The sequence below is a fragment of the Micromonospora qiuiae genome (assembly GCF_016863555.1).
Classification (GTDB): Bacteria; Actinomycetota; Actinomycetes; order Mycobacteriales; family Micromonosporaceae; genus Micromonospora; species Micromonospora qiuiae.
In genome coordinates this window covers 1-57,671 of record NZ_BOPC01000018.1, presented here as the reverse complement: position 1 = coordinate 57,671, position 57,671 = coordinate 1, and the positions used below count along the sequence as shown (strand labels likewise).

The following is a 57,671-nucleotide window of genomic DNA, read 5'->3' as shown; positions in this document are numbered from 1 at the left end:
ACATGAATACGGTCGTGACCTGACGTGGTATCGGGCCAAACAGTTGCCGGGCCGCGAGATCGTCACCAGGTAGCCCGCTACTCAGGCCCAGATTCTGCGTCCAGCCGGCCCGGACGTTACGTCGCATCCTGGCACGATCGGCCGGTACGGCTGGGCGGAGTGGTCGGCGACGTGGTGGTGTCAGTCGCGCGGTCTGCCCGAACGCGTTTCGCGACCCGTCGACAATCCAGGGCAGCAGTTGCCGTCGACCGGCGGCAACGGCACGCCACCTGGTTGGAACCGGCCACAGCGGCGGGACGCCGGTGGGATTGTGCTGGTTGAGGGTTTCGGCGGGGCTGGTGGTGTCGTTGTCCTGGCTGCGCCTGCCGTCCTGCGAGGGGTGCTGAGGTCCGGATGTCGCCTCGGGGTAGGTGGCGAGTTGTTTCTCAAGCTGTTCGGCAAGGCTGTCGTCGCCCTGCGCCCGGGCGTCCTGGAGAGCGGCGCGAAGACCGTTGATCATGGCGTCGTCGGTCCGCACCATGCCTGTGAACGGGTTCGAGCCGGCGCCGGCCGTTCGCTGCCCGCCAGGGAAGCTCGGGGCTAGCCGACCCGCAGGGCTCGCAGAGCCAGTCTGCTCTGAGGCATCGATCTGGGACGGGTGCCACGTAGGCTGCGCGGCCGATGACGACGATGACGACGACGATGACGACGCCTGTCCCCAGGAAGGACGACGCGGGAAGTCCAGGGCAAGGGGAGAGACTGGCGGCAACGGGGAGAGCTGCGGCGCGAACGAGGTGTCCGAGGGTGATGCCACGGCGACATGTGGGCCTGCCGGCGGGACGATCACCGAGGTGGAGGAGAGAGGAGTGGGCAGATCGAAGGCGTCAAAGCTGTCGGTCTCTGTGGGGAGGTCGATCTCATCGATGCGGATGGTGGGGCCAGGCATGTTCCGGTTGGCCCTCAAGCGTTGATATTCGGTCGAGCGTCGACGAAGGCCGTTGTCGAGACTCGCCGCGCGCCTTTCGAATTCCTCCTCGGACACGTCATTCGGCAGAAACAATCGACCGGATTGGTCAACGAAGTAAAATGCTGGTTCCGGCTCTCCTTCCCGCATCCGGAGCCCTATCCCATACCGCTCGCCCAACCTGCCAACCATGAAGACGCCGTTGGTGGCCCAGACGGAGCGTCCGAGCGCCTCGGCAAATTCCGCGGCATTGGGGAGTGCGATACATGTAGCCAACACCACTCGCAGTTCGTCGCCGTGCGTGTTGACGGCCGCCTGGTAGTGCGGGCTCTCTAGAACCAGTTGAGCGAGTTGTCCACCGGTAACGGCCCGATATCCTCTTAAGACGAGACCCTGCGAGGGGCGGTTCGTCGTCGCAACGAAGAAATCGTACTGGTTCGAGTGGCCATCGATGAAGAAGGTTCGCTCATCAATCGGGAACGGCAGCCGTCGAGTCACATATTGGATCGCTCTTTCCGCACGTCCCGATGAATCTCCGCCAGGAACGATCTCGAGGGAGTATCGCCCATCGAAAATGGTGGTTGACCAGAGGGAAGCGACATCCTCTTGGCGGGGAGGCTTAAAGGACAGCCCAATTCTTCGCACCAATGGATGGCCTTGCGCATCTATCCTAGGGAATCCGTCGCTGTCCGTTACTCGCCATGAGAGAGGTGAGGGCTGGAGCGGGGGATTTTGAGTGAAGTTCAGGAAGCGCATCAGCCGGCTCACCAACCACCGCTGGACGTCTCCAGGGATGGGAGGCATGTTCACCGGGCGCAGATTTTCCGGATTCCGCTCGGCGGCGGCACGGATTGTTCCTCGCACCGGCGTCGAGGCGGGGGCCGGTCCGCGGTACATGAATACGGTCGTGACCTGACGTGGTATCGGGCCGAACAGTTGCCGGGTCGCGAGATCGTCACCAGGTAGCCCGCTACTCAGGCCCAGATTCTGCGTCCAGCCGGCCCGGACGTTACGTCGCGTCCGGGCACGGTCGGCCGGTACCGGTGGGCGCAGCGGTCGGCGATGCCCTGGTGTCAGTCGACCAGCCTGCCCAAACGCGCTTCGCGACCCGTCGCCAACCCAGGGCACCAGTTGCCGTCGACGGCCGGCAACCCCACGCCACCTGGCCGGAACCGGCCACAACGGCGGGACCTCGGCAGGACGGTCGGAGGGCGCTACCACCGCGGACAGCTCGTCATGCGACATCCCGGCGATCGTCTCCGGTGACTGCTCCACCGGCGACTCGGTGGCGTCCCGATCCTGACCGGCCGGCCGGTCAGGGGTTTCGGCGGGATTGGTGGTGCGGTTGTCCTGGATGCGTGGGCTGTCCTGCGGCGGGTGCTGGTCGAGTACCCGGGTGATGTGCTGGCCGTGAGCCAGGGCCTGGGTCACCGTGTCGAGTTCGTCGGGGTTGAGAGTGTGCAGCGCCGCCAGTGGTGGGAGTTGGGCCCGTACCTGGCGCAGGAACTGCGAGCCGGGTGGTGCGGCGATCACATCCGGTCGTGACCCGGCAGTGTGCGGGATCGGCTGTGCCAAATCGCTGGTCACCGGCCCGAGGTAGGGCACGCCTGCCGGGCCGGTGACCAGCAGCGGCGCCTCGGGCAACCGTACTCCGTCCGGGGGGACGCGGGTCGGGTCGACCGCCATCCCACCGACACGGTCCAACACCGCCAACCGGGCGATCTCCGACACCACCGCAGCGGCCCGGGGGGTGAACGGTCCCGCGACCAGGTCGTCCAACCGGCCGACGGTGACTGCGTGCCCGCTGAGGCTGCCCGCGACAAGATCCGGGTTCGCCTCGACCGCCTCCGGACCCAGCCACACCGTCGTGTCCCAGCCAGCCGCCCGCGCGTGCTCGACCCAGGCCGTGACCCGGGCCCGATCCTCCGCACCGAGCCGGCCAGTCTCGGCCACCACCAGGTGCACCACCCGAGGCACCGGCCTCGACCCCACCGCAGCATCAACCACCACCGGAGAAGCCGTCGAACCACCCGAACCACCAGCAGCACTCGAACCAACGGCAGTGGTCGAGATGGCAGGAGAATCCGGGCTGGACAGGCCGGTGGACGTCACGGACGTGGTGACCGCAGCCGGCATCGGTGCCGACCCACCGGCCACGGACGCCGGGTCACCAGCCGGGATCGGACCGCCGACGGGGATGGGGCCTTCAGCCGTGGGGGCCGAGTTGCCGGCCGTGGGGGTCCAGCCGGCGGTCGGTGCCGGGTTGGCGGTGGTGGAATTGTCCGGGTGGGACGGTCCCACCCGGTCCCTGACCTTCCTCACCGCGTCGAACGACACACTGTTCAACGCACCCGCGACCCCGCCGTGCAACGCCGACATATCCACCCGGCCGGTCATCGCCAACATCACCAACGCCTCGATCGACCCCTCCGCCAACCCCCGATCCACCGCCCGACCAGCCGTACCCACCACCGTGTCCGCCGCATCCGAACCCGCCGGCACCCGCCGCATCCGATCCACCGCCGGCCCGGCGAACCGCCGCACACCACCACGGCCCCTGGCATACACCTGCTCGAACAACACCTCCCACGCCGCCGACTTCGCCGCGTCCGCCGTCGCCGCCCGGTCCCACCCCCGCTGATACTTCCGCCCCCGCGACGCCAACTGCGCCACCACATCCACCAACAACTCGTAAACCATGTTGAAAATCGCGTCCATCCCCGACCGCGACGCCGTCCGCGACAACAACTGGAAAATCGCCTGCCGCACCACCGGACCCTTCGCCACCCACTGCGCCAACAACGAAGGATTGATCCAAAACAGTTTTAACGCCACCAGCAACTCGAACAACAACAACGCCGTGATCGCCAAAATCGTGACCTGCACATACAACAACGTCGCCGCAAACTTCAACATCAATTCCGACGCCGTACGCAAAAACTCCGGCCCGACCCGCAACGACCGCTCCACACCCGCCACCGCATCCGCGAACGCCCGACCAGCCGAACCCTCCACCCCACCACGAATCCGCCGCGCTCCCGCCCTCAACTCCCCACCCGCACGCTCCAGCCCACCCGACACCGCACCCAACGTGAACCCAAACGCCGCGATTTTCTCCGGCAACAGCCCCGGAAACTCCTCACCATAAAACCACTTGAAAAACCCAGCCGCGGAATCCGGCACCTCAAGCGGCACGACACCCACACCCCTTCAGGAACAGCCACCACGTCACAAACGCCGCAACCATTCCCGTCAACTTTGGCAAAATCGTGAAATGCCCAGGCGGCCAACAGGGAGCGGCCCGGAGGACAACACTCGCCTCCAGGCCGATCCCCACCGACCATCCACCACGGATCCCGGTCAGGTCCGGTGCGACGTACCGTCCGGGGTGAACTGACCGGCCAGGTGGGTACTCACCTCGTCCGTGTTAGTCAGCACCCGCCCCAACCGGTCGACGCTGTCGCCATCGGTGAGAGAGATGGCCCGGAACGCCCCGATCAGCGTGTCGAGTGCGGTGGCCACCACGTCGATCTGCGGCATGACCTGCTCGTCGAGACTCATCCGCACCGTCCCTGGCGGCAGATTCTCCGCCTTGCTGCGGGCAAGAGTCTTTTCCACTGCGCGGATCGCATCCTGGTACGACTTCAGGTGTCCACCATTCACCCTGTCCGTGTCTGCGGCGATCCTCGGACTCATTGGACTGTTCACAACACACTCCTCAATCGGCCAATCAGGCCCTTCAGGGCCGGCCCGCGCCGGCGTCCGTCAAGGAACTGGCCAAGTCCACACTGGCCTCCGCCGTGGTCTCCAGCACCCGGCTCAGCATGTCGACACTCTCCCCATCCGTGGTCGAGAGCGCGCCGAACGCGGCGACCAGACCGACGAGCGCCCCGAGCAACGGTGCCGTCTGATCCTGGATATCCCGATCGGTGGGGGACCGGATGGGCCCGAACGGGGTGTTGGCGGCTATGGCGTCGTCCAGCATCCCCGCTGCTCGGTCCACCCGCTTCTGGTAGGCAGCCAGCAGTCCGCTCTTCACGAGGTCGGTGTCAGCGCCGATCGTGCTCATCGTGGTCCGTCCGTTCGTTCCGTGGCCTGCGGAGCATCGGGGAACATCCGGCCGGCCGCACGCACCGCCTCGGTCAGGATCTCGTCGAAGTCGACCGGATTGTCAAGCATGTCGAAGGCCAGCCCACCGGCCGGCAGGTGCGCCTGTAGGAGTTCGGTCGCGCTTTCCCGCGCCTGCTCCCGGGCCGACTTGATCGTCTCGACCAGCAGGCTGCTCAACTCGGCCGGAGCCATGGTCCGGTAGGCATTGGTGGGGAACTTGAGCTCTGTGAGATCACCCTGGCCGTCCACGGTGACGATGACCGCCCGGTTCTTCGCGGTCACCGTCGTCGAGGCTTCCGCGAGCTTTCGCTCAAACTCCGAGACACCGCTCTGCTGTTTGGCGAATTCGGCATACGCCTGCTCAAATTTGCTGTGCAACGGACTGGTCATCCGTACTCCTCACTTTTCCTCAGTACCCACGACGGCTGTGCTGGCCCGTGCCGCGCGCCGGCCCGTACGGCGCGTCAGGGGTCCTCGGTACCGACGCCCCGGTATGCTCCGTCCCGGTCCCGTCCGGCACCTCGTCCCGGCCGATGACCGACGGCGCCACGTCCGGGTCGGTGCCCCACACCTCCTCCTCCTCGGCCAGCCACGTCTTGCGCTCCCGCTCCTTCTCCTGCTGGCCTCCGGCACCGGCACCGCCCATGGGAGCCATCGGTGGCATGAAGGGGTAGCCGGCGCTTCCCGCGCCCGCAGTCGACGCCCCAACGCCGGCTGGGCCGCCGCCCAGCCCGGCCAAGCCCGTACCGGGGGCACCGTCCAAGCCGGCCAGGCCATTACCGGGGGCACCGAGCAGCCCGGCCAAGCCACCGTCCGGATCAGCGAGCCCGTCAGCCTGCAAGGCAGCCGGGCTCAGCGGACCGAGCCGCATCTGGCCCGCCGGAACCCGGGCTTCCGAGCCGGGCTCGGCGCCTCCGCCGAGCCAACCATCGCCGCCGTTTCCAGGGACGGCACCGAGCGGATCGCGGCCAGGGGTGCCACCCGGAACACCGGGCAAGCCGGGCAGATCCCCCACTTCGAGGGAACCACCAGGAAGGACCGGCAGCGAACCGCCCACACCAGGTAGGTCTCGGGGGTCGATCGCGTTCGGCCGTTCCTGGAAGTCCCCGTCTCCGGTGCCGATCCCGTTCGGGCCGCTACCGGTCTGCTCCCGTCCAGGCACCGGTCGTCCGCCGATCGGCGACAGCAGGCCACCGAGACCGGGAGGCCCGACGAATCCGCCAGCAGGGAGCGGCCCCGCATCGCCGATCGTTGGATCAAGTCCATCGAGGCCGCCGGCATCGAACCCGGTGCCGGGCGAGGCGGGGAGGTCGAACCCACCACCGAGCGAACCCGGAAGCGGATCACCCACACCACCGCCAACGCCGAACGAGCCCGGAGGCGGATCACCCACACCACCGCCACCGCCGAACGAACCCGGAAGCGGATCACCCACACCACCGCCACCATCGAACGAACCCGGAAGCGGATCACCCACACCACCGCCACCATCGAACAGACCCGGAGGCGGATCGCTCAGGAGATCGGGAACGTTCAGGTTCGGCTCCCCCGGGCCCGGGCCGTCGGACTGCGGCAGGGCTCCGCGAGGATCCAGCAGATTCGTGGTCGTGTCGTTGAAGCTGTTTCGCAGGTTGACGTACTGGACGCGCATGGCCTCGTCCAGGACAGTCGCTCTCTCCTGGAAATAGGCGTGCATGTCCCGGTCCAGGCTGGCGAGCGAAGCCTGAGCCCCGGCCGGACTGGTGAAGTCGTAGTCCCGTCGACCATTACCGATGTCGATCGAAATCACACCACCAGTGCGTCGTTGCGCGATGTGGTCACTGATGCCGAGCAGTGCCCTCCTCACCATGACTCCGGGGTGGTACACCGGGAAGGTTCCCCTGACGCGTGCGCTGACGATGCTCCATTCGTCCCAGGTCCTGCGGACCTCCCGCCAGAAGGTCTCGGCCGCATCCCCAGCTTGGCGCAGCAGTTCCGCCCAGTTGCGGTTGATTTCCAGATCATCACGCAGCACCAGCATGTCCCTGCGGAGATTCTCCAGTGCTGCGTGATATGCCTGCGCGGCGTCGCCCGTGAATCCGGAACCGTCGCCCAAGCTGTCGATCTCCCGCTGCAGCTCGGCGGATCCTTGCTCCAGCCAGCCGGCCAGATTGGACACCGTACGCTCGGCCGCATAGAACGACTGGATGTCAAGTGGTGGCGGACTCGGCGTCCGGAGCAGGGCGTCGTCGGTAAGATCCCAAAAATCGCTGTTGAAGCGGGCCCGGGGGGTTTCACCCTCGTCGCCGACGAACCAGTCGAGCCGCCCCCTGACCCTCAGGTACAGATGATTTCGCCGGCCAGCGGAGGAGGCATAGCTATTCGCGAGACCGGTTCCCGAGCCGCCGCCGATGTGGTGAAAGAACTCGAACTCGTGTTCCTCCAACCTGCCGTAGTCACCCAACCCGGCACTGCCATATTGGATCACCTCTGATTCGACGTGCGTGATCCAGGGGCGGCCCATGAACTGGTGTCGATTCGTCGCCGGCGCCTGCAGCACCTGCGTCAACCCGTCTTCCCATGTCAGGGTGTCGACATTGGTCGCTGGTGGTGGCTGCGCAGTTTGCGTCGGCGGTGCCTCGGTCGGGGTTGTCGGCGGGATCGGCGATGTCATCGGGCGCTCCCGGCGGTGTCGATGTTCTCCTTCTCCGTCTCGTCGCTGATCCTCCGCGTGGCGACCAACGCGCGGGACATCGCGGCCAGTTTGGTTTCGTGGTCGGCCAGCACCTTGTCGACCGCTCTGCCGATTTCTTCGATCCGGCGCTTCACCAGCATGCCGCTGGCGAACCATTCACCGCCGGCGATGACGGTCAGACCTGCCCATGCGGTTCCGCCACCGTCGCCAGCGGCAGCCGGGTTCAATCCGGCGCGGGCGGCAGCGTTCTTCTGACGGAAGCCGTTGATCGTTCTGATGGCTGTTTCGAGCTTTTCGTCGTCGTACCTGATCCGAGGGGGCATGTCACTTTCCTGTGTGAACGGCGGCTGATGGTGGAGAAAGGCGGAGCCGGGCGGACGACGCTACGGCAATGTCGTTCGCCCGCCCTGCCTATCGCGTCCCGGTCGTCGAGGCGACCGACCCACCTCCGTCAGAACAGGCTCGCCCCCTGTCGGTCACCCGCCCGGAAGGCGTCCGCGATCCGCTCCAGTGCTGTGCCAGCCTGGTTGCTTCCGGCCTCGATTTCCTGCCGCTGCTGGTCCCACACGGTCTGGACCTCCTGGTATGCCTGCACGGCCGCACCGCTGTTCCCGCCCGTGTAGTTCATCGCCGCAGTCCGCAGCCCGTCGACGGCAGCCTGGAGCCGGCTCGGGATCGCCCTGAGTTCGGCCGCCGACTCCTCCATGAGTTCGGGGGTCCCGCTGTAGGTTGCCATCAATTTCTCCTTCGCTGTGCGACAAACGTCATCCATTGCCGGCGACGCCGGCGGCGTACGGATCAGGTCCAGCTGGCCCCGCCGGAAATCCCGACCGTGCCGGCCAGGCTGATGTTCGCGTCCTCGGTCTGGCTGGTGACCCGGCCGAAGGAGGTCATGGCCTCCTGGATGGCAGCGCGCTTGATCTCCAGCTGCCCGACCGCGGCCTCGATGCGGTCCATTCCATTGTCGAAGACCTTGGCGGACTGGCCGGTGTAGTCCCCGTGGAGACGGGATCGGGCCTCCCGCATGGTGCTCCTGGCCGCCGTCAGAGCGTTCCCCATCTCCTCGAACGCGGCCCGCAGTGCATCGCGACTCGCATCATCTGACCTGATCTGTCCAGGCACGATCTTGTTTCCTCTCGTTCTGCTCGCACGGCGGCTGCGTCGCGCCGCCCATGTGGGTGATCACCGACGGGTTTCGGTTGGCGGAAGCCTGAAAGAGGCTTCCTGCGTCGATCACCTCCCCGCCGTGGCCGATTCGAGAAGCGGTCCGGTCGGCAGCAGCTCCAACAGCCGCCGCGGCACCGGCCGCGCCCCGGACGGCGGATAGCCGAGTTGCTCGGCCGCGGCGGCCGAGGCCAGCGGGTACTTCACCCCCGCGTCGGTGACCAGGTAGAAGCCGGCCCCCGCGGCCTGGTCCGACCGGCCGGCCCGCACCAGGCCACCGACCTGCGGCCCCACGGCGATCCGAGCCGCCGTACGCGAGGTGCGGGTCGACCCCACCGCGTCGCGTACCGTCGCGGAGGCGGGTGGCGGCACGTCGGCGGTCACCTCGACCCGGCCGTCGGCCATGGTGTGCCGGACACACCAGGTGCGGCCACTCGGGACCGGCACGAACTGGGGTGGAGACTCCGGCACCCCGGCGGGCAGCAACGATCGACGCGAGACCGGCAGCCGGGCCAGCGCCGCCGGGCTCAGCTCCAGCGGCGTCACCGCACGCTCCCCATAGAGGCTCGTGGTCTCCGGGTCCGCCGCGACGAGCGTGTACCCGAACGGGTTCAGCTCCGCCAGCCCATCGGTGAGCAGCACGTATCGGCGTTCCTGCGCTCCGGCGGTGCGGGACACGAACAGTTCACCGACGCGGGCCCGCCGCCCGTCGACGGTGGGCCCGGGGGCGCCCCGTCCGGGCACCGGCAGCGGCGCGACATCGGGTCCGGCCGGCACCGACTCCAGCCAGCCCGCCTCGACCGGCACCGCGCCGCGGTCGTAGCCGAACACCCGGGCCAGCCACGGCTCGGCCAATCGCAGCCGCCGGCCGCGCCAGAGCAGGAAACTGTCGCCGCCGACGGCGGCCACGACCGCTTCGGTCGGGTCGAGCGGACGGTCGCGGCGTACTTGCGTGCCGGCTTCCTCGATGGTCAGCGTGGTCGAGGTGGACTGGGTGTCGGCCTGGTCGCGGGTGGTCAACGCGCAGACGGTCCACACCTGGCTGGCCACCGTGCCCGAAGGCGGCAGCGCGTCCGGCGCACCGACGATGCCGACCGGCTGGCCGCGCGACACGCCCTGCAGTGAACGACGGGAGACCGAGACGACCTCGGGCTCCTGCTCGAAGAGCAGCCGGGCAGAGGCGTAGTTGAGCACCGGACGCAGCGTCCCGGCGACATAGACGTAGCGGGTGCCGGTCTCCTTCTCCACCACCAGCACACCGTCGGCCTGCCATCTGCTCGACGCTCCGGGGACCACGAAACCGTAGACGGCGAAGATCGCCACGACCAGAGCCGCCACCAGCAGGCCGCAGATCGTCCCGACCACCATCCGTCGGTGCGGGTTCTCCAGCCCGTCCGGATCCGCAGAGACCAGGGCACCGGTCAGCCGGCCGAGGACGTACGACTGAGCCTGGACCTGATCACGGCGCGACTGCACGCCCTCACCCGCCCAACGACCGGACGGCGTCGTACGCGCCCAGCACCGCGAGCAGGATCGGCAACATGGCGATGGTGGCGACCAGTTGCGTGACGTCCCCGATCCGCCCCCAGTACGGCATGAGTCGCCGGCCCGGCAGCTTGCGCCCCAGCATGAACAGCAGCCCGCCGGCGATCGGAAGAATGCTGGTGGTCAGCACCAGCCGCAGCGGCGCCGACGCGGCGGCGAGCGCGAGCAGCACCATCAGCCCCAGCCCCAGCAGAGCCGGGACCGCCATGGCCAGCCGGTGCCAGGCACTGGTCATCGGCCGCAGGGCCAGCAACCGGACGATGGCGACCAGTGCGCCCAGCGTCCAGGCCGCCCACCCGCCGGACCGCACCAGCACGACCAGCGCGACCGCGACGGCGATCGCACCTCCGACGTACAGGCCGGTCATGTAACGGTCCGCCCGTGCGGTCTGGGCCAACAGCACATCGCTCGGCTCCGGATCGATCTCCTCCTGAAGGTGTTCGGGCTGGGTGGGCAGGGGACGCAGCTGGATCCCGGCGAGCCGGAACGCGGTCAGCGGAACCAGCACGGTCAACACGGTCGCCGACACCGCGACCACCGCCGCCGCCGCGTCGGGCGGCAGCGCCAGCAGCACGGCGAGCCCAGTGCCGAGGGCTGTGTACAGCGCCGCAGCGGCGACGGCGGCGACGAGCGGACCGGCGAAGCCGAGCACCACGGCGGCGAGCAGCGCGGTCACCGCCACCGCCACCATGCCGGCGAACATCTGCGGTGCGCCGACGCGAAGCACCGCGTGCGCCTCGGTGACGTCCGGTGCGATCATGCCGGCCAGACCGGCGTACCCGATCCCGGCCACGGCACTGACCAGACCGAAGGCGCGGTCGGCGGCGGCCCGGGTGAAACCGAACGCCCCGGCCAGGCAGATCAGCGCGAGGATCCCGGCCGCGATCACGCGGGGCAACGGTGGGCCGGGCATCACCACGGCGCCGACCCCGACGGCAAGCAGCACGATCAGCACGCCCAGCGCGGACCAGCGGATCATCTCCGGTCGCCACAACCCCGACCGGTTACCCACACCGGTGGCGATGCCGTCGGCCAGGTCGTCGAAGTGCACCGGCGGAATCTGGTCGGACCGGGGACGCAGGTGGACGTGGTCTCCGTCGCGCAGTCCCAGTGCCGCGACGCTGCTCTCCTCGTCCAGCGGTGGCGCGCCCAGCCGTTGCAGCACCCAGCCGCCGTGGGCCAACCCCGCGTCGGCCAGGTTGTCTCCGAGATGATGCAGCAACGCCGGCAGGAGGTCGACGACCGGCACATCGGCCGGTACGGCAACATCCAACTGCCGCCCGGGCCCGTGGACCACGAGTCGACATGTCTCGGCAACGGCGACACTCACGCCTCGCACGACGGGGCGGCTGACTCACGGGTTCAAAATCCTGCGGTGGCGCGGCCCACTTTGTGTCCACCCCCGACATGACGGGTGTGACCCGATCGCGGCCGGTGTCCGTAGTAGGGGTCGGGCCCGGCGAGATCGCCCCGGGCCTGGCCCAGGAGACGGGCACTGTTCCGCAGCGGAAGGCTGGCCCTGTTGAGTACGGTTCTGTTCAAACGTCCCGCTCGGCGTAGCGCGCCCCCGATGCCGGGCGGCGAGATCGATCTCCAGGAGCCACCGGATCTGCCCGAGCCGCAGGGCAACGGGATGCGCCAGGCGATGCTGGTGCTGCCGATGGCGCTGATGTCGGGCGTGATGGTGCTCATGTTCATGAGCACCTCCCGGGGGCCACTCACCTTCGTGATGATGGGCCTGATGGTCGTCGCCATGGGCGCCATGGCCGTCGGTCAGATCGCCTTCGGTGCCATGGACCGCAAGAAACGCCTCGGTGGCGACCGCCGCGACTACCTGCGCTACCTGGGCCAGACCCGCAAGCGCGTCCGCAAGGATGTGGCCCGCCAACGTGAGGCCAGCGACTGGCAGCACCCGGACCCGCGATCGCTCTGGTCGCTGGTCATGACCTCGCGGCGCTGGGAGCGCCGGCCCACCCATCCGGACTTTCTCGAACTGCGGATCGGTACCGGCGAGCAGCGGCTGGCGGTGCGCATCACTCCGCTCCAGACAAAGCCGATCGAGAACCTGGAGCCGCTGTCGGCGAAATCGCTACGCCGGTTCATCCGGGCCTACACCACCCTCGCCGACCAGCCCATCGCGCTGTTCCTACGCGGTTTCGCCCAGGTGCGGGTGGCCGGCGACAAGGAGGACGCCCGGGCGGTGGTGCGCGCCCTGCTCGGCCAGTTGGTCGCGTTCCACGCACCCGAGGAGGTGCGTGTGGCGCTCTGGGCGGACGGTGACGGGCTGGCTGCCTGGGAGTGGACCAAGTGGCTGCCGCATGTGCAGCACCCCACCGAGCAGGATGCCGCAGGTGCGGCCCGGATGCTCGGCCCGAGCGTCGAGGTGGTGGAGCGGATGCTCGGCGAGGCATTCAGCGCGCGTCCCCGGTGGGAGGCGGGCGCGACCCCCAGCCATGACGAACCGTACGTGGTGGTGCTGCGGGACGGTGGGCGGGGCGGCAACGGCAGCCGACTGACCAGCTCCGGCTACCGCAACGCGGTGCTCATCGACCTCGATGATCCGACCCCGGCCACCGGCAAGGGAAGCATCTGCATCGAGGTGGACGGTGACGATCTGCTGATGGTGCGGCAGGACCGGCTCGGTAACGCCGCGCGCACCCGACTGGCCCGGCCGGACCGGCTGGGCGCGGCACGGGCTGCGACGATCGCCCGGATCCTGTCGCCGTACCGGCTGGGTGCCGTCACCGACTCCGCCGCGGACGCCCTGACGTCCGACTTCGACCTGGGCACGATGTTGAACATCGCGGACGTGAAACAGCTGGACCTGGCGAAGCTGTGGGCACCCCGACCGGTCGGGGAACGGCTGCGGGTGCCGATCGGCATCGACGCCCGCGGCAACCCGGTCGAGTTGGACATCAAGGAGTCGGCGCTGGGCGGATCGGGACCACACGGGATGCTGATCGGTGCGACCGGCTCGGGCAAGAGTGAGCTGCTGCGTACCCTGGTGCTGGCACTGGCCACCACCCACTCCTCGGAAACGCTGAACTTCGTCCTGGTCGACTTCAAGGGTGGGGCCACCTTCCTCGGCCTGGACCAGCTCCCGCACACCTCCGCCGTGATCACCAACCTGGCCGACGAGGCGGCGCTGGTGGGCCGCATGCAGGACGCGTTGCACGGAGAGCTGGTCCGGCGGCAGGAGCTGCTCCGCGCCGCGGGCGGGTTCAGCTCCGTGCTCGACTACGAACGCGCCCGCGCCCAGGGTGCCCCGCTGGATCCGCTGCCCACACTCTTCGTCGTGGTGGACGAGTTCAGCGAGCTGCTGGCCACGCACCGGGAGTTCATGGATCTGTTCGTGATGATCGGCCGGCTCGGCCGGTCACTCGCCGTGCACCTGCTGCTGGCCAGCCAGCGGGTCGACGACGGCCGGATCGGGCAGCTTGAGTCCCACCTGTCGTACCGGATCGGTCTGCGTACCTTCTCGGCCATGGAATCCCGGTCGGTGATCGGTGTGCCGGACGCCTACGAGCTGCCCCCGTCACCGGGCAACGGTTACCTGCGCACCGACGTGTCGACGCTGATCCGGTTCAAGGCCGGGTACGTCTCCGGGGTGCACCGGGACGCCACCAAACGGGTCCGGCAGGAGATCGTGCAGCAGCAGGTGGTGCCGTACCGGCTGGAGCCGGTGGCGGCCCCGGAACCGGGACCGGGCGGCGCGGATCTGGCGACCACCGCGGACTCGGCCGCCGCTGCGGCAGGTGACGCGAACGGCTCGACGGCGGCGACCGACGGCACCACCGCGACGACGGACGCGACCGGCACGGCCGCCCCGGAAGCGCCCCGGGAACGCAGCGTGCTCGCCGTCGTCGTGTCCCAGCTGATCGACCAGGGGGCGCCGGCACACCAGGTCTGGCTGCCTCCGCTGGATGCGTCGCCGACGCTGGATCAGCTCCTACCGACGCTGGCACCGGACCCGGATTTCGGGCTCACCGCCCTGGACTGGCCCGGCAACGGCCGGCTGGTCGCCCCGGTGGGTTTCATCGACAAGCCGTTCGAGCAGCTGCGCGATCTGCTGATCGTGGACCTGTCCGGCACCGGCGGCCATGTCGGCATCGCCGGCGGGCCGCGCAGCGGCAAGAGCACCCTGCTGCGTACGCTGATCAGCAGCCTGGCACTCACCCACAGTCCCCGCGAGGTGCAGTTCTACTGCCTCGACTTCGGTGGTGGCACGCTCGGCGCCATGGCCGATCTGCCCCACGTCGGCAGCGTCGCCGGTCGGCTCGACACCGACCGGGTGAGCCGCACCATCGCCGAGGTGACCAACCTGGTCAGCCAGCGGGAGAGACGCTTCACCGAGCTGGGCGTCGACAGCATGGTGACCTACCGGCAGATGCGGTCCGACGGCCGGATCGCCGACGACCCGTACGGCGACGTGTTCCTCATCGTCGACGGCTGGTTCACCCTGCGCCAGGAGTTCGAGTCCCTGGAGTCCGCGGTCCGGCAACTCGCCGCGCAGGGACTCAACTTCGGGGTGCATCTGATGTTGACCGCGTCCCGGTGGTCGGAGATGTACCACGGTATGCGGGACCAGATCGGCACCCGGTTGGAGCTGCGCCTCGGTGATCCGGTCGACTCGACCGTCGACCTACGCATGGCGGCCACCGTGCCGCAGGTGCCCGGGCGGGGCCTCACCGCGGACAAGCTGCACTTCCTGGCGGCGCTGCCGCGCATCGACGGCAGCACCGACCCGGACAGTCTCGCCGACGGGGTGCGGACGCTGGTCTCCACGGTCGGCGAATTCTGGCCGGGCGAGCCGGCACCGCCGGTGCGTACGCTGCCCGCGGTGTTGCCGGTCGAGTCACTGCCGGCGGCGCACGGCGACCTCAAGGTGACGCTGGGCCTGGACGAGGCCGGGATGCAGCCGGTCTGGCACGACTTCGCCGAGCTGCCGCACCTGAGCTCACTCGGCGACAGCCAGAGCGGCAAGACGAGCCTGCTGCGTCACCTGGCCCGGTCGGTGATGTCGCGGTACACCCCCGCCGAGGCGCGGATCCTGATCGTCGACTATCGGCGGCAACTCTTCGACGCGGTACCCGAACCGTACCGGCTGGGTTACTCCGTCTCCCCCGACTCGACCAGCGCGACGGTGGCCGACGCGGTGCTCGGGCTCAAACCACGGGTGCCGGGCAGCGACATCACCCCCGAGCAGCTTCGCCGCCGGGACTGGTGGAGCGGCCCTCGCCTGTTCGTCCTGGTCGACGACTACGACCTGCTCGCCGGGTCGGACAGCCCGTTGCTGCCGCTGGTGCCGTACCTGTCCCAGGGCGCCGACATCGGCTTTCACCTGGTGTTGACCCGTGGCGCGGCGAACGTGATGCGGATGTCGATGGACCCGGTCATCCGCCGGCTGCAGGAGACGAACAGCCCTGATCTGGCGCTGTCCTGCCCGCCCAACGAGGGTCCGCTGCTCGGCAACGTCAAGCCGCGGCACCTTCCGCCGGGGCGTGCCCTGCTGTGCACCCGACGCGGCGCCCGTCTGATCCAGACCCCGTGGAGCCCGCCGGAGGAGCGCCCGGTGTCGCGGGCAGGGTGAGGTGGGTAGGCGATCTGAGTCATCTGACAGATTCCCGCGCCCTGTCGTCCGGGCAAGCTCGGATCGGAACGTCACCTAGCGACTCGAAAGGGCGTCCATGGCAACGATCACCGCACAAGACGGTACGCAGATCTTCTACAAGGACTGGGGATCGGGTCGTCCGATCGTCTTCAGTCACGGCTGGCCGCTGAACGCCGACGCGTGGGACAGCCAGCTCAAGTTCGTCGCCGACAACGGCTTCCGGGGCATCGCGCACGACCGCCGTGGGCACGGTCGTTCGGGGCAGCCCTGGGACGGCAACGACATGGACACCTACGCCGACGACCTCGGTGCTCTGCTCGAGGCGCTCGACCTGCGTGAGGCTGTGCTGGTGGGGCACTCCACCGGCGGCGGCGAGGTGGTCCGCTACATCGGCCGGCACGGCACCGGGCGGGTGTCCAAGGTGGTGCTGCTCGGCGCGGTGCCTCCGTTCCTGTTGCAGACCGAGGACAACCCGGACGGCGCACCGCGCCAGGTCTTCGACGAGATCCGGGCCGGTGTGACGGCCGATCGCTCGCAGTACTACAAGGACCTGACCTACCCGTTCTACGGCGCGAACCGGGACGGCTCGACCATCTCCGAGGGCGTCCGCGAGGCCTTCTGGCTGGCCGGCATGCAGGTGGGTGTCAAGGCCGCGTACGACTGCATCGCGGCATTCTCGGAGAGCGACTTCCGCGCCGACCTCGCCAAGGTCGACGTTCCGGCGCTGGTGGTGCACGGCGACGATGACCAGATCGTGCCGATCGCAATCTCCGGGCTGAAGACGGCGGAACTACTCAAGGACGTTTCGCTGAAGATCTATCAGGGGGCGCCGCACGGCATCGTGGGCAGCTCCTACCAGTCACGTTTCCACACCGACCTGCTCGACTTCATCACCCTGTAACGGGATTCGCGCGGGGCATGGCGCTGTTCGTCGCTCGGATCGAGCATCCGGGCGACGAACAGCGCCTCGTCACGTCACGACTAGACGATCTGGTACAGAGTGGCACCGTTGCAGTAGAGGTCGAGATTCGGGAACTGGGCGACAAGCTGGAGACGAGCCCACTGGCAGTCCAACGCGGTGAGGTAGGTCTGCCAGACCACGATCCGGCCGACGGGCTGGTCGGCCGCGGCGGCAGTGCCACCACCAACTGCCAGCGATGAGGCGGTGAGCACCGCCGCCAGCCCTACCGCCACCATGCTGCGCTTGGCACGTCGGAGCATTTCAGAGACCTTTCTGTCGAAGAGGGATGGAACAGCAACAGTCACGGACGCCATCGACGACGGCGACCGAGCCTGAGCACCTGCGCCGACACGTACGCCGTTGCGGCCGTCGCCACCAGTCCGGCCGCGACCGCAGCGGCGACCGCCGCCGCCGGATCCGAGGGCGGTGGCGCCGGCAGCTTGATCATCCGGGGTACGCCGGCCGGGAGCGGTTTTTCGTAGATCTCCACCGCGCTCACCGCCTCGTACAGGTCGAGAGTGCCGGGTCCGGACCGCTGCTGATCGCCGAGCGGGGGCTCAGCGGTCAGGACCAGCCGGCGTCGGACCTCGGCCTGGTTCAACTGCGGGTGGTACGCGCGGACGAGCGCCGCCGCTCCGGCCACGTACGCCGCCGCCACCGCCGGTCCACCGACCGTGTAGTGGCCACTGCCGATCGGTGCGACGCTCACCGCGCCGGCCGAGGGAGCGAGCAGGTCCACACCCGCCTCCGGCGGCAGGGCCTCGGTCGGCGTACCGTCAGGGTCGACGCCGCCGACGGCCAGCACGTTCTCGTCAGTGGCCGGGTACCACGGCGCCGGGTCCGGCGCGGCGTCGGAAACCGAGGCGACCACCACGATGTCGCTGGTGACCGCGTCGCGTACCGCTGCCCGGAGCGCCGCGTCGGGCTGCGCGGCGCCGACCCCGAGCAGGATCACGTCGGCGTCCGCCCGAGTGGCCTCCCGGACAGCGGCCGCCAGCGCCCCGGCCGGCACTTCGCCCCGGCCGTCCACCATGCGCACCGGAAGTATCCGGGCGGCCGGCGCCAGGCCGACGAACCCGCTTCCGGTCACCGGGCGGGCCGCCACGATTCCGGCCAGTGCGGTTCCCCGGCCGACGCAGTCCCGATCGCCCGGTCCCTGGCTCACCACGTCGGTGCCGGGCAGCACCGCACCGGACAGTGCGTCGGCCTCCGCGCTCACCCCCGTGTCGATCACCGCGACCAGCACCCCCTGGCCCCGGGTCAACGGCCACACCGCCTGCGGCGCGGTACGCCGCACCGGCCAGGGCGGGTCCACGGCCACCATCGGCGACCCGCCGACACAACCCTCCCGGCTCTGGGGCAGCACCGGGGGCTGCTGGTCGCCGGCCGGGGCGTGCCCGACAGACGCCGGTCGCTGCCACGCCGTCGCGGGAGACACGGTCGGCTCGGCCCGGACCGGCTCGGCCGGCACCGCGATGGCGAGCATGGCCAGCGCCGTCGTCGCACCCGCGATCCGGCGGAGGCCCGCCGGTCCTCGCGTCCTCGCCCGTCGCACGACGAGCCGGCGGGACGGAATCGCCGGGTGGTTCACCGATGCCCCGATGCGGTGGGCCCGGCCTCCGGTCGACTGGCCGTGCCGGGTCGGCCGTCCTCGACCCGCGCCCTCGATCGCTCCCGGTCGGTGTCGACGGCGCCGGCCGGTGGGGCGCCGATGGGCCCGGCGGCCGGCTGCGCACGATCGGCACCCGGGATCTCATCAGCGGCAGCGGACGTTTCCGCGCCAGCGCCCCGCGCACCGGCGGCGGTGGTTGCCGTTGTGGCGACCGCCTCCGCTATCCGCTCGGGTGAGCGCCGGGCCAGGAGCGCGACGGCGGCCAGCCCAGCCACCACCACGATGCCGATGGTCAGTGCCCGAAGGGGACTGGCGCCCGCCTCCGGAGCGGCGGCCAGCGGTGTCTCCGCGGCCAGCGCCACGGTCACCGCCGCGTTCGGGTTGATCATGCCCCAGCCGGCCAACGGGTCCGGTTCGTCCTGACCGGCGCCCTCGGCGGTGGCCTTGATCCGGTGTGCCACCTGGGTCGCGTTCAGGTTGGGATAGGCGGAACGGACCAGGGCCGCCGCCCCCGCCACGAACGCGGCGGCGTACTGGGTACCGCTGCTGGACCGGATACCCGACCCGCGGGTCCCGAGGCTCGCCACGTCGATGCCGGGCGCGAGCACGTCGACCGTGTCGGGGCGGTGGTTCGCCGCAGGCTGTCCGTCGGGGCCGACACCGCCCACCAAAAGCAGGCCGTTCAGCTTCGGCACCGCTGGGGTTTCCGCGTCCGCCACCGGTACGGTCGGCGCCGGGGCAACCACCACGACGTCGTGTGCGAGCGCCGATTTCACCGCGTCCAGCACCATCTCGTCGGTCGGGTCCACATAGGCGCCGAGGGTGATGACGCGGGCACCGGCGGAGGCCGCCACCTCGATCGCGGTGGCCGCGTCGGTCGGCTTCGCCTCCGGCGTCTTGTCCACCACCCGCAGCGGCAGGATCATGGCGGCGGGCGCGAGCCCGACCACCCGGCTGTCGTCCGGCCTGGCCGGCGCGGCCGCCACGATGCCGGCCATCGCCGTGCCCGAGCCGAGGCGGTCGATGTTGCCCCGCTCGGTGCCGGCCGGAATGTCGGCGCCGACGGTGACCCGGCCGGACAACTGCGGCACATCGGCGTCGACCCCCGAGTCGACCACCGCGACCAGGATTCCCGCACCGTGGGTACGTCCCCACGCCTGATCGACCGCCATCCGGTCATGTGCCCAGTCCGCGCCCGTCCGCACGGGCGTGGGCGGGGACGAGGGCGCGGCCGCACCCTCCGTCGGCAGCACGCCGTACCGGACATCGTGGCCGACCGCGTCCCACGGAAGGACCAGGAGCCAGCCGGAACGCAACCGCATGCCGTCGGTCAGCTTGCCTCCGTCGGGCTGCCGCCGACCGGCGTTGAGGTGATAGATCTCCGCCGCTCGGCCGGTCGCACCCAGCAGCCGGGCCGCGATCTCAACCAGGCCCTCCGGCCGCCCCTGGTCGGCCTCGGTGACGACGTAGAACTTGACGAACTCCTGGCCGAAGGAGGGTGACGGTAACGGCGCAGCGGCAGTGGCGGCCAACGTGGACGCGCCGAGCGCCGGGGCCGGACCGGCCGTCGGGGCCAGCACCGCCAACAGGGCCAGGCAGCCTGACAGGCGGGCCCAGGCCCGCACCTTCGCCGTCACCCACGGTCTCCTTCGTCTCGCTGCCCGACTCCGCGCGTCGGGCCGGGGCCGCGCCGTCACCCAATCCGACGACGGTGCTGCCCCGCCTTTGGTTCAATCCGAGTGCGACCGACGCGGCTGCCGTGCGGCATTCCCTACCGGGCGACGCCGTCGCCAGCGGCCGGCTCTGTCCCGCCGGGGGTGAGCAGGACCGACCAGCGAGCCCGCAGCACTTCGCCGACCAGCACCGGGACCACCCGGGACCCGATCCGCGCGGTCAGCGCACGAGCTGCCGTCATCTCCGCCCCGTGCAGCGGGCCACTGAACACCACCACGGGGCCGTTCGTCGTATCGAGGCCCGTCGACGACGGGAAGGCGTCGATCCGACGGCAACCGGTCGGCACGTCCGGCCCGAGCACGTTCCCGACCACCGTCACCGCCACGTCGGCGGCGAGCAGTTGCCGGGCGATGTCCAGCGCGTACCGCACGGCCGCGCTGGACGGGCCGCCGATGGTGAACAAGTCCGGCGTGGCGGCGAGATCGAGGTGGAAGCGCCTACCGTCTCGCTGGCCGAGCACGACCGGCATCCGCCCGGTCGGGGTCGAGGCGTCGTCGAGCCAGCCGTACGTCGCCGCTGCCCCGGTGACATCGGTGCCGAGTAAGCGGACGTCGACGTGCCCCGGCTCGGCGCTGGGTGAGAACAGCGTGATGACCAGGCGGCCCGGCCGCGCCGACACCGACGGCTCCGGTGCCGGTCCGGTTGCGGAGGCCGCCGGGACCGGCTCCGGGTCGGGTCCTGTTGCGAAGGTCGCCGGGACCGGCTCCGGGTCCGGGCTGGCCGCGGTCACCGGTACGGGATCACGGACTGCGCTGCGGCGGCGCAGCAGGCGTAGTCCCGCGCCCAGCAGCAGCGCCATCGCACCGAGAGCGACAGCGCCGACGAGGTACGGCGAGGTTCGGCTCGGGTCGTCTGCCGCTGCCGGACCCGACGGGTACGCAGACGGGGGGAACGGCGGCGGCCCGATCCGTACTCCCGGGCCACGGGCGTCCGGCGGTAGTTCCAGGATCCACCCGGGTTGGAGCGACAGCGGGTCGGTCAACCGACCGCCGTCGGGCTGGAGTCGCCCCTGGTTCAGCTCGAAGATCTCCTGGAGGCGATTGCCGTCCCCGAGCGTCGTCGCCGCGATCTGATAAAGGTGCTCGCGCAGCCCGTCCCGAGGTGAGCCGACCACGTAGTACCGCTGTCCTTCGGGCTGACTCGGGGCGGGCGGCGTACGGCCGGTATCGGGGCGCGGCGCCGCAACGGCCCGGGCCGGCGCGGCCTGCGTCGGCGCCACCACGGTGAGCGCGACGAGCAGCGGCACCGCGGCGAGCCACCGGGCACCGAGGATCATCGCACGCCGGCTCGGTCCCCCCGGTCTCGTCGGGATCACCGGCTTGCTCACCGTCGCGTCCACTTCTGGTGGGCTGCGGTGTTGTTGCAGGTCCACTGCTGGATCGGGGTGCCGTTCCCGGTCCCTGCGTCGGTCACGTCGAGGCACTTCCCGCTGAGGGCGTTGACCAACTGCCGTTCGCCGTTGAGCGTGAACCGCTGGGCGGGGCCGCCGTTGCAGGCGGTGAGTTGGATGACCGCGCCGTCGTCGGTCGAGGCGTTGGCCACGTCCAGGCATCTGCCGTCCAACCGGAGGCTGCCGTCCGCGCGGAAGGCCCAACGTTGGCTCCGGGCCCGGGCATCGTCGCAGTCCATGATCCGCACGCGGAGCGTGGCGGCCGAGGCCGGTTCTCCGACGTCCAGGCAACGACCACTCGCCACGCTGACGATCTGGTCGCCGGACCTGGCGGGAGGGGCGCTGCTCGGCGTCACGGACGGCCTGGCCACGCGTGGGCTCGCCGAAGTCGCCTCCGGTTGCGGGGAGGTCACCGACTGCGGCTCGCTGGCCGGACGGAAGCCGTCGACGATCCTGCTGAATGCCTTCTCGTTGCTGGCCCAGACCGCCTCGGGTGTCGACCAGACGATCGTGTACGCCTTCCGTTCACTGGTGCGGAACGTACGCTGCCGTACCTGCATCGCCCGACCGCCGGTGGTGTGCACCCACTCCCAGTCCGCGGCGTCCTGTTGGTAGTTCACCGCGACTATCCTGATCCGGCGGTAGTTCTGGTACCGGCCCTCGGCCGTGCGGTTCTTCTCCTGCGCGGTCAACTCGGCCACCGGATCGGATGGCGGCGTGTCCGCCTGGCCGACGACGAGGAACCGCTCACCATCCGGCTCGCGGAACTCGACCTGACCGTTGTGCCGGACGACCTGCCATCCCCTGGGCGCCGGCACCCTGAACCCGCTTCGGTCCTGGTAGGTGGACCACGACAGTCGCGCGGCTGCCGCGACACTCGGAGTGGAGACCGGGGGCCCGACCAGGGGCGGCTCCAGCCCGCTCGGTGCATCCCGCGTGCCGTCGGCGCTCTCGACCGCCCGGTCACCGAGCAGGGGAAGACCGACCCCGACACCGAGCGCCATCAACAGGACGGCGAGACCACCAACCAGCCGAGCCACGCGCGGCCGACGCGACGTGACGCCCGACGGCGGGGCGGGGTCCGTCGGGTGGGGCGTGCCGGGCACGGAATCGGGTCGGGCCGGCGCGACGTCCTGCGGTGCGGCCTCGGTGGGGCCCTCATCCCTCGGTTCGTCGGCGTCCACCACCAGATTCAACAGTCGCTCGACCGTGTCGGCGTCCATCCGCTCGGCCGGGTCCTTGCGGAGCAGTCCCTGTAGTACCGGCGCCAGCGGGCCGGCGTGCCGGGCCGCCGGCGGCGGTTCGGTGGCCAACGCGGTGAGGCTCATCAGGCTGGACGGCCGGGCGTACGGCGCCCGGCCCTCGACCGCGGCGAAGAGGGTGGCGCCGAGGGACCACAGGTCTCCCTCCGGTCCCACGGTGCCCGACCTGGCTCGCTCCGGCGAGACGTACGCGGGCGAGCCGAGCACGATGCCGCTGCGGGTCAGGCTGGTGTCCTCCATCGCGATGGCCAGACCGAAGTCGGTGAGCACGACACGACCATCGACGCCGATCAGGATGTTCGCCGGTTTGACGTCGCGGTGCACGACTCCGGCGCGGTGGGCGGCCCGCAACGCACCCAGCACCGCCAGCCCGATCCGGGCTGCCCGGGCCGGCGAGACGGGGCCGTCGGTGGCGAGATGTTCGGACAGCGCGCGCGACGGTACGTACTCCATGACGATCCACGGGTCGCCGCCGTCCCCGACCAGGACGTCGAACACCCGGATGGCGTTGGCGTGGTCGAGCCGGGCGAGGGACCGCGCCTCGCGCAGCGACCGGGTCCGCAATTCCTGCCGCGCCTCGTCGGTCAGACCAGGTGGCGGAACGATTTCCTTGATGGCGACGTCGCGCTGCAGCAGCGTATCCCGGGCTTTCCATACCCGACCCATCCCACCCTGGCCAAGAAGCTCCGAGAGGACATACCGATCGGTAAGCAATGGCGGCAACGTCTCAGGCACGGCGTGCAGGCTACCCGCTTCACCGAGATCAGCAATGTGGCAAAGTCGTTTGAACCCAACCGGCGGCCGGTACGTCACACCGGTCGTGGACGACACGATCTGGCGCGGGATTCCGGGTGGATCCCTGGTGATCCCCACCGCTCCCACCAGCGAAGAGGAGTGGCGGCGGAGACAGGCGGCGATCGTCGCGCCGGACGAGGAGGGCTTCGAGGCGTACGCCGACACTCGCCCATCCCGAGCGGGCCGGCCCTTGCGGTGAGACTCGGCGACGTGGCAGAAGGATCGCGACGACGGCCCAGGAAATCACCTTGATGAGGGCCAGGAAAATGGTCCCGGTGCGACATCCGCTTTCGGGTGGTTCCGGCCGCGACAGCGCCCGTCTCGGCAAACCTCGAACTGACGAGCGCAATTTGGGAGGAGTTTGTCGACTGCGCCGATAACGACATCTTCCGCAGCCGCGAATAGCGGCAACCCTCGCCGGAAAACCGAGCCTTGACAGCCCCTCGACGCGCGGTGTGCAATATTCTGCATGTCCGTACTGTTGCGACAGCATGCCGTTGCGGATCCACCATGAGGGACACATGACTGTGAGCGGACTGTTCGGGCGGGACGCCGAGGAGCAGCACATCGCGCACTTCCTCGGCACGGTGCGGCACTCCGGCGGTGCCCGGCTGGTCCGGGGAGAGGTCGGCGTCGGCAAGTCCGCGCTCCTGTCGGTGACGGCCGACCGCGCCGAGGCCGCCGGGATGCAGGTGCTACGCGCGTCGGGATCGGAATTCGAGGCGGACGTCAGCTACTCGTGTCTGAACCAGTTGCTGTTACCCGTGCAGCACGAGTTGCACCGGATCCCACCCGGCCCGCGCGACGCCCTGTCGGTGGCGCTTGGCTTCGGCACCGGGCCACCGCCGAACACACTGGTCGTCTGCAACGCCGCCCTGTTCCTGGTCATGGCCGTCGCGAAGGACGCTCCGGTCGTGCTCCTGATCGACGACGTGCAGTGGATCGACCGGGCGAGCGCCGTGGTGCTCAGCTTCATCGCCCGTCGCGCCGAGGGCCGCCCGATCGGCCTGGTGGCCTTCTCCCGACTCGACACCGAAAGCTTCCTCAACCGACGCGGGATGGTCGACGTGGTCGTCCAGCCGCTCGGCGACGAAGCGTCCGAGCAACTGGTCGACGCCAACTTTCCGGACCTGCCGGCACACGTCCGTCAGCGGGTGCTGAACCTCGCGCAGGGCAACCCGTTGGCGCTGATGGAACTGCCGACCGCGCTGAACGTCCCCGGCCCGCCCGGTACCGACGAGCCCGAGGTGGTGCCGTTGAGTGAACGGCTCCACGCCATGTTCGCCACGCGAATCGCCGACCTTCCGGATGCGACCCGGTGGCTGATGCTCGCCGCCGCGTTGGAAGGCACCGGTGACCTGCGGGTGCTGCGCGAGGCTGCCGGCGACCCGGCAGGCCTGGCCGATCTCGCGGCGGCCGAGCGGGCGCAGCTCCTGCGGATCGACGATCCTTCGGCCCGCGTCGTCTTCCGACATCCACTGATCAGGTCGGCGATCGTCGCGATGTCCGCCCACGAGGAACGCCGACATGTCCACCTGTCCATCGCCGCCGCACTGCACGGCGACCCGGAACGCCGTGCCTGGCATCTGGCCACGGCGGCCGCCGGCCCGGACGAGTCGGTGGCGGTCCTGCTCGACGCCGCGGCACGCCGGGTCATGCTCCGTGGCGACGCGCTCGGCGCCATCGCGGCCCTGGTACGCGCCGCCGAACTGAGCGCCACAACGCAGGAGCGGGCCCGACGACTGGCCGAGGCGGCGTACATCGGCGCGGAGGCGGGCGGCGCCGTCGACGACGCGAAAGGGCTCCTGGCCGACGCGCAGCGAGCGGGCGCCGGTTCGACCGGCTCCCTGCACGCGGCGAACGCGGCGGCCTTCCTGATGCTCGACGGCAACGGCGACGTGCACACGGCCCATCACCTCCTCGCTGGCGCCATCGAGACCGGCAGCCACGGTTACCGGGCCGATGATCCAGCCCTCGTCGATGCCATGCACACCCTGCTGCTGTTGTCGTGGTACGCCGCCACGCCCGCCCACTGGGCGACCTTCGAACGGCTGCTGGGCCGACTGGCTCCCCACCCACCCGACGTGCTCGCGGTGGCGAGCAGAACCTTCCCCGATCCGGTGAGAACCGCCGGCGCCGCGGCGCCTGCACTCGATCGACTCCTCGCCACGCTGCCCGATGAGGACGATCCGGCCCGGCTTGTGCGGATCGGCACCGCGTCGGTGTATCTGGACCGGCTCGGCGACTGCCGGGAGGGATCGTGGCGGCTGGTGCAGCAGGGGCGGCACGGGTCGTCGCCCCGCCGGCATCTCGGGGCATTGATGCACCTGTGCCTGGACGGCTATCTCTCCGGCCGGTGGGACGAGGCCGACGAGCTCGCCCGGGAAGGCCAACATGTCTGCGTCACGCGTGGCTACTCCTTCTTCACGTGGTACTTCCTCTACAACCGGGCCATCATCGCGGCCGGCCGGGGCAACGCCGACGAGGCGTACGCCCTGGCCGACGAGATCACCCATTGGGCGCTGCCGCGCGGTGTCACCAGCGCGGCGCTGTTCGCGCACCATGCCCGCGCACTCGCCGCGTCCGGCCAGGGCGACTTCGACGCCGCTTTCGTCCACGCCTGCGCGATGAGCCCGCCAGGCATCCTCGCCTCGCACGTTCCGCACTGCACCTGGGTGATGTTCGACCTGGTCGAGGCGGCGCTGCGCACCGGGCGTGTCGAGGAGGCTCGGGCACACCTGAAGGCGATGCAGGCCGCCGACGTCGCGGCGCTGTCGCCGCGCATGGAACTGATCCAGTGCGGGGTGGAGGCGCTGGTCGACGACGACGACGCGGCGAGCGTCCGGCTGGAGGCCCTGCTGGCGAATCCCGACACGGACCGGTGGCTGTTCGAGGCGTCCCGGATCCGTCTCGCCTTCGCCGAGAAGCTGCGCCGGAGGAAGATGCTCCTGCCGGCACGTCGCCACCTGCTCGCCGCGCGCGACGGGTACGCCGCGATGGGCGCCACACCGTGGCTCACCCGGACCCAGCATGAGCTGCGCGCCGCAGGGCACCAGTGGACCGGAGAGCCGTCGGGCGACCGCGTCACCTTGACCTCGCAGGAGGTCGAAATCGCCAAGCTCGCCGCGAGCGGCCTGACCAACAAGCAGATCGCCAAACGCATGTACCTGTCCCCACGCACGGTCGGCGCGCATCTGTACCGCGTCTTTCCCAAGCTGGGCATATCGTCGCGGGCCGCGCTCAGAGACGCCCTGTCCCGCCATCTCGACGACTGATCGGCCGTCCGCCGCCTGTCCCCCGCCGTCAGGTTCTCCCACGGCCATCTCTTCCGCGCATCGGCGCGACTGCGCCGGGCTCTGGTCATGACGGCAGGCAAATGACTGATTCCTGTCCCGCGTCCCGGGCCGAGGCTGGAGCCAACCGGGGCGCCGGTCCGGCAGCCCCGCCAGACTCCAAGTAGGAGAACCTGATGAACCTCAGGCCGTTGAGCCGCCTGACATGGGCCTCAGCCACCGTGCTGGGTGCGATCGTGGCCGTGATCGCGCTGACCATGGCCACCTCCGCCCCCGCCACCTCAGCGACCACCACGACAGCACAGTTGGGCCTCAAGCCGACGAAGAAGCCGACGGTGGTGCTGGTCCACGGAGCATTCGCCGACTCGTCCAGCTGGAACGACGTCATCGACCGCCTGCAGCGCAACGGCTACCCGGTGCTGGCCGTCGCCAATCCGTTGCGTGGTCTGGAAGCGGACGCCGCCTACGTACGCAGCGCGCTCGACAGCGTGCCCGGGCCGATCCTTCTGGCTGGCCACTCCTACGGCGGCAGTGTGATCAGTGCGGCGGCCGCCGACCATCCGCGGGTCAAGGCCCTGGTCTATGTCGCCGCTCTCGCCCCCGCCGAGGGCGAGAGCACGGCCGAACTCGTCAACAAGTTCCCCGGCAACACCCTCGGCGAGCACCTCGACGCGGTGCCGTTCCCGCTGCCCGGCGGCGGCACCGGGACCGACCTGTACGTCCAACCCGACGCCTTCCATCAGCACTTCGCGGCCGACGTGCCGGCCAAGGTCGCCAGGCTGATGGCCGCCACCCAGCGTCCTGCCGCGACCACCGCGCTCGAGGAAGCGGCAACCCGCAGCGCCTGGCGGACCATCCCCTCCTGGGCGCTGCTCGCCACACAGGACCGTGCCATCCCGTTGGCCGCGCAGCGCTTCATGGCGAAGCGTGCCAACTCCCGCACCGTCGAGGTGAGGGCCTCACACGCCGTGACTGTCTCGCGGCCCGACGACGTCGCAAAGCTGATCATGCAAGCGGCGCGCACCACCGCATAACCCTTCTCGCTGCAAGGAGCAGACGCATGAAACCCACGATCGTCCTCATTCACGGAGCCTTCGCCGAATCCGCCAGCTGGAACGGCGTCATCAGCCGCCTGCACGCCGCCGGCCACCGTGTCGTCGCGGCCGGGAACCCGCTGCGTAGCCTGGCCGGCGACGCCGCCGTTGTGTCGGGCCTGCTGGCCAGCATCGACGGTCCGGTCGTGCTGGTCGGCCACTCCTACGGCGGCGCGGTCGCCACCAACGCCGCGGTCGGCCATGACCACGTCAAGGCCCTGGTGTACGTCGCCGCGCTCGCCCCGGACAAGGGTGAGAACGTTCCCGACCTGACCGGCAAGTTCCCCGGCGGCACCCTCGGTGAGGCCCTGATCGAGGTCCCGCTGCCCGACGGTACGGTCGACCTCTACATCGAGCAGAGCAAGTACCACGCGCACTTCTGCGCTGACCTCACTGCCGAGCAGGCCGCCCTCGACGCCGCCACCCAGCGTCCGTTCAACACGGTGGCTTTCAACGAGGCCTCGGGCGAGCCGGCCTGGAAGTCGGTCCCGTCCTGGTTCATCTACCCGGAGCTGGACCTCGCGATCCCGGCTGAAGCGTTCCGCTACATGGCCGACCGGGCCCAGGCACGCGCGATCGTGGAGGTCCCCGGCGCCTCGCACGCGCTCCCGGCGTCGCGGCCACAGGCGGTGGCGGACTTCATCCTCGGGGCCGCGAGCAGCATCTGAGCAGACCGGGGCGGCGCCAGGAAGGTCACCGGCGCCGCCCCACCCCCCGGCCGGCTAGCCAGCCGGTGGGCTGACCGGTCTGGTTGACAGCGGCGGCGCTGGCTGCCCAACATGTTGCATGCCTGTTCCCCAAGGTCGTGGACTCGTCTCCAGATCACTTCTCCGGGATGACGCCTACCGGGCGATCCGCGACGCCATCGTCGGCGGCACGCTCGCCCCCGGCGAACGCCTCAACGACAGCGACCTGGTCGAGTGGCTCGGCGTCAGCCGCACCCCGGTCCGGGAGGCACTGGCACGTCTTGAGCAGGCAGGTCTGGTCCAGACGAAACCCGGCCGATACACGATCGTCAGCCCGCTGGACGTCCGGGCCGCCCGCAATGCCCAGTCGGTCACCACCGCCATGCACGAACTCGCTGTCCGCGAGGCCCTACCCAACCTCTCCGCCACCGAGATCGACGCCATGCGCGAGGCCAATGCACGATTCGCCAGCGCGCTACAGCGCAACGACGTCGACGCGGCGACCAGCGCGGACGACGACTTCCACGGCGTGCTGGTGACCGCCAGCGCCAACCGGGCCCTACGGGACGTTCTCGAACAGTTCACGCCGGTGCTGCGGCGCCTGGAGCGACTTCGCTTCGCCTCCCTGAGTGGCCGCGAGTCGGTCGCGCAACACGCCCGGATCATCGCGCTCTGTGAGGCCGGCGACGTGGACGGGGCAGCCGCCGCCGTCCGCGCCAACTGGGAGACACTCGCTCCCCTGCTCGACGCCCCACTGGCCGCCGACGACGCCACCGCCGACACCTGACGCCTGTCACCGGTCGGGTCGGGTGATCCGGCCCACGAACGGGCCGTACGGGGCCGTGTTACGCCGACAGGGGCATGAGGCTCGCCTACGACTTCCACGGTTCCCGCGACGATCGCCCGCCGCTGGTCCTGTTACATGGTCTGACCTTCGACCGCGGGCACTGGCAAGCGGTGTTGCGGGAGCTGGACCGGATCGACCCGCAACGCCGTGTCATGGCGGTTGACCTGCCCGGCCACGGCGGGTCGGAGCGCGCACCGACCTACGACCTCGGCGCGGTGGTGGACGCCGTACACGCCGCCGTCGAGGGTGCCGGTCTTGATGCACCGGTGCTGGTCGGGCATTCCATCGGAGGGCTGCTGGCCACGGTCTACGCCGCGACCTATCCGGCGCAGGCCGTGGTGAACCTGGACCAGCCGTTGCTACCGGGCCCGTTCGGGGACCTCGTCCGCCGGGCCGAGCCGGTGCTGCGCAGCCCGTCCTACCGGGAGGTGTGGGAGCGCCTACTGGGCGGCATGCATCTGGAAAACCTTTCGTCCGAGGTGCGGCGAAGGGTCCGGGCAACCAGTCGCCCCCGCGCCGACCTGCTACTCGGCTACTGGAACGAACTTCTCGTCGACTCCGACGAGGCCATCCGCGAGCGCCGCACCGGGGAACTGGCGACGCTGCGTCGGCGCGGGGTCGGTTACCGGTACGTCACCGCTACCGAGCCACCACCGCCGTACCGCCACTGGCTCGAATCAGCACTACCCGACACCCGGGTCACCCTGATGCCGAACGGTGGTCACTTTCCGCACCTCGCCTACCCGGCCGAGGTCGCCCGCATCCTGGCCGACCACCCGTGAAGATCTGACACCGCAGATCCTGCCCGCCGGCCTCCGTCCACTCTGGCTTGACCCATCACGGGGATCCGGTGTGCAATATTTTGCATGCCATAGCCAAGATGGTGCCGCCGGGCACCCCTGCCTGAATGAGAGTTCCTCATGGCCCTCGACGCGTTCGAACGCTTTCCGCTGCTGCACGGCCCCAGTCCGGTTCACCGGCTGGACCGGCTGAGCGACCACCTCGGCGGCGCCAGGATCTGGGCCAAACGGGAGGATTGCAACAGCGGGCTGGCCTTCGGCGGAAACAAGACCCGCAAGTTGGAGTATCTGCTTCCAGACGCTCTCGCCCAGGGAGCGGACACGCTGGTGAGCATCGGCGGGGTGCAGTCCAACCACACGCGCCAGGTCGCGGCCGCTGCCGCCCGGGCCGGCCTGAAGGCCCTGCTGATACAGGAGAGCTGGGTGGACTGGCCGGACCCGGTCAACGACAAGGTCGGCAACATCCTGCTGTCGCGCATCATGGGTGCCGACGTGCGTCTGGTGCAGGAGAGCTTCGGCATCGGACTGAAGGACAGTTGGCGGCGGGCGCTGGACGAGGTCCGGGCCGCCGGCGGCGTGCCCTACGCGATCCCGGCCGGCGCCTCCGACCACCAGTTCGGCGGTCTCGGCTTCGCCAACTGGGCGTACGAGGTCCAGCAGCAGGAACAGCAGCTCGGTGTCTTCTTCGACACCATCGTCGTCTGCAGCGTCACCGGGAGCACCCAAGCCGGGATGATCGCCGGCTTCGCCGGGCAGGATCGGCCCCGCCGGGTGCTCGGGATCGACGCGTCCGCGAAGGTCGACGAGACACGTGCCCAGGTCGAGAAAATCGCCCGCAACACCGCCGCCCTCATCGGCCTGGGGCGCGACCTGCGCGACGACGAGATCACCGTCCTGGAGGGCTGGGCCGGGGATCTGTACGGCATTCCGATCGAGTCGACAGTGGATGCGATCCGGCTCGCGGGCAAGCTCGAAGGAATGATTGTCGATCCGGTGTACGAGGGCAAGTCGATGGCGGCCCTGATCGACCTGATCCGCAGAAACGAGATCCCCAGAGGATCCAACGTCCTCTACGCCCACCTGGGCGGCCAGCCCGCCCTCAACGCCTACCACTCGCTTTTCCACTGCACCTGAGCAGTGACCGGGCATGACCCGGCCGGGCCGGAAGATGGCGACGCCAGCCGGCGAGGATCTCCTCACAGTTTTGAACTCGACGAAATGGTTGCGGCGTCAACGAAGTGCGGCAACGATGGCATCACCCGTCATCGATACATGGGAGGACGCAGATGCGCAGAAGGCTCAGCAGGATCGGTGCCGCACTGGCCACGTCGGCAGCCGTGATCATCGGGCTCGGAGCCGTGGCGGCACCCGCCTCGGCACAGGCTTCCGGCCTCACCTTCTACAGCGGGCAATTCACGGACACGGTCGCACACTTCCCCGCCCCGAGCGGCGACTGCTCCGCGCTGCCGGCCGCCGCGGACAGCCACATCGGCTGGAGCGGCTTCCAGGACGTCGTCTTCTACCGGACCTCGGACTGCACCGGCCAGGCGACGGCCGTGGGCACGCTTCGCACCTACGAAGCTGGGCGCTGGCTGACCTTCCGTGCTTTCTGACCGGACGCCGGAGCGGGCGGGATGAGATTCCCGCCCGCTCATCCAAGGGTGCCCCGACAGCGACCGGCGCCCGACCCGAGAGTCCTAGCGCGGGGCCATCCGCAGAGCGGCGTCCATCCGGATGGTCTCGCCGTTGAGGTAGTCGTGCTCGATGATCAACAGGGCGAGTTGAGCGTACTCGTCGGGGCGGGCCAGGCGCTTGGGGAACGGGACTCCGGCGGCGAGGCCCGCGCGGAACTCGTCGGAGACCGTGGCGAGCATCGGCGTGTCCACGATGCCGGGAGCGATGGTGCAGACCCGGATGCCGTACTGCGCCAGATCCCGGGCGGCCGGAAGCGTCAAGCCGACGATCCCGCCCTTGGACGACGAGTAGGCGGCCTGCCCGATCTGCCCCTCGTAGGCGGCGACCGAGGCGGTGTTGATGATGACGCCCCGCTGGCCGTGCTCGTCGGCGTCGGTCTCGGCGATCCGCTCGGCGGCCAGGGCCAGCACATTGAAGGACCCGATGAGGTTGACCTGCACGACCTTGGCGTACAGGGCCAGGTCGTGCACGCCGTTCTTGCCGAGGATGCGCATCGACGGGCCGATGCCGGCGCAGTTGACGACGGTACGCAGCGGCAGGCCCGAGCCGGCCGCCTGCCCCACCGCGGCCACGACCTGATCCGGGTCGGTGACGTCGACTGCGACGTACTCGATGCCGGTGCCGCCCGGTGCGGTCTCGACGCTGGCCGGCAGGTCGAAGGCGAAGACCTTCGCGCCGCGCTCGGCGAGCGCCTGCGAGGTCGCCGCGCCGAGGCCGGAGGCGCCGCCGGTCACGATGGCGGCAGTGTTGTCGATGCGCATCTCTCTCCTTGGTGTTCGGTGTGTGCCGGCCGCCGTCGCCCCGGTCAGGAACGGCTGAGGAACCTCTCGATGCGGGCGGAGGCCTCCGGGCGACGAGGCGGGCGATCGTGTCGGCTTCGTCCCGTGAGATGTTCTCAGGCTCCTTATACGCGGCGCAGAAGGGCGGCCATGGCCTGTCCCCCGCCGATGCACATGGTGACGATGCCGAGTTCCCCGTCGGTGCGGGCCAGGTGCTTGGCCACCCGCAGGGCCAGGATCGCACCGGTGGCGCCGACCGGGTGGCCGAGCGCGATGGCTCCGCCGTACGGGTTGGTCCGCTCCGGGTCCAGTCCGGCATCCCGGATCACCGCCACCGCCTGGGCGGCGAATGCCTCGTTGAGTTCGACCACGTCGATGTCACCGGCGCTGGTGCCCGTCTCGTCGAAGAGTCGCTTCAGCGCCGGCACCGGCGCGTAGCCCATCAGTTCCGGCTCCATCGCCGTTGTACGCGTCCGGCCCCACCTGGCCGATGCAGCCCATCACCACCTCGTCGACCGCCTCGGCGGGCACCCCCGCGCGGGACAGGGCCTCCCGGACGGCGGTGGCCCCGAGTTCGTGGGCCGGGACGTCCTTGAACGCGCCACCGAAACTGCCCACCGGGGTCCGTGCCCCCTCGACCAGGAGAATCTTCTCCGAGCTCACCATTCACCTCCAGTAAGCCGCGCCGAATCCCCGGCACGAAGCGAGTTGCCTCAGACGTTGCGGCGGTACTGGCCGCCGACCTCGAAGAACGCTTCGCTGATCTGCCCCAGGGAGCAGTAGCGGACCGCGTCCATCAGCGCCTCGAAGACGTTGCCACCGCTGGTCGCGGCGGCCTTGAGCCGATCGAGCGCGGCGGGGGCCTGCGCCGCGTGCCGGGCGTGGAAGTCGGCGAGCCGCTCGAGCTGCGACTGCTTCTCCTCGTCGGTGCCGCGGGCCAACTCGAGGACCTGGGCCGGGGTGTCGGAGTCATCGCCGAGGAAGGTGTTGACGCCGATGATGGGCAGCGACCCGTCGTGCTTGCGGTGTTCGTAGAGCATCGACTCGTCCTGGATGCGGCCACGCTGGTAGCCGGTCTCCATCGCGCCGAGCACGCCGCCGCGGTCGGCGATGCGGTCGAATTCGGCGAGCACCGCCTCCTCGACCAGGTCGGTGAGCTGGTCGACGATGTAGGAGCCCTGCAACGCGTTCTCGGTGTCCGCGAGCCCCCACTCCGCGTCGATGATCATCTGGATGGCCAGGGCGCGGCGTACCGACTGCGCGGTGGGGGTGGTGACCGCCTCGTCGTAGGCGTTGGTGTGCAGGCTGTTGGCGTTGTCGTAGATGGCGCACAGGGCCTGCAGCGTGGTGCGGATGTCGTTGAAGTCCATCTCCTGGGCGTGCAGGGACCGACCGGAGGTCTGCACGTGGTACTTCAGCTTCTGCGCGCGCTCGCCGGCGCCGTACCGGTCGCGCATCGCGATCGCCCAGATCCGGCGGGCGACCCGGCCGATGACGGTGTACTCCGCGTCCATGCCGTTGGAGAAGAAGAACGACAGGTTCGGCGCGAAGTCGTCGATGTTCATCCCCCGGGCGAGGTACGCCTCGACAAAGGTGAAGCCGTTGGCCAGGGTGAACGCCAACTGGCTGATCGGGTTCGCCCCGGCCTCGGCGATGTGGTAACCGCTGATGCTGACCGAGTAGAAGTTGCGGACCTGGTGGGCGATGAACCACTCCTGGATGTCCGCCATGGCGCGCAGGGCGAACTCGGTCGAGAAGATGCAGGTGTTCTGCCCCTGGTCCTCCTTGAGGATGTCGGCCTGCACCGTGCCGCGCACCGTCGACAGCGTTCGCGCCCGGATCTGGGCGGTCTCCTCAGCGGTGGGCTCCCGTCCCTCGGCCTCGCGGAACCGGTCGAGCTGCTGCTCGATCGCAGCGGTGAAGAACATGGCCAGGATCGCCGGCGCCGGACCGTTGATGGTCATCGACACCGAGGTGGTGGGCGAGCAGAGGTCGAACCCGGCGTACAGCTCGCGCATGTCGTCGACGGTGGCGATCGACACGCCCGACGTGCCGATCTTGCCGTAGATGTCGGGACGCCGGTCCGGGTCGCGGCCGTACAGGGTCACCGAGTCGAAGGCCGTGGACAGGCGGGTCGCCGGCTGGCCGGCGCTGAGCAGGTGGAACCGGCGGTTGGTGCGGAACGCGTCGCCCTCACCGGCGAACATCCGCGCCGGCGCCTCCTCGGTCCGCTTGAACGGGAACACGCCGGCGGTGAAGGGAAAGTAGCCGGGCAGGTTCTCGTTACGCAGGAACCGCAGCAGCTCGCCATCGTCGCCCTCGCGCGGCAGCGCCACCCGCGGCACCTTCGTGCCCGACAACGTCGTGCGCGTCAACGGGGTACGGATCTCCCGGCCCCGGACGGTGTAGACCTGCTCGTCGCCGTCGTACCGGGCACGGACGGCCGGCCACTGGTCGAGCAACCGGCGCACGTCACCGTCGAGGCTCTGCTCGGTACGCTCCAGCAGCGCCGCGACCGACGCCTCGGCCGGGTCTGCCCCGGCCGCGAGCAGGTCCCGCGTGGTGACCAGATGCTGCCGTCGGCGAACCAGCTCCACCTGCTCGGTCGTCGTGGCGTGGTAGCGGCGCACGGTCTCGGCGATGTCGGCCAGGTAGCGTTCCCGGCCCGCCGGCAGCACCGATGTGAGGCCGGTGGAGGTGCGTCCGCTCACCAGCGGCAGGACACCATCGAAGGCCCGGAGCCCGCGCTGGTTGAGCAGCTGCTTGAGGTGGTGGTACAGCGCGGTCACGCCGTCGTCGTCGAACCGTGCCGCGCTGGTGCCGAAGACCGGCATGTCCTGCCACGGAGTGCCGAACTGTTCCCGGTTGCGCACCAACTGCCGGGCGACGTCCCGCAGCGCGTCCTCAGCTCCCCGGCGCTCGAACTTGTTGATGGCCACCACGTCGGCCAGATCGAGCATGTCGATCTTCTCGAGCTGGCTGGGCGCGCCGAACTCGGGCGTCATCACGTACAGGGACACATCGGCGTACGGCACGATTGCGGCGTCGCCCTGACCGATGCCGGGCGTCTCGACGATGACCAGGTCGTAGCCGGCGGCCTTGCACGCGGCCAGCATGTCGTCGAGGTGCTCGGGCACCTGCGTTCCCGGCGTACGGGTCGCCAGCGAGCGGAAGAACACCACATCCGGGGCGATGCTGTTCATCCGGATCCGGTCGCCCAGCAACGTCCCGCCCCGGCGGCGGGTGGGGTCGACCGCCAGCACCGCCACCCGGAGCTTGTCCTCGCTGTCGCGGCGCAACCGGCGTACCAGCTCGTCGGTCAAGGACGACTTGCCGGAGCCGCCCGTGCCGGTGATGCCCAGCACGGGGACCGTGCGCGACGCCGCAGCGGAGCGCACCGCGGCGGCCAGCTCGGCGTCGGCCCCGGCCTCCAGCACGGTGACCGCCCGCGCCAACGCGGCGTCGTCGCCGGCCAGCACGGCTTCGACGTCGGGCCGCCGGGCGGCGAGATCGACGTCGCAGTCGCGAATCAGCTCGTTGATCATGCCGGGCAGCCCCAGCCGCTGGCCGTCCTGCGGGCTGAAGATCCGGACTCCCCGCTCGGCCAGGCTCGCGATCTCCTCGGGCACGATCGTCCCGCCCCCGCCGCCGAACACGCGCACGTGCCCGGCACCGCGCTCGGCGAGACGCTCGACCAGGTAGCTGAAGTATTCGACGTGACCGCCCTGGTAGGACGAGACGGCGACACCCTGCACGTCCTCCTGCACCGCCGCCGTCACCACCTCCTCCACACTGCGGTCGTGGCCGAGGTGCACGACCTCGGCACCCTGGCTCTGCAGCAACCGCCGCATGATCGTGATTGCCGCGTCGTGCCCGTCGAAGAGACTGGCCGCGGTCACGAAACGCACCGGATGCACCGGCACGTGCAGCGGGGGCCGAGCGGAGGAATTCGGCTGACTCATGGCGCTCCTAAGCCGGGGGTCGTGACGGTTGGCATGACGCGTGCGCGGGCTATGAGGCCGTCACAAGAAACACTAGGACATGCAACTATCCGATGTCCATGTACTGTGCGCCACGCTCTAGGATGGGCCCTGTGCCCGCCCGTGACCGCCTCTCCCTCGACCCGATCGCCGAAGCGCGCCGCCGATGGGCAGGCCACGGCTGGGAAGCCGCGGCCGACGGAATGGCAGCCGTGACCTCGCTGATGCGCGCGCAGCAGATCGCTCTCGCCCGCGTCGAGGCCGTCCTGCGGCCCTACGGCGTGACCTTCGCCCGATACGAGGTGCTCATGCTCCTCTTTTTCAGCCGCGCCGGCTCCCTGCCGATGGCGAAGATCGGAAAGCGGCTGCAGGTGCACCCGACCAGCGTCACCAACGCCGTCGACCGCCTGGAGTCCGCCGGCCTGGTCCGGCGTACGCCACACCCCACCGACCGCCGCACCACGCTCGTCGAACTTCTCCCGAAGGGACGGGAACTGGCGGTCACCGCGACCGAGGAGCTCAACGCTCAGGTGTTCTCCCGACCCGGCCTGCCGCCGGACAGCGTCACGGCCCTGGTCTCCATCCTCGCCGAGATGCGCCACGAGGCCGGCGATTTCTCCGGCCCGCGACCCTCGTCATCCGACACCGAGCTGCCCGCCGTCGATCACCAGTGACGATCCTGCGCACGGCGCTGCCCCCTCAGACCGGCACCGATCGCACGTGGGTGGCCAGCACGCCGTCCGTGTACGTGTGGAACATCAGGGACACGTTCGCGTCCTGGTAGCTCCACGTTTCGGTGTTTTCCCACGGCAGCACCGCGGTCGACACCACGCCGGGGGCCACCAGCAGCGGCAACCCGGCGAACGTCGTGGAGACCGCCGCGTGGGCGTGGCCGACCAGGACCGCCACCACCTGCCGGTGGCGGGACAGGACGGCGGCGAGCCCGGACGGGTCGCGGAGACCGATCGCGTCGATGAACGGAATGCCCAGGGCCGCGGGCGGATGGTGGAACCCCACGAAGGCGGGCGTCTGCGGCGCGGACGCCAGGCGGGCGTCCAGCCACTCCAGCGTGGCCGGTGACAGCCGGCCATGTGCCACGCCGGGGAGCGAGGAATCCGCCAGCAGGATGTGGGCGCCCCCGTGGACGGCCGCCGCCCGCGGGGGTGCCAGCAGCTCGGCGAAGACCGCCGACACGTCGTGGTTGCCGGGGCACACCAGCACCGGGAAACGCTCGTGCAGTGGCTTCAGTACCTCGCTGACCTGGGCGTACTCTGCGGCTGCGCCGTTCTCGGTGAGGTCCCCGGTGATCAGGACCGCGTCCAGGTGGCCGGGTAGAGCGCAGAGATAACGCACCGCCCGAGCGGCCCGCGCCGCCCGGGTCGCCCCGCCGTCCAGATGCAGGTCGCTCAGGTGGGCCAGCACCGTCACCGGCGGCTCCCGACGCTCTGCGTCGTGCCCTCCGCCTCGGCCGGGATCTTGTCCGGCGGGTTGTTGCGGCCGTCTCGCCAACGGGCCCACGCGCCGAGACACATCGCCGCGGACAGCACCAGCACGCCGACGAACGTGGTGGTGGACGGCTGCAGGCGCGGGTCGAGGAACTGTGCCACGTACGTGATCAGCAGGTTCGTGCCGAACAGCATCGAGACGGTGATCGGCTCGGTGCGTACGATGCCCGCCTGGAGCAGGTACAGCGAGATGATCACACCGACGATGCTGATCAGCAGGATCGCGCCGATGTTGCGTGGCGTGTACGGGTCGAAGCTGTCCCGGACGATCAGCAGGCCCAGTGTGGCCAGGATCAGCACGCCGAACCGGGACGCCATCATCTGTTGCACGCTCATGCCCCGGTCGCCGAGGCGTTTGGTGAAGTAGGTGATGGCGGACAACGCGAAGCTGGTCAGCACGCAGTACACCAGGCCCGCGGCCAGGTCGCCCTTTGGCAGCTCGCCGATCGCGGACGAGCCGTGCCACGCCGCCGCGACCAGGAAGACCATCGCGGCCAGCATGCCCAGCGCGGCGACCACCTCCAGCCGCAGGGCCCGTACGCCGGGGCGCAGCTTGAAGCCGAGCGCGATGGTGATGCTCGGGACCAGGCCGAGGATCACCGAGTTCGCCATGGCCGGCTCGAAGACGGTGAACGCGTACAGGACCGCGACCCAGGAGACCATGGTGGCCACGTTCAGCGCGATCACGTCGGGCAGGCAGCGTCGGACGGTGGCGAGCAACGCCTTCTTGTCGCGGCAGATCAGGAAGTAGAAGCCCTGCGCGATGACGAACGAATTGAACGCGATGAACTCGGGAGACAGGTGCTGGACCAGCGAGCCCTCGAACACCGACTTGGTGGAGTTGATGACGCAGTAACCCAGGACCAGCAGGGTGCCCAGGATCGGTGCGTTCCGACTACGCGACATCGTAGAAGCCCTCGCCGTCGAGGTACCGGGCCGTCATGTAGTCGCGCATCATGACGCCCTCCACCTCGTGCATCAGGTGGATCAGCACCGGATACGTCATGTCGTTGATCGTCTGCGCCAACTCCTGGCCAGGGCCGACCCGGGTCAGTCGCCCGTGGTAGCTCTCCAACGCCTCGATCTCGTCCATCCGTGGGTACCCGATCAGCTTCCCGCCGCTCGGGGCGATCATGTTGACGCAGACGGCGTGCCGGAGCGTCTCGTAGTGGTTCTGCCAGTTCGCGTCGAAGGTGTCCGGGTCGGTGTAGGCGGTGACCGTCCACTCCAGCTGGCTGCTGCCCAGCGCGGCCCGGGTGAGCAGCGGCAGTTCGGCACCGCAGACCCGAGCCCCGGTCTCGATCAGCCGTGGGCCGTCCGGGGTCAGCTTGACCTCGGTGTGCGCCGGTCCGTTCACCACTCCGAGCGCGTCCAGCACCTGGCACACGTATCCGACCAGTTGCTCCTGCTCGTGCCCGTCACGGACCATCAGCTGCGAGCCGCCGAGCAGGTCCCGCACCCCGTTGACCCGCAGGTGGTGGGTGCGCCACAGGTCGCAGACGTAGTGCTTGCCGTCCATGCTGACCGTGTTCACGTAGTACTCCGCGCCGACCAGGTACTCCTGCGCCACCACGCCGTCGTTGCCCTGCCCGAGCGCGCTGCGCCGGCCGGTCAGCGTCTCGAACGCGGCTCGCACCTCGGCCGCGGTGCCGCAGAAGTGCACGCCGTCGTTCAGCGCACCGCGCAGCGGCTTGAGCACCACCAGCCGGTCGGTGCCGCCGTACCAGCCGAGCAGCGTGTCCAGGTCGGTGGCGAGAATCTGGTCGGCGGCGGGCAAACCGGCCGCCTTCACCGTCTCGATCATCCGGAACTTGTCCCGCCGGGCGCTGCTCAGCCGGGTTCCGTTGGTCCGCAGACCGAGCGCCTCGCTCAACGTGTCGGCCATCTCGACGCCGCTCTCCGCACCGGCGAGCAGCGCGACCGGCGCGTACGGGCGGATCGCGGCCAACGTGGCGGGCACGTCACCGGCGTGAACGATCGTGTCGAGAAAATCGCCGGCCTGGAACGACGCCGCGAACAGTGCGGGTGGGTCGGGCAGGCTCTGCACGTGCAGACAGTCGTAGCCCGCGGCGTGGAACAGCGGGGCGAGATGCCGTGCGGTCGAGAAGGCGTCGACGATCGCGACGACCGGTCGCTGTGTGGCGCTCATGGTGAATCTCTCTCTCGGCGGATGGGCGCACGGTCTCGGACGCACGCTATCGTGCAGTCTCGCGCACTTTGGACTGTGATCGCCGCACCGCAGCCGCCAGTAGCCCGGCGAACAACGGATGCGGACGGGTGGGGCGGGAACGGAACTCGGGGTGGGCCTGGGTCGCCACCAGATACGGGTGCATCTCCTGCGGATACTCCACGAACTCGACGAGCGAGCCGTCCGGTGACGTGCCGGAGAAGACCAACCCGGCCTTGCCCTGCAACTCGTCCCGGTACGCGTTGTTCACCTCGTAGCGGTGCCGGTGCCGCTCGGACACCTCGGCCGCCCCGGCGTACGCGGCCCGCACGATGGAACCCTCGGCCAACACCGCCGGATACGTGCCGAGCCGCATCGTTCCGCCCAGGTCGCCGTCGCCGCTGACGGTTCCGATCTCCTCCGCCATGGTGGACACCACCGGGTGCGGGGTGTCCGGGTCGAACTCGGTGGAGTTCGCCTCGGTCAACCCGAGCAGGTTGCGGGCCGCCTCCACCACCACGCACTGCAACCCCAGGCAGAGCCCGAGCAGTGGTACGCGGTTCTCCCGGGCGTACCGGATCGCCTCGATCTTGCCGGTGATCCCGCGCTCGCCGAAGCCGCCGGGCACGCAGATTCCGTCCACCCCGGCGAGATGGGCTGCGGCCTCCTCGGGCGTCGCGCAGTCGTCCGAACTCACCCAGCGGATCCGGGCCCGGGCCGAGGCTGCGAAGCCGCCGGCCCGGATCGCCTCGGTCACCGACAGGTACGCGTCCGGCAGGGCCACGTATTTACCGACCAGCGCGATCGTCACCTCGTGCGCGGGCTCGTGCACCCGGTGCAGCAACTCGCCCCAGACCGTCCAGTCCACGTCGCGGAACGGCAGGCCCAGCCGGCGGACCACATACGCGTCCAGGCCCTCCTGGTGCAGCACCCGGGGTATGTCGTAAATGGATCTCGCGTCGACCGCCGCCACCACCGCCTCGCGGTCCACGTCGCACATCAGCGAGATCTTGCGGCGCAGCGCGTCCGGCACCTCCCGGTCGGCGCGCAGCACGATCGCGTCCGGCTGGATGCCGATGTTGCGCAGCGCGGCCGTCGAGTGCTGGGTGGACTTGGTCTTCAGCTCACCGGAGGGGCCGATGAACGGCAGCAGCGAGATGTGCGCGACGAAGACGTTGTCCCGGCCCACCTCGTGCCGGATCTGCCGCACGGTCTCCAGGAACGGCAGCGACTCGATGTCACCGACCGTCCCGCCCACCTCGGTGATCACCACATCCACGTCGGCGGTGGCCCGCTCGCGTATCCGGCGTTTGATCTCGTCAGTGATGTGCGGGATGACCTGCACGGTGTCGCCCAGGTACTCGCCACGGCGCTCCCGCGCGATCACCGCGGCGTAGACCTGGCCGGTGGTGACGTTCGCGGCGGCGCTCAGGTCGGCGTCCAGGAACCGCTCGTAGTGGCCGACGTCCAGGTCGGTCTCGGCGCCGTCCTCGGTGACGAACACCTCGCCGTGCTGGAACGGGTTCATCGTGCTGGGGTCGACGTTGAGGTACGGGTCGAGCTTCTGCATGGTGACCCGCAGCCCGCGGGCCTGGAGCAGGGCACCCAGGCTGGACGCGGTGAGCCCTTTGCCGAGCGAGGAGGCGACCCCTCCGGTGACGAAGATGTGCTTGGCAGATCGGACCACCGGGCAGTGCCTTTCCGTGCGAGAGAGTGGGGGGTTTGTCAACGCACGACCACGTCGTCGGGCTTGCGCTCGGCGGACACGGGTGCCTCCTCGCCGTCGGCCTTCAGCATGCCGCGCCGGACCGCGATCTCCAGCGCCCAGCCGGCCAACTGCGACGTGACGACGGCGGTGAGAACCAGCGTGGTGAACATCGACTCGTTCACGATCCCGGCGTCGTACGCCACCGTCGCGAGCACGATGCCGGGACCGCCGCGGGCGTTGAGTGCCACCGCCAGATTCGCCGAGTCCAGCTCGGAGCGGTGAGTCATTCGCGCGCCCAGGTAGACGCTCGCCGCCTTGGCCACGCAGGCGACCAGGATGAAGCCGGCGGTGAACCACAGGTCCAGCGCGTGCACCAGGTCGAGCCGGAAACCGACGACCGCGAAGTAGATCGGGATGAAGAAGCCGGAAGAGAAGCGCCGGATGGACACCAGAGCGTCGTTGTCGTCCGGTTTGCCGCGCCGCCCGGACATCAGGCCGACCACGAACGCGCCGAAGATCGGGGCCACGCCGAGGACGACGCAGAGCGCGATCACGCAGAGCAGCACGACCAGGCGGACGGCCACCTCGCCGGGCCGCGGCACCGGCGGCCGGTCGCCGGTGCGGCGCCGGATCCAGACCGCGATCAGCGCGGCCACCGCGAAGAACGCGACCGAGACGACGACGTGGTAGACCGCGTTCGCCACGGTCGTGTTGATGCCCAGCAGGGCGACGACGCCAAAGCCTTCCTCGCCGCGGGCGGCCACCATGCCCAGCGTGATCGAGATGATCACGTTGAGCACGATGTCCTCCAGGACGGCCACGGAGAGCACCATCCGGGCGAACCGGGACCGGATGATGCCCAGGTCCAGCATGATCCGGGCGATCACCGGGATGCTGGTGACCGCGATCGCGCAGGCGATCGTCAGGGTCAGCGCGGTGACATTGTTCGCCGGGCCGACCAGGGCCGACGTGTCGATCGCCTTGACCATGAGCAGGCCGATGCCGAACGGCACCACCATGCCGACCAGGGAGACCACCGCGACCGTGTTGCGGTCCGCGCGGGAGAAGACAGTCCGCATCTCGACGCCGGCCATGAACATCAGCAGCAGCATGCCGAGCTGGTAGATCAGCGAGACGCCGACCGCCGCGGGACCCTCGGCGGGAAAGAGCCACTGCTGCGCCTGCGGCGCGAATTGCCCGAGCACGGTCGGGCCGAGCAGCAGGCCGCCGAGGATCTCGCCGATCACCGGTGGCTGCCGGAACCGGGCGAAGAGCCGCCCGACCAGGTGCGCCGCGAGCAGCAGCAGCACCAGGCCGGCGATCAGCTTGAACAGGTCAACGGACGCCACGGCCGTCCTCCAGGCTGAGCCGGGAGACCACCGCGGATTCGGATCCGGAGTACTTGCCGTCGTAGCTGATCGGTTCGCCCTGCATCGACCAGAACGCGATCTTGCCGATCACCATCCCGGGATAGACCCGGACCGGCTGGGCTACCTTCATCTCCAGCGTCCAGGGGAACACCGCGCCGCTGTGCCCGAGCGGGGCGGAGAACTGGATCCAGATGCCCAATGTGGAGGCGGACCGGCAGGCGTACAGGGTGGCCGCGTAGTGCGGACTGCCCATCGCCTCCATGGTGCCGCCCAGGTAGAAGCGCTCCGGTTCCAGGATCATGCCCTCGGGGCCCATCTTGACGTGCTGGGCGGCCGGCGGACGGAAGCAGTCGATGACGTCGTCGGTGTACCAGAGGATGTCCTCGGCGAGCCGGAAACCGTAGCTGTTCGGCTCGATCCGTTCGACATCGAAGTCGTCGATGTGGATGTGTCCCGCCCGCACCTCGGACAGGATCTCCAGGCCGCTCAGGATCACATCCAACCCCTCAGCAGCGTGTGCACCTTGGCGCGGTACTCGTCCAGGCTGCCCGCGTTCTCGATGATCGCGTCCGGGCGGATCTGGTCGATCTGCCGGGTGGAGCGGTCGGCCAGCGACGGGTCACCACGCTCGGCCAGGCGCTTCTGGCGTACGTCCTCGTCGCAGGTGATCCGCAGGATCCGGAAACCGCGCCTGGTCAGCCCGGGGGCGTCGTGGTGCGGGTCGCGCAGGTCGTCGTTGACGATCACGTCGGCGGTGGTCCGATCCAGCCGGGCCACGAAGTCGTCCACGATCGAGGTGGGCCGGATCCGACGCATCGCGTCGGCCAGCGCCTCCATCAGCACCTGGTCCTGGGCTCCTGGGGGCAGGGTGGCACCGGATCGCAGGTAGACCTGCTCCTGGAGGTCGTACAGCGGTTTGGCGAGCTTCACCACCGCGTGCGAAAGGCCCTGTTCGCGGGCGAAGTCGGCGATCAGCAACGCACAGGTGGACTTGCCGGCGCCGGCCAGGCCGACGACGGAGACGCGCAGGGTGGTCACGACCGGGGTTCCTTCTCTTCCGACAGCAGGACGTCCAGATCGATGTCGAGGGTGCCGCGCAGGCGGATCATCTCGACGGTGTCCAGGGCGGTACGCAGTTCGGCCAGCGAGGCGTAGAAGCGCGCGTAGTCCGGCACCAGGTGCGACTGCCAGGTGAAGAACGTGGTGTCCACCTGCCGGTCAACGATCTTGTTGAGATGGGCCCAGCGCTCGTTGCCGTCGGTCAGCCGCCACGTGGTCAGCGGCTCGCCCGGCCTCACCTCGGGCAGCAGCAGTGCGGCCAGCCGCAGCGGCTCGGCGGAGAACTCGGCGCCGACCCAGGACTCGAAGATGTCCGGGTCCATCAGGATCTTGTGGCCCGGCTCGTACGAGTCGATGCTCGCGTCCACGTTCTCCCGGACGAGCTTCTCCAGCCGTGGGTCGGAGCGGATCGTGCCGACCCCGACGTACGGGTAGTCCCGCCACGGGTAGACGGTGATGTGGCCGTCGTCCAGCGTGCAGAACAGCTTGTCGCCGGTGAAGTACTTCCAGCCTGGCCGGCGTAGCACGGACAGCAGCGTGGTGGTCTTGCCGGCGCCCTTGGCCCCCGCGATGATCACCGCGGCGCCGTCCTTGCCCACGCCGGACGCGTGCAGGACCACGGTGCCCGCGTTCTCCTCGTGCCTGATCACCAGATCCCGGACGAAGTCGAGGATCTGCACGGTGGACTTCTCGGTGATCCGGACGGTGAACGTGTTGTCGGTGGCCACGTCGAGCGGCGCGTCCACCAGCGTGGCCCGGTTCACGTAGCGCCTGCGCCCGCCCGCGGTGACCACATGCGCGTCGAAGTTGAACTCGGCCGCGTTGCTGCGCCGCACGATCGACGGCGGGACGTCCCAGACCGCGGGCTCCACGTCGGTGTCCGGGTCGTAGCCGAGCACGGTGATCCGGAACGTCGGCTCGCGCACCGGCCGGTCCGCCATCAGGTGCCGGAAGAAGCGCTGCACCGGCTCGAACACGGGCGCGGCGTCGTCCGCCACGTCGAACGCGACAGTGGTGTGCAGGAAGTTCAGGTAGCGGTTCACGCGTTCTCCGATCCGGCCGGCAGGGCACGCAGCAGCGCCTCCGCGTGGGCCTGCATCGACTGGGCCCACATGGGTTCGAGCAGTGGCGCGAGCCCGTCGACGCCCAGTTCGAAATCGATGACCAGGCGCACCCGGGTGCCGTCGGTGGTCTCGTCCACCACCCAGTTACCGGACATCTCCTCCAGGTCTCCGGTGATCTGCTCGAAGCGCAGCACGGTGTCCGGGCCCGCGGTGTCGCGTTGCACCCAGCTCACCGCACTGCCGTTGAGCAGCACCGTCCACACGCTGGTGTCCCCGTCGGTCCGGACATCCACCACGTGCGGGGCCCTGCGGGCCAGCGTGGCGACGTCCCGAACGGCGGCCCACACCTGGTCGGCGGGGCAGGCGACGCGGGTCTCCGCGATGATCGTCGGCATCTCGTCCCCCTCTCTTCCTCAGGCGGCTTTGATCGACGAGGCGAGGAATCCGATGTCCAGGCCGGCTTCCCGGGCCAGCCGGGCCCACACCCGCATGGTGCGCAGCATGTCTCGCTGCCCCTCGGCGACCAGGCGGTCCGGCAGTTCGCCCGGAAAGCCATCGAGCAGTCGCTCCCACAGCACGTAGATGTCGTCCACCCGGCAGGTGTCGCCGCCGAACTCCTCGTCCAGGCCGAACACCGCGGCCAACTGCGGGCCGGTCGCGTCCATCACCTCGTGCATGCCGTACTCCAACGCCAGCGCGAGGCAGTGCGCGTCGTCCACCGGCTGCCGGCCGGCCAGCCGGTAGTCCACGTCGAGGAGTTGCTCGAGGAAGCGCAGCTTCGCCGCCTGCTGCATCTGCGGCTGGTCGGCGCCGCCCTCCAGGTCCTCGATGTACGCCCGTCCCTCGGCCAGCATCAGCCACGCGGCCTGCACCCACGCCTCCACGGCTGCCTGGCTCGGCATGGCGTGACCGGCGCGTACCGAAGGGAACGCGGTGATCCCGGCGGCCGGTGACATTTGGTTGGTGTCGGTCATGCGGCCGGCTCCTCGTGGCGGTACGTGATGGAAAGGCGGGCGGCGCCGGCGCGCAGCGCACGCAGCAGGGTGCCGGCCGCGCGGGTGTCCAGCCGGGCCAGGTCGGCCAGCCCGACCGGGCCGTCGGTGAGCGGCAGCGACGCAGCGCCGGGCAGCACCACGCCGGCGCCGTTGCCGATCAGCAGCGACGCGTCCGGCAGGAACGGCATCAGATTGCCGCCCGCCTCGGCGTGCACCTTCACCCCGGTCGCGGTGCCGGTGGCGCTGGCGACGTCGAGCGCGAGCGACACGTACTCGCCGGCCAGCGGACGACCCGCGGCGGACGGTTCGAGCGCGGCGGCGACCGACTTGCGCAGGCTCTCCAGCGTGGTGGCGACCGCCTGCACCCGGTCGTTGCGCCAGCAGCCGTCGGCGACCAGCCGGGTCCAGCGCAGCACGTACCACTTGCGGGTGGTGTAGACGTCGCCGTGGTACGACAGCAGCGCGTCCATCAGGTGCACCAGCGTGTTGTAGGCGTACCCGACCCGCCCCCGGGTCTCCCCGGCCGTCTCGGCCAGCGCGGCGTACGCGGCCTGTTCCAGCGCGTTGTGCAGCGACTGCCGGCTCCACACGGTGGCCAGCGCGGGCAGCCAGTCGAGGTACGGCGCGTCGCCGTCCATCGTGACGCCGTTGACGATCCGCTCGGTCTGCTTGCGGCGTGGCTCACGCTTCCTGTCCCAACCGCGGATGCCCGCCACCGTCTCGCCCGGCGGCAGCGCGGCCAGCCGTTCCAGCTCGTCCAGGTTGGACGTCAGCTCGGCCTCGGAAAAGCTCACCACCTCCAGGTGGTGGCCGTCCTGGAAGATCTTCGTGGAGATCCGCGGGCCGTCGATCGCGGCCTGCTGGATGCGGATGAAGTCCAGGTCACTGGTCGGGTTGGCCAGCCCGTGCACCGGTGAGCTGGTGAGCAGCAGCAGGCCGGGGCCGACCCGCTCACGCATCAGCCCGGACAGCCAGTGCGGGTCCAGGTCGCGGCCGGCGAGGAAAGCCCGGACGTGCTCGGCGCGGCGTGCCGTCAACTCCTCCGGCGACAGCGCATGCGGAAAATCGGGCGGATTACCCATGAAGGACATCTTTCGTCGATCGGTACGGGATTGAGCGGTCACCTGGCGGCAGACGAGCCGCGCGGGTGCCGTGTTGTCGATGACGCCGGGCGCGGAGCCGGCGGCGATGCCGGGCCCGACCGCCGCGTGGACCGCGTGCAGCCGGTCCGAACCGGTCCAGACCACGTGCGCGCCGACCTTGCGCAGCGGCCGGACGTACGGCGGCGCACCGGCCAGCCCGGCCGTCGGCTGGTAGTCGTCGTGCAGGGCCACGAACGTCACCCGCGGATCGCCGGTGTCGTCGCCGTCCAGCGGGCGACCGTCCGGCTCAAGGAAGCGCATTGGTACGGGAAGTTCGCGCAGCACCGCCTTGACGCGGGGCATCAGGCCGTCCTCGGTGACGTACAGCGCACCGTTGTTGGCCGGGTGGTAGAACGCCCGGGAGCGGTCCGGGTCCAACTCGCCGCCCGCGTCCACGGCCGCCAACCCGGCCGCCACCAGTTGGTCGTTCAGGTGCACCAGGTGCGCGCTGCCGACCATGCCGTGGTCCGCACCGAGCACGACCGTGTCGTCGGGTCGGGCCGCGTCCAGCACCCGGCCCAGGATCTCGTCCGACCAGCGGTAGCAGCGGCCGATCAGCGACCAGATCGCGTCGGCGATGTCCGGCCGGTACGCCGCACTGCGCTCGTCGCAGAAGCCGAGCATCTCGTGCCCGACGTCGTCGGTCATCGGCAAATAGATCACCACGAGGTCGGCGTCGTGCCCGGCCAGCACCGCGTCGGTGACCGTGCGGAACGAGCGCATCGTGCACTCCACGGAGGACAGGAAGAACTCCTCCGCCGATCCGTCACCGCCCTCGGCGAGCCGGGTGCCGAACGTTTCGGCGCGGTACAACGGGCCGACCCCCTCACCGGCGAACGGCAGGCAGTCGCGCATCCGGTCCAGCAACGCCTGATCCGCACCGCCGTACCGGGGGCGCCACACGCCGGTGTGCACCAGCAGCCGCCGCTCGCCGATCCGGACACAGGCCAGCCAGGTGCCGACCCGCTCGCCGGTCAGCCACACCGGCTGCCAGCCGCCGTCCGGGGTGAGCGTCACCTCGTCGTGGGCGCTCACGCGTACACCGTCGGCGGTCGCCTCGACGGTGACCGGGTGCGGGCCGATCAGCCACTCGCGGGCCGGTCCCGGCGTCACCTCGGTCACCGCGTGCCGGACCGTGCGGCGGCTGTACGCCTCCACCGCCGCGTCCACGTACGACCCGACCGCGTCATCGCCGTCGAAGACCCACGGCACGTGCACGAACGCCCCGCGCACACCCAGCGTCTCCCACACCGGCGGCACGGCCGGGAACTGCGGGCCGAAACCGCTGATGTGGCTGCCCAGCCCACGCGGACCGGCGCCCGGCACGGTGTAGCCGGTGACGCCGTGCTCGGCGGGCCACGTGCCGGTGAACAGGGTGGCCAACGACGGCGGGGTCTGGCAGTTCGGATGCGCGGGGCGTGCCGGAGCCAGCATCCCGTGCGTGCGCAACCGGCTCACTGCGGGCAGCGCGCCCTGCCGCTCCAGGCGATCGACCACCCAGTGCGCCGCGGCGTCCCAGATGACCCAGTACACGGTCATTCGGCGGTCAGCTCCCGCAGCAGCGCGGGCAGGCCGGCCACCGAATCCACCTCGTGGTCGGCGTTGCCGGTGAGCCCTTCGGCGCTCTGGTCCGCGTACTTGCCGGTGCGCACCTGGACGGTCCGCAGGCCCGCGGCCCGGCCACCGGCCACGTCCGTGGTGGCGTCGTCACCGACCACCACGCACTCCGCGGCCTGCGCACCCAGCGACGCGGCGGCCAGCCGGAAAAAGTCCTCCGCGGGCTTGCCGAGCACCCGGGCGGTGACGCCGGAGGCGTACTCGATCGCCGCGACCACCGCACCGGTGTCGATGTGGTCGCCGTCGACACGCTTGAAGTACCGGCCGCGCTGCAACGCGAGCAGTTCCGCGCCACCGCGGACCGCCCGGAACGCCTCGTCCAGCGCCGCGTAGTTCAACGTCTCCCGGCAGTCGCCGACCAGCACATGGGTGTACGGCCCCGCGGCGGCCACCGTCGGCATCAGCCCGATCAGCTCCCGGGAGAGCAGCGCGTACGTCCGGGCGCCCGCCGCGGTGAGCAGTCGTTGCGCGGCCACCACCGGGGTGAAGAGTTCGTCTGCGGCGACCGTGAGCCCGTACCCGGCCAGTTCGACGCGGATCCGCTCGGCGGTCTTCGAGTCGGTGTTGGTCAAAAAACGCACACCCAGACCCAGTTTCCGCAGCTCGGCGACCGCCTCGGTGGCGCCGTCGATCACTTTCTCGTTGGCGTACAGGGTGCCTTCCAGGTCGAGCAGGACCGCGCGTACCGCCGCCATCAGCCCACCGTCCGGGCCAGCTCGGGGCGGGCCGCCACGGCGTCCTTGAGGAAGGTCCGCTTCGAGTAGTAGCCGCGCTCCGCGTTCAGGCCGCGCTCACGCAGGAACGCCTCCAGCCACTCGGCGACAGCGGCGAGCTCGGTGAGCACCTCGGCCTCGTCCGGCTCCACCGCGGTACGGCTGCGCAGGTACTCCAGCTCGCACTGGTTGAGGGTGACCTCGCGGGCCTCGACCAGGCTGCAGTGGTCGAAGAAAATGCCGTACACGTGGCCGGTGCGTACCGACTCGAAGTTGATGTCGTAGCGGACCCGACGGAACGACGGCAGCCGGACGGCCTGGACCCCCAGCTCCTCGCGGATGTACCGCTCGAACCCGCCGTCGTCGGCCAGATCCAGCCCGTACGTGTGGCTCTCCCGGCGTGCGAACGTGTCCTCGGCGTACCACTTGCGCTTGAGCAGGTGCTTGCCGTCGGTGGTCGGGATGAACGAGGCGTAGCCGCGCTCCTGTTCGCCCGGACCGGTCACCTCGAACAGGTGGTTGAGGTAGTCCCACGCCTGGAACTCGTCGCGGTACTCCATCACGTAGCCGGGCAGTGTGCCGGTGCGCATCCGCTCGTACAGCTCGACGGTCGACGTCCAGGTGTCCACCGGCGGCGCCAGGGTGTACTTGTACTCCAGCTCCTCGCCGCTGAAGCATTTGCGGTAGTAGCGCTGGTGGTTGTTGAGGAACAGGAACTGCTCGGCGTGCAGGCGTACCGCATCTGCCAGCCAGCCCAGCGCGGTCACGTCACCGGCGATCGCCTCCGGGGTGATTCGGATGAAGCAGGCGTCCTCGGCCAGGAAGCGGATCTGGCTGTGCACATGCGCCCGGGCGCCGTCGGCGGTCACGTAGAACAGCGGGACCAGCGGGCCACCGGCGTCGGAGACCGCGGCCACCGCCTCGCGCACCGCGACGCCCGGCAGCATGCCCGGGAACAGCTCGGTGCCGTCCGCCTTCGCCGTGCCGGTGCGGGTGCCGTCCACCGTGCGCGACAGCAGCTCGACCGGGCCGAGCGCGTCCCAGGAGAGCACGACGGTGTTGCTGGGGAAGTCGGACTCGACCGGGGCGGGCAGCGGCACCAGTACCACCGGGTCGGTGCCGGCGAGCGGGGCGGTGCCGTTGAGCAGGTGGAGCCCGCCGAGGACGAGCCAGGCCGTACGGCCGGACACGGCATTGGAAAGCACGTTCATTCTCCCTTGCGGCCGGTCGTGGTGACCACGCCATCGCTGATCACTGCATCGTCACCCTCGACCCCGGCGGCGGCCACGGCCGGCACGCCCGCCTCGCGCAGCAGGATCGCCAGATGGCCCAGGGCCGAGCCCTGGTCGAACACGAAACCGGCGACGTGGTCGATGAGAACGCTGAGCACCGCGTACGGCCGGGCGGCCACCACGATCGGCTTCTCGTCGTACGCCTTGACCCGTTCCAAGATCCGGGCCAGGCCCTCGTGCTCGCTGACGTCCTGGGACTTGTCGATGCTCACCGCGGGCCCGATGGAGAGCCGGCGCAGCAACTCGTCGTCGTCCAGCCGCAGCAGGGGGCCGCGGGCGGTGCCGGGCGAGATGCACACTTCGCCGTGCGCCACCGAGACCGTGTCGTGCCCGCCGAGGACCGAGTAGTCGACGAAGTAGAGCCGGTCCCCCTCGAACACCCACTCCAGGGTCACCGGGCCGTACTTGGCGTGCATCGCCGCGGTGAACCGGGCGATCTGGTCCAGGTGCGGGCGCAGCACCCTGCCGCTTTCCGGCATCCGGACGTTGGCGTCCGCGTCGAAGCCCTGCGCCACGTCGGTGACCACGATGGTCTCGCCGCCGGCGATGCCCCGGTTCAGCGCCATCAGACCCTCGGGCGTGTACTCCACGACCAGCCCGCCGTCCCCGGCCAGCCGGGAAATCACGCCGAGCCTGCCGCGGATGAAGTCGCGCACCAGCACGGCCTGCAACGTGGTGCCGTCGGCCTTCGCGCCGGTGGTGGCGGCGAGATTGTCCAGCACGTCGTCCTTGGCGACCACGATCTGCCGCAGGGTGTCACCGAAGTCGAGCACGCACTCGTCCGACCCACCGCTCAACGTCTCGCGCAGCCTCGCCGCGGTGGCCGGGTCGCAGAGGCCGCGGCCGTTGAACTGGAGCACCCAGCCGGCGCCGGTGCTGACGCCGTTCTCGTGTGCCATCCGGTGCGCCGGGCCGCGCTTGGCCACGTAGCTGCCGTACACCGCGGCCACCTCGCCCAGGTGGAACGTCGCCGGCAACTCGTCGAAGTACAGGCGGTACGCCTGGACCAGCGGCTCGGCGCTGCTGCGGGTCAGGTTCCGGGTGGCGGTCAGCGGGCGTACCTGGATCAGATGCACGCCGTCGGCATCCGCCGCCCATTCCACGTCCACGTCCTGCTCGCGGGTGCGGCGCAGCTCCTCGACCAACTCCACGACCTGGCACAGCACCGCGGCGTCCGGGGTCTCATCGGTGATGGTGGTGGAGCTGACCCGGGTCGGCACCGCCACCCCGGCCACCAACTCGTCGGACAGGCCCTCGACGTACTCGATGGTCACCGCGTCGTCGCCGTCAAGGCCGGTGAACGCCACTCCGGCCAGGGTGGGCTGGATCAGCTTCTGCACGATCACCGCGAGCCGCGGCGCCGGGTCGAAGTTGCCGGCCCGGATGCGGGCGGCCACTGCGGGCGCCTCGTAGTAGGACCGCCAGCACTGCTCCACCGCGGCGATCACCGCGTCCGCGCCGGTCACGCCCAGAATCGACTGGTGCACTCCGGCCAGGCTGGAGGCCTCGGTGTCCTCGTCCAGGCCGGACGACCGGACTGCCAGCGGCACCTCGGCGTCCTTGCCGTACACCTCGGCGAGCCGGGCGTGCAGCAGCTTACGGGCGTCGTCGGGCAGCCGGATGCCGTCGCCGATCTTCTGGATCTTCGCCACCGAGTCGGCGAAGAACGCGCCCACGGTGGCGCGCAGGTCCACGAAGGCGTCGGCGAGCGCGGCTTCCTGCTCGTCGGTCAAGGCGTTGGTGAACTCACCGGCCGGTACCACGAACGCGCTGGGCACCCGGAACCGGTAGCTGGACGCGGCCAGTTCGGCGAACTTCGGGCCGACCTCGGACACGTCGATGGAGGCGCCCAGCCCGGGGAAGCGCTGCCGGGCGAACTGCTTGTCGAAGTCCACGTGGATGTCGCTGGATCGCGGGCCGACCGAGCCCTGGTACTTGCCGTCGTAGAGCAGAATCTCGCCGCGCGGCTTCCACCACATCATCTGGCCGATGTTGATGCCCGGGTACACGCGTACCCGGTTCATGCTGTAGAGCTGGAGCGTCCACTGGCCGGTGTAACCGATGTCACCCAGGCTGGCGGAGAGATTGATGAACAGGCCCAACCGTGCCACCGACGAGCGGGCCGCGAACGTCGGCGCGTAGTGCTCGCTGCCCAGCACCTCGATGGTGTGCGCGAGGTAGAGCCGGCCGGGCTCCAGCACGTACCCGTCGTCCGGGATCTCGATTTCTTCGAATTCGTTGGTCCGGCGCGCGTCGAGCGGCATCTGCTGGTAGACGCGCAGAGTCTTCCCGAGCCGGAAGTTATAGCTGTTCGGGTTGACCTGCTCCGGGGTGAACGGCTCGATCGTGATGCGGCCGTTGGCCCGTTCTCGCGCGATCTCGGACCCGGTGAGAATCATGTGCCACCAATCTTCATGGGCTGCCAAGTGACCTACGCCGGAGAGCAAAGGGTCGCTCTCCGGCGTCACGCGGTTACAGCCATAGCAGCTTGGCACCCTCCACTTTGGTGCGTCTGCCCGCTCGCGGGGGTATAAGTTGCATGGCAGCTTGTTGCACTACCCGCAAACCAGAGGGAAAGCGAACACAAAGGATCTATGAACGAACGCCGCCCCCGGGACGAGCACCTACGCATGGTTTATGGCTATGTGCTGCGTCACGAAGTGATTCAGAACGCATCGGGCGGATTGGGATTGTCGTCAATGGAGGTACACGACGCGGTGGCCTATCTGATCGGTCTCGGTCTGCTGCGTCACCAGTCGGGCGACCGCTTCGTCGCGGTGCCCCCGCACGAGGCCGCCGAACACGTGCTGCGTCCGCTGGAGCACGAGCTACGCGCCCGCCGCGCCGAGATCGACGACGTGCGGGACCGGCTACGCGACTTCGTACCGCTCTTCGAGGCCGAGCGTCCGAGCCTGGCCGCGCCGGCACCGGTGCAGCGGGTCGAGTCGCTGGCCGCCGCCCGGGCGCTGATCGCTGAGCTGAGCGAGGCGTGCACCGACGAGATCCTGAACGCCCAGCCCGGCAACGGACGGTCCGGCGGGCTGCTGGAGGAGGCCGCGCTCCGGCACCCCATGCCGACCCGTGACGGGGTCCGCATCCGCCTGCTTCACCAGCACGCGGCCCGCCTCCATGCCGGCGTCCGAGCACACCTGGATCGGGTGCGCGCCGCGGGCGCCGAGGTGCGCACGATCGGCGACGAGTTCGGCCGCCTGCTCGTCTTCGACCGCACGGCCGCGCTGATCGAGGCACCTGACAGTCCAGCCGTCGCCGTGATCCGCAACGCCGACGTGGTCGGTTGGATGGCCCACCAGTACGAGCGGCTGTGGCAGGCCGCCGAGCCGTACCGCACCGGCCCGGACGCGCAGGCCGGCATCGCGCAGGGCCTGACGGACCTGATCGCCCGGCTGCTCTCCGAGGGCCTGACCGACGCCGCGGTGGCCCGACGACTGGGCCTGTCGGTACGCACCTGCCGCCGGTACGTGGCCGACATGATGGCCAGTCTCGGGTCGGAGAGCCGCTTCCAGGCCGGTTACCTGTTGGCCAGCCGGGAACTGCGCGGCCTGTCCGTGCCGCCGGCGCTGGCGCCGCCCTGCGGGGGACAGGCCCCCCAGCGCGGCTCCTAGAGCCGCCGGGCGTCGGGCCAGGCCCTTCGCCGCATGCCACCCCCGTTTCGGGCTCAGACGGCGCTCGGTGAGCTTTGTCGGCTGCTGTGCGCGATCAGCGGTGCCATGAGGTCGGCGATCGTCGTCAATGCGGCTTCCAGGGCAGGGTGGGGATCCTCCGTGCCCCCAGATCGCAGCCACTCGCGGAGGACCTGGTTGTGAGCGGCGACGAAGGACGCGGCCGCGACATGGGCCGCGAGGGCCGCCTCATGGGTGTTCGGCAGCCTGCTCCGCAGGTAGTCACTGAGCACCCGCTCGTACCTGGCGACGCTGGCGACCTCACGGTCTCGAAGAGCCGCGACCTCGCGCGTCAGCCGGTAGCGGGCGAGTGTCTGTTCTGGCGCCGCCATGAAGCTCTCGAAGATCAGCCTGGTCGCCTCGGCCACGGCAAAGATCGGCTCGGTCTTCGTTGACGCGCCGAGGTACCAACGCACGCGGTCCAGGACCGAGTCGTGATCAGGGAAGATCACGTCTTCCTTGGAAGGGAAGTGCCGGAAGAACGTCCGCCGGGCGACGCCCGCAGCCGTCGTGATGTCATCGATGGTGGTGCTTTCATACCCGTGGAGCGCAAACAGTTCGAAGGCGGCCCGGGCCAGTCGCTCCCGGATGGGCTCCCCTGCTGGCGGCACCGCCAGCGGGCTGTTCGGGTACATGGTGGAGACCATACACGCTTTCGGGATTGGGTGACACATCACAGACACCAAATGCTTGATGTCTGGCACTTAGTGCCAGTAGAGTCTCGGCATGTCTGTGCCCCCGCCAGCCCATAGCGAATCCGGCCTTTCCATCGATGTGGTCTACGACGAATCGTCGCTGCAGGGCTTCGATCCGAAGGCCAAGCTGGGCGCGCCAGGAGAATTCCCCTTCACCCGCGGCGTCTACCCGACGATGTACACCGGCAGGCCGTGGACGATGCGGCAGTACGCGGGATTCGGCACGGCCAAGGAGTCCAACGAGCGCTACCACCAACTGGTCAAGGCGGGCACCGGCGGCCTGTCCGTGGCCTTCGACCTGCCGACGCAGATGGGCTACGACTCCGACGAGCCGATCGCGCATGGCGAGGTGGGCAAGGTCGGGGTGGGCATCGACTCCCTCGATGACATGCGGACATTGTTTCGCGGCCTGCCGTTGGGCAAGGTCAGCACCTCGATGACCATCAACGCGCCGGCTTCGGCCCTGCTGTTGCTCTACCAACTGGTCGCCGCCGAGCAGGGCATCATGGGGCACCAGCTCACGGGCACGATCCAGAACGATGTGCTCAAGGAGTACATCGCCCGGGGCACCTACATCTACCCGCCCAAGGAGTCCCTGCGGCTCATCAGCGACATCTTCGCCTACTGCCGGAAGGAAATCCCGCGCTGGAACACGATCTCCATCTCCGGCTACCACATGGCCGAGGCGGGGGCCACGCCGGTGCAGGAGATCGCCTTCACGCTGGCCAACGCCAAGGAGTACGTCCGCGCGGCGATCGCGGCCGGGCTCGACGTCGACGATTTCGCCCCGCGGCTGTCGTTCTTCTTCGTCGCCCGGACCACGCTGCTGGAGGAGGTGGCGAAGTTCCGCGCGGCGCGGCGGATCTGGGCACGCATCATGCGGGAGGAGTTCGGGGCGAAGAACCCCAAAAGCCAGATGCTGCGCTTCCACACCCAGACCGCCGGCGTGCAGCTGACGGCCCAGCAGCCCGAGGTCAACCTGGTGCGGGTGGCGTTGCAGGGACTCGGGGCGGTGCTGGGCGGAACGCAGAGTCTGCACACGAACTCCTACGACGAGGCCATCGCACTTCCGACGGAGAAGGCCGCCCGCCTGGCACTGCGCACCCAGCAGGTCATCGCGTACGAGACGGACGTCACCAAGACGGTCGACCCGTTCGCCGGCTCCTACGTCATCGAGGCGATGACCGACGACGTGGAGGCGGCCACGGTGGAGCTCATCCAAGCTGTCGAGGACCGCGGCGGCGCCGTGGCCGCGATCGAGCAGGGCTTCCAGAAGAGCGAGATCGAACGCTCGGCCTACCAGACCGCGCTCCAGATCGACCACGGCGAGCGGACGGTGGTGGGGGTGAACCGGTTCGCCCTGGACGAGGAGGAGCCGTACGAGCCGCTGCGGGTCGACCCCCAGATCGAGATCGACCAGCGCGAACGCCTCGCGGCGCTCCGCGCGGAGCGTGACAATGACGCGGTCGGGCGGGCCCTGGATGAGCTGCGCGCCGCGGCGTCGGGCCGCGACAACGTCCTCGTGCCGATGCGCGAGGCGCTGCGCCAGCGAGCCACGGTCGGCGAAGTCAGCCATGCCCTGCGTGACGTGTGGGGCGTCTACGTCCCGCGCGACTCCCTGTGACGTGTCGACAAACCGCCGGCCAGCCGTTTCCAGCCAGCCTCGCCTCAGCAGACAAGGACAGCATT

At 69.9% G+C, this 57,671-nt stretch carries 47 protein-coding genes (1 of these 47 running past the window's edge); 14 read left to right on the top strand and 33 right to left on the bottom strand.

Annotated features, from left to right (window positions below; genetic code table 11):
* The 9 genes from Vqi01_RS07675 to eccD form a co-directional block, all read right to left on the bottom strand.
* The coding region annotated (locus Vqi01_RS07675) for a toxin glutamine deamidase domain-containing protein (RefSeq protein WP_239098247.1) crosses the window boundary (this coding region is incomplete at its 3' end): on the bottom strand, positions 1-4,138 show 4,138 of its 15,164 nt. The annotated region extends 11,026 nt beyond the left edge of the window.
* Between the two features lie 165 nt (positions 4,139-4,303).
* Positions 4,304-4,561, bottom strand: a complete 258-nt coding sequence (locus Vqi01_RS07670; RefSeq protein ID WP_204033896.1) for a hypothetical protein — start codon at positions 4,559-4,561, stop codon at positions 4,304-4,306.
* 121 nt (positions 4,562-4,682) lie between these two features.
* Positions 4,683-5,012, bottom strand: a complete 330-nt coding sequence (locus Vqi01_RS07665) for a hypothetical protein (protein ID WP_204033895.1) — start codon at positions 5,010-5,012, stop codon at positions 4,683-4,685.
* Complete coding sequence (locus Vqi01_RS07660) at positions 5,009-5,443, bottom strand: YbaB/EbfC family nucleoid-associated protein (protein ID WP_204033894.1); 435 nt, start codon at positions 5,441-5,443, stop codon at positions 5,009-5,011. Before Vqi01_RS07660 ends, Vqi01_RS07665 begins: the two co-directional genes overlap by 4 nt.
* Positions 5,444-5,462: 19 nt before the next feature.
* Positions 5,463-7,883 (bottom strand): WXG100 family type VII secretion target, encoded by a 2,421-nt coding sequence (locus Vqi01_RS07655; protein WP_204033893.1) that lies wholly within the window; start codon positions 7,881-7,883, stop codon positions 5,463-5,465.
* A 295-nt stretch (positions 7,884-8,178) separates the two neighbouring features.
* Complete coding sequence (locus tag Vqi01_RS07650; protein ID WP_204033892.1) at positions 8,179-8,463, bottom strand: WXG100 family type VII secretion target; 285 nt, start codon at positions 8,461-8,463, stop codon at positions 8,179-8,181.
* A gap of 62 nt (positions 8,464-8,525) precedes the next feature.
* Positions 8,526-8,753, bottom strand: a complete 228-nt coding sequence (locus tag Vqi01_RS07645; RefSeq protein ID WP_204033891.1) for a hypothetical protein — start codon at positions 8,751-8,753, stop codon at positions 8,526-8,528.
* Between the two features lie 207 nt (positions 8,754-8,960).
* On the bottom strand, positions 8,961-10,367 hold the full coding sequence (gene eccB, locus Vqi01_RS07640; RefSeq protein WP_204033889.1) for a type VII secretion protein EccB: 1,407 nt from the start codon (positions 10,365-10,367) through the stop codon (positions 8,961-8,963).
* Between the two features lie 4 nt (positions 10,368-10,371).
* Positions 10,372-11,766 (bottom strand): type VII secretion integral membrane protein EccD, encoded by a 1,395-nt coding sequence (gene eccD, locus Vqi01_RS07635; protein WP_204033888.1) that lies wholly within the window; start codon positions 11,764-11,766, stop codon positions 10,372-10,374.
* 192 nt (positions 11,767-11,958) lie between these two features.
* On the opposite strand from eccD, the gene eccCa reads away from it, so the two are divergent.
* Both eccCa and Vqi01_RS07625 read left to right on the top strand, forming a co-directional pair.
* On the top strand, positions 11,959-16,026 hold the full coding sequence (eccCa, locus tag Vqi01_RS07630) for a type VII secretion protein EccCa (RefSeq protein ID WP_443673779.1): 4,068 nt from the start codon (positions 11,959-11,961) through the stop codon (positions 16,024-16,026).
* A 97-nt stretch (positions 16,027-16,123) separates the two neighbouring features.
* Positions 16,124-16,948, top strand: coding sequence for an alpha/beta fold hydrolase (locus Vqi01_RS07625; protein ID WP_204033887.1), 825 nt, complete (start codon positions 16,124-16,126; stop codon positions 16,946-16,948).
* A gap of 80 nt (positions 16,949-17,028) precedes the next feature.
* Here the strand turns inward: Vqi01_RS07625 and Vqi01_RS07620 are convergent, their stop codons facing one another.
* From Vqi01_RS07620 to Vqi01_RS07600, 5 genes are all read right to left on the bottom strand, one after another.
* Positions 17,029-17,268, bottom strand: coding sequence for a hypothetical protein (locus Vqi01_RS07620; RefSeq protein WP_204033886.1), 240 nt, complete (start codon positions 17,266-17,268; stop codon positions 17,029-17,031).
* A gap of 41 nt (positions 17,269-17,309) precedes the next feature.
* Positions 17,310-18,494 carry a S8 family serine peptidase gene (locus Vqi01_RS07615; protein ID WP_204033884.1) on the bottom strand — a complete coding sequence of 395 codons (1,185 nt, stop codon included), beginning with the start codon at positions 18,492-18,494 and terminating at the stop codon, positions 17,310-17,312.
* A 101-nt stretch (positions 18,495-18,595) separates the two neighbouring features.
* Complete coding sequence (locus Vqi01_RS07610; RefSeq protein ID WP_204033883.1) at positions 18,596-20,257, bottom strand: S8 family serine peptidase; 1,662 nt, start codon at positions 20,255-20,257, stop codon at positions 18,596-18,598.
* A 134-nt stretch (positions 20,258-20,391) separates the two neighbouring features.
* Entirely contained in the window at positions 20,392-21,681 is a 1,290-nt protein-coding gene (locus Vqi01_RS07605) for a LysM peptidoglycan-binding domain-containing protein (protein ID WP_204033882.1), read from the bottom strand.
* Complete coding sequence (locus Vqi01_RS07600) at positions 21,678-23,741, bottom strand: serine/threonine protein kinase (RefSeq protein WP_204033881.1); 2,064 nt, start codon at positions 23,739-23,741, stop codon at positions 21,678-21,680. The genes Vqi01_RS07605 and Vqi01_RS07600 overlap by 4 nt, the downstream gene beginning before the upstream one ends.
* A 127-nt stretch (positions 23,742-23,868) precedes the next feature.
* On the opposite strand from Vqi01_RS07600, the gene Vqi01_RS31240 reads away from it, so the two are divergent.
* The 9 genes from Vqi01_RS31240 to Vqi01_RS07565 all read left to right on the top strand — a co-directional run bounded on the left by Vqi01_RS31240 (position 23,869) and on the right by Vqi01_RS07565 (position 32,134).
* Positions 23,869-24,000 carry a hypothetical protein gene (locus Vqi01_RS31240; RefSeq protein ID WP_275408739.1) on the top strand — a complete coding sequence of 44 codons (132 nt, stop codon included), beginning with the start codon at positions 23,869-23,871 and terminating at the stop codon, positions 23,998-24,000.
* Positions 24,001-24,095: 95 nt separating this feature from the next.
* Positions 24,096-24,206 carry a hypothetical protein gene (locus Vqi01_RS31545; protein WP_372444327.1) on the top strand — a complete coding sequence of 37 codons (111 nt, stop codon included), beginning with the start codon at positions 24,096-24,098 and terminating at the stop codon, positions 24,204-24,206.
* A gap of 116 nt (positions 24,207-24,322) precedes the next feature.
* The gene (locus Vqi01_RS07595) at positions 24,323-27,076 is read left to right on the top strand and encodes an ATP-binding protein (RefSeq protein WP_204033879.1); all 2,754 of its coding nucleotides are present in this window, start codon (positions 24,323-24,325) and stop codon (positions 27,074-27,076) included.
* A gap of 194 nt (positions 27,077-27,270) precedes the next feature.
* Positions 27,271-28,128 carry an alpha/beta fold hydrolase gene (locus Vqi01_RS07590; protein WP_239098245.1) on the top strand — a complete coding sequence of 286 codons (858 nt, stop codon included), beginning with the start codon at positions 27,271-27,273 and terminating at the stop codon, positions 28,126-28,128.
* A gap of 26 nt (positions 28,129-28,154) precedes the next feature.
* On the top strand, positions 28,155-28,856 hold the full coding sequence (locus Vqi01_RS07585; protein ID WP_204033878.1) for an alpha/beta fold hydrolase: 702 nt from the start codon (positions 28,155-28,157) through the stop codon (positions 28,854-28,856).
* Positions 28,857-28,974: 118 nt separating this feature from the next.
* A complete protein-coding gene (locus Vqi01_RS07580) occupies positions 28,975-29,661 on the top strand; it encodes a GntR family transcriptional regulator (RefSeq protein ID WP_204033867.1) in 687 nt (228 codons plus the stop codon).
* Between the two features lie 74 nt (positions 29,662-29,735).
* The gene (locus Vqi01_RS07575) at positions 29,736-30,503 is read left to right on the top strand and encodes an alpha/beta fold hydrolase (protein WP_204033866.1); all 768 of its coding nucleotides are present in this window, start codon (positions 29,736-29,738) and stop codon (positions 30,501-30,503) included.
* 138 nt (positions 30,504-30,641) lie between these two features.
* A complete protein-coding gene (locus tag Vqi01_RS07570) occupies positions 30,642-31,655 on the top strand; it encodes a 1-aminocyclopropane-1-carboxylate deaminase (protein WP_204033865.1) in 1,014 nt (337 codons plus the stop codon).
* A 152-nt stretch (positions 31,656-31,807) separates the two neighbouring features.
* Entirely contained in the window at positions 31,808-32,134 is a 327-nt protein-coding gene (locus Vqi01_RS07565; RefSeq protein ID WP_204033864.1) for a hypothetical protein, read from the top strand.
* An 84-nt stretch (positions 32,135-32,218) separates the two neighbouring features.
* Here Vqi01_RS07565 and Vqi01_RS07560 read toward each other — a convergent pair whose 3' ends face one another.
* The 4 genes from Vqi01_RS07560 to icmF all read right to left on the bottom strand — a co-directional run bounded on the left by Vqi01_RS07560 (position 32,219) and on the right by icmF (position 36,957).
* The gene (locus tag Vqi01_RS07560) at positions 32,219-32,977 is read right to left on the bottom strand and encodes an SDR family NAD(P)-dependent oxidoreductase (protein WP_204033863.1); all 759 of its coding nucleotides are present in this window, start codon (positions 32,975-32,977) and stop codon (positions 32,219-32,221) included.
* 143 nt (positions 32,978-33,120) lie between these two features.
* Positions 33,121-33,438, bottom strand: a complete 318-nt coding sequence (locus Vqi01_RS07555; RefSeq protein ID WP_239098244.1) for a beta-ketoacyl-[acyl-carrier-protein] synthase family protein — start codon at positions 33,436-33,438, stop codon at positions 33,121-33,123.
* Entirely contained in the window at positions 33,374-33,661 is a 288-nt protein-coding gene (locus tag Vqi01_RS07550) for a thiolase family protein (RefSeq protein ID WP_204033861.1), read from the bottom strand. The genes Vqi01_RS07555 and Vqi01_RS07550 overlap by 65 nt, the downstream gene beginning before the upstream one ends.
* Before the next feature lie 47 nt (positions 33,662-33,708).
* Complete coding sequence (gene icmF, locus Vqi01_RS07545) at positions 33,709-36,957, bottom strand: fused isobutyryl-CoA mutase/GTPase IcmF (RefSeq protein WP_204033860.1); 3,249 nt, start codon at positions 36,955-36,957, stop codon at positions 33,709-33,711.
* 131 nt (positions 36,958-37,088) lie between these two features.
* Here icmF and Vqi01_RS07540 point away from each other — a divergent pair, with 131 nt between their 5' ends.
* Positions 37,089-37,649 (top strand): MarR family winged helix-turn-helix transcriptional regulator, encoded by a 561-nt coding sequence (locus tag Vqi01_RS07540; protein WP_239098243.1) that lies wholly within the window; start codon positions 37,089-37,091, stop codon positions 37,647-37,649.
* A gap of 25 nt (positions 37,650-37,674) precedes the next feature.
* On the opposite strand, the gene Vqi01_RS07535 is transcribed toward Vqi01_RS07540, so the two are convergent.
* From Vqi01_RS07535 to Vqi01_RS07470, 14 genes are read right to left on the bottom strand one after another with little or no spacing between them, the layout of a single operon-like run.
* The gene (locus tag Vqi01_RS07535) at positions 37,675-38,403 is read right to left on the bottom strand and encodes a metallophosphoesterase (protein WP_204033857.1); all 729 of its coding nucleotides are present in this window, start codon (positions 38,401-38,403) and stop codon (positions 37,675-37,677) included.
* The gene (locus tag Vqi01_RS07530; RefSeq protein WP_239098242.1) at positions 38,400-39,386 is read right to left on the bottom strand and encodes an EamA family transporter; all 987 of its coding nucleotides are present in this window, start codon (positions 39,384-39,386) and stop codon (positions 38,400-38,402) included. Before Vqi01_RS07530 ends, Vqi01_RS07535 begins: the two co-directional genes overlap by 4 nt.
* Positions 39,376-40,629, bottom strand: a complete 1,254-nt coding sequence (locus Vqi01_RS07525) for an ATP-grasp domain-containing protein (RefSeq protein ID WP_204033856.1) — start codon at positions 40,627-40,629, stop codon at positions 39,376-39,378. Before Vqi01_RS07525 ends, Vqi01_RS07530 begins: the two co-directional genes overlap by 11 nt.
* Before the next feature lie 46 nt (positions 40,630-40,675).
* Complete coding sequence (pyrG, locus tag Vqi01_RS07520) at positions 40,676-42,334, bottom strand: CTP synthase (protein ID WP_204033855.1); 1,659 nt, start codon at positions 42,332-42,334, stop codon at positions 40,676-40,678.
* A 38-nt stretch (positions 42,335-42,372) separates the two neighbouring features.
* Entirely contained in the window at positions 42,373-43,704 is a 1,332-nt protein-coding gene (locus Vqi01_RS07515) for a cation:proton antiporter (RefSeq protein ID WP_204033854.1), read from the bottom strand.
* Positions 43,691-44,221: a dCTP deaminase gene (locus Vqi01_RS07510; protein WP_204033853.1), complete on the bottom strand. Its 531-nt coding sequence runs from the start codon at positions 44,219-44,221 to the stop codon at positions 43,691-43,693. The genes Vqi01_RS07515 and Vqi01_RS07510 overlap by 14 nt, the downstream gene beginning before the upstream one ends.
* Complete coding sequence (locus tag Vqi01_RS07505; RefSeq protein WP_204033851.1) at positions 44,218-44,763, bottom strand: hypothetical protein; 546 nt, start codon at positions 44,761-44,763, stop codon at positions 44,218-44,220. The genes Vqi01_RS07510 and Vqi01_RS07505 overlap by 4 nt, the downstream gene beginning before the upstream one ends.
* Positions 44,760-45,827 (bottom strand): hypothetical protein, encoded by a 1,068-nt coding sequence (locus Vqi01_RS07500; protein ID WP_204033850.1) that lies wholly within the window; start codon positions 45,825-45,827, stop codon positions 44,760-44,762. Before Vqi01_RS07500 ends, Vqi01_RS07505 begins: the two co-directional genes overlap by 4 nt.
* A complete protein-coding gene (locus tag Vqi01_RS07495; RefSeq protein ID WP_204033849.1) occupies positions 45,824-46,243 on the bottom strand; it encodes a type II toxin-antitoxin system RatA family toxin in 420 nt (139 codons plus the stop codon). The genes Vqi01_RS07500 and Vqi01_RS07495 overlap by 4 nt, the downstream gene beginning before the upstream one ends.
* 18 nt (positions 46,244-46,261) lie before the next feature.
* A complete protein-coding gene (locus Vqi01_RS07490; protein ID WP_204033848.1) occupies positions 46,262-46,822 on the bottom strand; it encodes a DUF6031 family protein in 561 nt (186 codons plus the stop codon).
* Positions 46,819-49,524: a DUF6001 family protein gene (locus tag Vqi01_RS07485; protein WP_204033847.1), complete on the bottom strand. Its 2,706-nt coding sequence runs from the start codon at positions 49,522-49,524 to the stop codon at positions 46,819-46,821. Before Vqi01_RS07485 ends, Vqi01_RS07490 begins: the two co-directional genes overlap by 4 nt.
* Entirely contained in the window at positions 49,521-50,297 is a 777-nt protein-coding gene (locus Vqi01_RS07480) for a TIGR01458 family HAD-type hydrolase (RefSeq protein WP_204033846.1), read from the bottom strand. Before Vqi01_RS07480 ends, Vqi01_RS07485 begins: the two co-directional genes overlap by 4 nt.
* Entirely contained in the window at positions 50,297-51,520 is a 1,224-nt protein-coding gene (locus tag Vqi01_RS07475; RefSeq protein WP_204033845.1) for a hypothetical protein, read from the bottom strand. The genes Vqi01_RS07480 and Vqi01_RS07475 overlap by 1 nt, the downstream gene beginning before the upstream one ends.
* A gap of 2 nt (positions 51,521-51,522) precedes the next feature.
* Positions 51,523-54,006: a dCTP deaminase domain-containing protein gene (locus Vqi01_RS07470; RefSeq protein ID WP_204033844.1), complete on the bottom strand. Its 2,484-nt coding sequence runs from the start codon at positions 54,004-54,006 to the stop codon at positions 51,523-51,525.
* 300 nt (positions 54,007-54,306) lie between these two features.
* Between Vqi01_RS07470 and Vqi01_RS07465 the strand changes: the two genes are divergently transcribed.
* Positions 54,307-55,230: a helix-turn-helix domain-containing protein gene (locus Vqi01_RS07465; RefSeq protein WP_204033843.1), complete on the top strand. Its 924-nt coding sequence runs from the start codon at positions 54,307-54,309 to the stop codon at positions 55,228-55,230.
* Between the two features lie 53 nt (positions 55,231-55,283).
* Here Vqi01_RS07465 and Vqi01_RS07460 read toward each other — a convergent pair whose 3' ends face one another.
* Positions 55,284-55,922 (bottom strand): TetR family transcriptional regulator, encoded by a 639-nt coding sequence (locus Vqi01_RS07460; RefSeq protein ID WP_204033842.1) that lies wholly within the window; start codon positions 55,920-55,922, stop codon positions 55,284-55,286.
* A 91-nt stretch (positions 55,923-56,013) separates the two neighbouring features.
* Between Vqi01_RS07460 and Vqi01_RS07455 the strand changes: the two genes are divergently transcribed.
* Positions 56,014-57,606: an acyl-CoA mutase large subunit family protein gene (locus Vqi01_RS07455; RefSeq protein WP_204033841.1), complete on the top strand. Its 1,593-nt coding sequence runs from the start codon at positions 56,014-56,016 to the stop codon at positions 57,604-57,606.
* The last annotated feature ends 65 nt before the right edge of the window (positions 57,607-57,671 follow it).

What these genes read in the sequence shown, in the direction of transcription:
- Vqi01_RS07645 (WP_204033891.1), bottom strand. Translation starts at nt 8,753, where the DNA reads ATGCGGGAGGCCCGATCCCGTCTCCACGGGGACTACACCGGCCAGTCC.
- Vqi01_RS07665 (WP_204033895.1), bottom strand. Translation starts at nt 5,012, where the DNA reads ATGAGCACGATCGGCGCTGACACCGACCTCGTGAAGAGCGGACTGCTG.
- Vqi01_RS07565 (WP_204033864.1), top strand. Translation starts at nt 31,808, where the DNA reads ATGCGCAGAAGGCTCAGCAGGATCGGTGCCGCACTGGCCACGTCGGCA.
- Vqi01_RS07585 (WP_204033878.1), top strand. Translation starts at nt 28,155, where the DNA reads ATGAAACCCACGATCGTCCTCATTCACGGAGCCTTCGCCGAATCCGCC.
- Vqi01_RS07530 (WP_239098242.1), bottom strand. Translation starts at nt 39,386, where the DNA reads ATGTCGCGTAGTCGGAACGCACCGATCCTGGGCACCCTGCTGGTCCTG.
- Vqi01_RS07655 (WP_204033893.1), bottom strand. Translation starts at nt 7,883, where the DNA reads ATGGTTCGCCAGCGGCATGCTGGTGAAGCGCCGGATCGAAGAAATCGG.
- Vqi01_RS07465 (WP_204033843.1), top strand. Translation starts at nt 54,307, where the DNA reads ATGGAGGTACACGACGCGGTGGCCTATCTGATCGGTCTCGGTCTGCTG.
- Vqi01_RS07615 (WP_204033884.1), bottom strand. Translation starts at nt 18,494, where the DNA reads ATGCTCGCCATCGCGGTGCCGGCCGAGCCGGTCCGGGCCGAGCCGACC.
- icmF (WP_204033860.1), bottom strand. Translation starts at nt 36,957, where the DNA reads ATGAGTCAGCCGAATTCCTCCGCTCGGCCCCCGCTGCACGTGCCGGTG.
- Vqi01_RS07620 (WP_204033886.1), bottom strand. Translation starts at nt 17,268, where the DNA reads ATGCTCCGACGTGCCAAGCGCAGCATGGTGGCGGTAGGGCTGGCGGCG.
- Vqi01_RS07455 (WP_204033841.1), top strand. Translation starts at nt 56,014, where the DNA reads ATGTCTGTGCCCCCGCCAGCCCATAGCGAATCCGGCCTTTCCATCGAT.
- Vqi01_RS07480 (WP_204033846.1), bottom strand. Translation starts at nt 50,297, where the DNA reads ATGGCGGCGGTACGCGCGGTCCTGCTCGACCTGGAAGGCACCCTGTAC.
- Vqi01_RS07470 (WP_204033844.1), bottom strand. Translation starts at nt 54,006, where the DNA reads ATGATTCTCACCGGGTCCGAGATCGCGCGAGAACGGGCCAACGGCCGC.
- Vqi01_RS07595 (WP_204033879.1), top strand. Translation starts at nt 24,323, where the DNA reads ATGACTGTGAGCGGACTGTTCGGGCGGGACGCCGAGGAGCAGCACATC.
- Vqi01_RS07550 (WP_204033861.1), bottom strand. Translation starts at nt 33,661, where the DNA reads ATGGTGAGCTCGGAGAAGATTCTCCTGGTCGAGGGGGCACGGACCCCG.
- Vqi01_RS07650 (WP_204033892.1), bottom strand. Translation starts at nt 8,463, where the DNA reads ATGGCAACCTACAGCGGGACCCCCGAACTCATGGAGGAGTCGGCGGCC.
- Vqi01_RS07660 (WP_204033894.1), bottom strand. Translation starts at nt 5,443, where the DNA reads ATGACCAGTCCGTTGCACAGCAAATTTGAGCAGGCGTATGCCGAATTC.
- Vqi01_RS07590 (WP_239098245.1), top strand. Translation starts at nt 27,271, where the DNA reads ATGAACCTCAGGCCGTTGAGCCGCCTGACATGGGCCTCAGCCACCGTG.
- Vqi01_RS07570 (WP_204033865.1), top strand. Translation starts at nt 30,642, where the DNA reads ATGGCCCTCGACGCGTTCGAACGCTTTCCGCTGCTGCACGGCCCCAGT.
- Vqi01_RS07460 (WP_204033842.1), bottom strand. Translation starts at nt 55,922, where the DNA reads ATGTACCCGAACAGCCCGCTGGCGGTGCCGCCAGCAGGGGAGCCCATC.
- Vqi01_RS07490 (WP_204033848.1), bottom strand. Translation starts at nt 46,822, where the DNA reads ATGACCGACACCAACCAAATGTCACCGGCCGCCGGGATCACCGCGTTC.
- Vqi01_RS07555 (WP_239098244.1), bottom strand. Translation starts at nt 33,438, where the DNA reads ATGGGCTACGCGCCGGTGCCGGCGCTGAAGCGACTCTTCGACGAGACG.
- Vqi01_RS07525 (WP_204033856.1), bottom strand. Translation starts at nt 40,629, where the DNA reads ATGAGCGCCACACAGCGACCGGTCGTCGCGATCGTCGACGCCTTCTCG.
- Vqi01_RS07580 (WP_204033867.1), top strand. Translation starts at nt 28,975, where the DNA reads ATGCCTGTTCCCCAAGGTCGTGGACTCGTCTCCAGATCACTTCTCCGG.
- Vqi01_RS07625 (WP_204033887.1), top strand. Translation starts at nt 16,124, where the DNA reads ATGGCAACGATCACCGCACAAGACGGTACGCAGATCTTCTACAAGGAC.
- Vqi01_RS07485 (WP_204033847.1), bottom strand. Translation starts at nt 49,524, where the DNA reads ATGACCGTGTACTGGGTCATCTGGGACGCCGCGGCGCACTGGGTGGTC.
- Vqi01_RS07560 (WP_204033863.1), bottom strand. Translation starts at nt 32,977, where the DNA reads ATGCGCATCGACAACACTGCCGCCATCGTGACCGGCGGCGCCTCCGGC.
- Vqi01_RS07495 (WP_204033849.1), bottom strand. Translation starts at nt 46,243, where the DNA reads ATGCCGACGATCATCGCGGAGACCCGCGTCGCCTGCCCCGCCGACCAG.
- Vqi01_RS07575 (WP_204033866.1), top strand. Translation starts at nt 29,736, where the DNA reads ATGAGGCTCGCCTACGACTTCCACGGTTCCCGCGACGATCGCCCGCCG.